At 71.3% G+C, this 56,052-nt stretch carries 54 protein-coding genes and 1 riboswitch (1 of these 55 only partly in view); of the genes, 30 read left to right on the top strand and 24 right to left on the bottom strand.

All coding sequences use genetic code 11. The features are described 5' to 3' along the window. The 4 genes from Pta02_RS28670 to Pta02_RS28655 form a co-directional block, all read left to right on the top strand. A protein-coding gene (locus Pta02_RS28670; RefSeq protein WP_203878071.1) for a helix-turn-helix domain-containing protein crosses the window boundary here: on the top strand, window positions 1-794 show its 3' portion. Its footprint begins 178 nt before the window's first position; the window shows 794 of its 972 coding nt (coding positions 179-972); its start codon lies off the left edge, out of view; its stop codon occupies window positions 792-794. A 492-nt stretch (window positions 795-1,286) separates the two neighbouring features. Continuing rightward, a complete protein-coding gene (locus tag Pta02_RS28665) occupies window positions 1,287-2,870 on the top strand; it encodes a phytoene desaturase family protein (protein ID WP_203878070.1) in 1,584 nt (527 codons plus the stop codon). A gap of 11 nt (window positions 2,871-2,881) precedes the next feature. Continuing rightward, window positions 2,882-4,591 carry a SpoIIE family protein phosphatase gene (locus Pta02_RS28660; RefSeq protein ID WP_239131295.1) on the top strand — a complete coding sequence of 570 codons (1,710 nt, stop codon included), beginning with the start codon at window positions 2,882-2,884 and terminating at the stop codon, window positions 4,589-4,591. A gap of 140 nt (window positions 4,592-4,731) precedes the next feature. Next, window positions 4,732-5,301, top strand: coding sequence for a TIGR03086 family metal-binding protein (locus tag Pta02_RS28655; protein ID WP_203878068.1), 570 nt, complete (start codon window positions 4,732-4,734; stop codon window positions 5,299-5,301). 12 nt (window positions 5,302-5,313) lie between these two features. Here Pta02_RS28655 and Pta02_RS42500 read toward each other — a convergent pair whose 3' ends face one another. Then, on the bottom strand, window positions 5,314-5,391 hold the full coding sequence (locus tag Pta02_RS42500) for a 50S ribosomal protein bL37 (protein WP_507763423.1): 78 nt from the start codon (window positions 5,389-5,391) through the stop codon (window positions 5,314-5,316). 98 nt (window positions 5,392-5,489) lie between these two features. Between Pta02_RS42500 and Pta02_RS28650 the strand changes: the two genes are divergently transcribed. From Pta02_RS28650 to Pta02_RS28630, 5 genes are all read left to right on the top strand, one after another. Next, window positions 5,490-6,086: an HD domain-containing protein gene (locus Pta02_RS28650; RefSeq protein ID WP_203878067.1), complete on the top strand. Its 597-nt coding sequence runs from the start codon at window positions 5,490-5,492 to the stop codon at window positions 6,084-6,086. Between the two features lie 83 nt (window positions 6,087-6,169). Continuing rightward, window positions 6,170-6,970, top strand: a complete 801-nt coding sequence (locus Pta02_RS28645; RefSeq protein WP_203878066.1) for a DeoR/GlpR family DNA-binding transcription regulator — start codon at window positions 6,170-6,172, stop codon at window positions 6,968-6,970. Next, on the top strand, window positions 6,967-8,046 hold the full coding sequence (gene galT, locus Pta02_RS28640) for a galactose-1-phosphate uridylyltransferase (RefSeq protein ID WP_203878065.1): 1,080 nt from the start codon (window positions 6,967-6,969) through the stop codon (window positions 8,044-8,046). The genes Pta02_RS28645 and galT overlap by 4 nt, the downstream gene beginning before the upstream one ends. 73 nt (window positions 8,047-8,119) lie before the next feature. Further along, window positions 8,120-8,255: riboswitch (cyclic di-AMP (ydaO/yuaA leader) on the top strand. Window positions 8,256-8,258: 3 nt separating this feature from the next. Next, window positions 8,259-9,251, top strand: a complete 993-nt coding sequence (locus tag Pta02_RS28635; RefSeq protein ID WP_203878064.1) for a coiled-coil domain-containing protein — start codon at window positions 8,259-8,261, stop codon at window positions 9,249-9,251. A gap of 264 nt (window positions 9,252-9,515) precedes the next feature. Further along, window positions 9,516-10,262: a CHAP domain-containing protein gene (locus Pta02_RS28630; RefSeq protein ID WP_203878063.1), complete on the top strand. Its 747-nt coding sequence runs from the start codon at window positions 9,516-9,518 to the stop codon at window positions 10,260-10,262. Between the two features lie 68 nt (window positions 10,263-10,330). Here Pta02_RS28630 and Pta02_RS28625 read toward each other — a convergent pair whose 3' ends face one another. Then, window positions 10,331-11,068 (bottom strand): hypothetical protein, encoded by a 738-nt coding sequence (locus Pta02_RS28625; protein ID WP_203878062.1) that lies wholly within the window; start codon window positions 11,066-11,068, stop codon window positions 10,331-10,333. Window positions 11,069-11,216: 148 nt separating this feature from the next. On the opposite strand from Pta02_RS28625, the gene Pta02_RS28620 reads away from it, so the two are divergent. Then, the gene (locus tag Pta02_RS28620) at window positions 11,217-11,723 is read left to right on the top strand and encodes a DinB family protein (RefSeq protein ID WP_203878061.1); all 507 of its coding nucleotides are present in this window, start codon (window positions 11,217-11,219) and stop codon (window positions 11,721-11,723) included. A gap of 12 nt (window positions 11,724-11,735) precedes the next feature. On the opposite strand, the gene Pta02_RS28615 is transcribed toward Pta02_RS28620, so the two are convergent. Beyond that, complete coding sequence (locus Pta02_RS28615) at window positions 11,736-12,254, bottom strand: MarR family winged helix-turn-helix transcriptional regulator (RefSeq protein ID WP_203878060.1); 519 nt, start codon at window positions 12,252-12,254, stop codon at window positions 11,736-11,738. A gap of 50 nt (window positions 12,255-12,304) precedes the next feature. After that, a complete protein-coding gene (locus tag Pta02_RS28610) occupies window positions 12,305-13,609 on the bottom strand; it encodes a M50 family metallopeptidase (RefSeq protein ID WP_239131294.1) in 1,305 nt (434 codons plus the stop codon). A 187-nt stretch (window positions 13,610-13,796) separates the two neighbouring features. Here Pta02_RS28610 and Pta02_RS28605 point away from each other — a divergent pair, with 187 nt between their 5' ends. Next, window positions 13,797-14,402, top strand: a complete 606-nt coding sequence (locus Pta02_RS28605) for a response regulator transcription factor (RefSeq protein ID WP_203878058.1) — start codon at window positions 13,797-13,799, stop codon at window positions 14,400-14,402. Between the two features lie 302 nt (window positions 14,403-14,704). On the opposite strand, the gene Pta02_RS28600 is transcribed toward Pta02_RS28605, so the two are convergent. Both Pta02_RS28600 and Pta02_RS28595 read right to left on the bottom strand, forming a co-directional pair. Beyond that, complete coding sequence (locus Pta02_RS28600) at window positions 14,705-14,878, bottom strand: hypothetical protein (RefSeq protein WP_203878057.1); 174 nt, start codon at window positions 14,876-14,878, stop codon at window positions 14,705-14,707. Between the two features lie 207 nt (window positions 14,879-15,085). Further along, on the bottom strand, window positions 15,086-16,201 hold the full coding sequence (locus Pta02_RS28595; RefSeq protein WP_203878056.1) for a PP2C family protein-serine/threonine phosphatase: 1,116 nt from the start codon (window positions 16,199-16,201) through the stop codon (window positions 15,086-15,088). A 118-nt stretch (window positions 16,202-16,319) separates the two neighbouring features. Between Pta02_RS28595 and Pta02_RS28590 the strand changes: the two genes are divergently transcribed. Both Pta02_RS28590 and Pta02_RS28585 read left to right on the top strand, forming a co-directional pair. Next, the gene (locus Pta02_RS28590; RefSeq protein WP_203878055.1) at window positions 16,320-17,549 is read left to right on the top strand and encodes a GNAT family N-acetyltransferase; all 1,230 of its coding nucleotides are present in this window, start codon (window positions 16,320-16,322) and stop codon (window positions 17,547-17,549) included. Window positions 17,550-17,660: 111 nt separating this feature from the next. Further along, window positions 17,661-17,819 (top strand): hypothetical protein, encoded by a 159-nt coding sequence (locus tag Pta02_RS28585; protein ID WP_203878054.1) that lies wholly within the window; start codon window positions 17,661-17,663, stop codon window positions 17,817-17,819. A gap of 88 nt (window positions 17,820-17,907) precedes the next feature. Here Pta02_RS28585 and Pta02_RS28580 read toward each other — a convergent pair whose 3' ends face one another. Next, window positions 17,908-18,375 carry a ribose-5-phosphate isomerase gene (locus Pta02_RS28580; protein WP_203878053.1) on the bottom strand — a complete coding sequence of 156 codons (468 nt, stop codon included), beginning with the start codon at window positions 18,373-18,375 and terminating at the stop codon, window positions 17,908-17,910. Window positions 18,376-18,473: 98 nt separating this feature from the next. On the opposite strand from Pta02_RS28580, the gene def reads away from it, so the two are divergent. Continuing rightward, complete coding sequence (gene def, locus Pta02_RS28575; protein WP_203878052.1) at window positions 18,474-18,962, top strand: peptide deformylase; 489 nt, start codon at window positions 18,474-18,476, stop codon at window positions 18,960-18,962. 16 nt (window positions 18,963-18,978) lie between these two features. Here def and Pta02_RS28570 read toward each other — a convergent pair whose 3' ends face one another. Further along, window positions 18,979-20,388, bottom strand: a complete 1,410-nt coding sequence (locus Pta02_RS28570) for an aldehyde dehydrogenase family protein (RefSeq protein ID WP_203878051.1) — start codon at window positions 20,386-20,388, stop codon at window positions 18,979-18,981. A 235-nt stretch (window positions 20,389-20,623) separates the two neighbouring features. After that, the gene (locus Pta02_RS28565; RefSeq protein WP_203878050.1) at window positions 20,624-21,244 is read right to left on the bottom strand and encodes a mycothiol-dependent nitroreductase Rv2466c family protein; all 621 of its coding nucleotides are present in this window, start codon (window positions 21,242-21,244) and stop codon (window positions 20,624-20,626) included. A 222-nt stretch (window positions 21,245-21,466) separates the two neighbouring features. On the opposite strand from Pta02_RS28565, the gene pepN reads away from it, so the two are divergent. Together pepN and Pta02_RS28555 are read left to right on the top strand one after the other, a co-directional pair. Further along, window positions 21,467-24,031, top strand: a complete 2,565-nt coding sequence (gene pepN, locus Pta02_RS28560; protein WP_203878049.1) for an aminopeptidase N — start codon at window positions 21,467-21,469, stop codon at window positions 24,029-24,031. Window positions 24,032-24,198: 167 nt separating this feature from the next. After that, window positions 24,199-25,155: a hypothetical protein gene (locus Pta02_RS28555; RefSeq protein ID WP_203878048.1), complete on the top strand. Its 957-nt coding sequence runs from the start codon at window positions 24,199-24,201 to the stop codon at window positions 25,153-25,155. A gap of 10 nt (window positions 25,156-25,165) precedes the next feature. Here Pta02_RS28555 and Pta02_RS28550 read toward each other — a convergent pair whose 3' ends face one another. Continuing rightward, window positions 25,166-26,587 carry an amidase gene (locus Pta02_RS28550; protein ID WP_203878047.1) on the bottom strand — a complete coding sequence of 474 codons (1,422 nt, stop codon included), beginning with the start codon at window positions 26,585-26,587 and terminating at the stop codon, window positions 25,166-25,168. A 168-nt stretch (window positions 26,588-26,755) separates the two neighbouring features. Here Pta02_RS28550 and Pta02_RS28545 point away from each other — a divergent pair, with 168 nt between their 5' ends. The 4 genes from Pta02_RS28545 to Pta02_RS28530 all read left to right on the top strand — a co-directional run bounded on the left by Pta02_RS28545 (window position 26,756) and on the right by Pta02_RS28530 (window position 30,432). Continuing rightward, on the top strand, window positions 26,756-27,625 hold the full coding sequence (locus Pta02_RS28545) for a nuclease-related domain-containing protein (RefSeq protein WP_239131293.1): 870 nt from the start codon (window positions 26,756-26,758) through the stop codon (window positions 27,623-27,625). Window positions 27,626-27,797: 172 nt separating this feature from the next. Beyond that, window positions 27,798-29,636 carry a dihydroxy-acid dehydratase gene (gene ilvD, locus Pta02_RS28540; protein WP_203878045.1) on the top strand — a complete coding sequence of 613 codons (1,839 nt, stop codon included), beginning with the start codon at window positions 27,798-27,800 and terminating at the stop codon, window positions 29,634-29,636. Between the two features lie 110 nt (window positions 29,637-29,746). Next, entirely contained in the window at window positions 29,747-29,893 is a 147-nt protein-coding gene (locus tag Pta02_RS28535) for a hypothetical protein (RefSeq protein ID WP_203878044.1), read from the top strand. A gap of 53 nt (window positions 29,894-29,946) precedes the next feature. Next, a complete protein-coding gene (locus Pta02_RS28530; RefSeq protein WP_203878043.1) occupies window positions 29,947-30,432 on the top strand; it encodes a helix-turn-helix transcriptional regulator in 486 nt (161 codons plus the stop codon). 55 nt (window positions 30,433-30,487) lie between these two features. Here Pta02_RS28530 and Pta02_RS28525 read toward each other — a convergent pair whose 3' ends face one another. Then, complete coding sequence (locus tag Pta02_RS28525) at window positions 30,488-30,694, bottom strand: FmdB family zinc ribbon protein (RefSeq protein WP_203878042.1); 207 nt, start codon at window positions 30,692-30,694, stop codon at window positions 30,488-30,490. Between the two features lie 282 nt (window positions 30,695-30,976). Next, the gene (locus tag Pta02_RS28520; RefSeq protein ID WP_203878041.1) at window positions 30,977-31,486 is read right to left on the bottom strand and encodes an HNH endonuclease; all 510 of its coding nucleotides are present in this window, start codon (window positions 31,484-31,486) and stop codon (window positions 30,977-30,979) included. Between the two features lie 318 nt (window positions 31,487-31,804). On the opposite strand from Pta02_RS28520, the gene Pta02_RS28515 reads away from it, so the two are divergent. The 3 genes from Pta02_RS28515 (at window position 31,805) to Pta02_RS28505 (ending at window position 35,318) form a co-directional block, all read left to right on the top strand. After that, window positions 31,805-33,877 (top strand): prolyl oligopeptidase family serine peptidase, encoded by a 2,073-nt coding sequence (locus Pta02_RS28515; RefSeq protein ID WP_203878040.1) that lies wholly within the window; start codon window positions 31,805-31,807, stop codon window positions 33,875-33,877. A gap of 63 nt (window positions 33,878-33,940) precedes the next feature. Then, window positions 33,941-34,852, top strand: coding sequence for a helix-turn-helix domain-containing protein (locus tag Pta02_RS28510; RefSeq protein WP_203878039.1), 912 nt, complete (start codon window positions 33,941-33,943; stop codon window positions 34,850-34,852). A gap of 118 nt (window positions 34,853-34,970) precedes the next feature. Then, a complete protein-coding gene (locus Pta02_RS28505) occupies window positions 34,971-35,318 on the top strand; it encodes a VOC family protein (RefSeq protein WP_203878038.1) in 348 nt (115 codons plus the stop codon). A 51-nt stretch (window positions 35,319-35,369) separates the two neighbouring features. Here the strand turns inward: Pta02_RS28505 and Pta02_RS28500 are convergent, their stop codons facing one another. From Pta02_RS28500 to purU, 3 genes are all read right to left on the bottom strand, one after another. Continuing rightward, window positions 35,370-36,278, bottom strand: coding sequence for a maleylpyruvate isomerase family mycothiol-dependent enzyme (locus tag Pta02_RS28500; RefSeq protein ID WP_203878037.1), 909 nt, complete (start codon window positions 36,276-36,278; stop codon window positions 35,370-35,372). Beyond that, window positions 36,275-36,829 (bottom strand): sigma-70 family RNA polymerase sigma factor, encoded by a 555-nt coding sequence (locus Pta02_RS28495; RefSeq protein ID WP_203878036.1) that lies wholly within the window; start codon window positions 36,827-36,829, stop codon window positions 36,275-36,277. The genes Pta02_RS28500 and Pta02_RS28495 overlap by 4 nt, the downstream gene beginning before the upstream one ends. Window positions 36,830-37,063: 234 nt before the next feature. Then, window positions 37,064-37,915, bottom strand: a complete 852-nt coding sequence (gene purU / locus Pta02_RS28490) for a formyltetrahydrofolate deformylase (RefSeq protein WP_203878035.1) — start codon at window positions 37,913-37,915, stop codon at window positions 37,064-37,066. 239 nt (window positions 37,916-38,154) lie between these two features. Between purU and Pta02_RS28485 the strand changes: the two genes are divergently transcribed. The 3 genes from Pta02_RS28485 (at window position 38,155) to Pta02_RS28475 (ending at window position 40,286) form a co-directional block, all read left to right on the top strand. Beyond that, window positions 38,155-39,093, top strand: coding sequence for an inorganic phosphate transporter (locus Pta02_RS28485; protein ID WP_203878034.1), 939 nt, complete (start codon window positions 38,155-38,157; stop codon window positions 39,091-39,093). A gap of 22 nt (window positions 39,094-39,115) precedes the next feature. Then, window positions 39,116-39,748 (top strand): DUF47 domain-containing protein, encoded by a 633-nt coding sequence (locus tag Pta02_RS28480; protein ID WP_203878033.1) that lies wholly within the window; start codon window positions 39,116-39,118, stop codon window positions 39,746-39,748. Between the two features lie 79 nt (window positions 39,749-39,827). After that, window positions 39,828-40,286 carry an NUDIX hydrolase gene (locus Pta02_RS28475; RefSeq protein ID WP_203878032.1) on the top strand — a complete coding sequence of 153 codons (459 nt, stop codon included), beginning with the start codon at window positions 39,828-39,830 and terminating at the stop codon, window positions 40,284-40,286. Between the two features lie 61 nt (window positions 40,287-40,347). Here the strand turns inward: Pta02_RS28475 and Pta02_RS28470 are convergent, their stop codons facing one another. The 5 genes from Pta02_RS28470 to Pta02_RS42495 form a co-directional block, all read right to left on the bottom strand. Further along, entirely contained in the window at window positions 40,348-41,508 is a 1,161-nt protein-coding gene (locus tag Pta02_RS28470) for an FAD-dependent oxidoreductase (protein ID WP_203878031.1), read from the bottom strand. Next, on the bottom strand, window positions 41,505-42,122 hold the full coding sequence (locus Pta02_RS28465) for a TetR/AcrR family transcriptional regulator (protein ID WP_203878030.1): 618 nt from the start codon (window positions 42,120-42,122) through the stop codon (window positions 41,505-41,507). Before Pta02_RS28465 ends, Pta02_RS28470 begins: the two co-directional genes overlap by 4 nt. Before the next feature lie 360 nt (window positions 42,123-42,482). Further along, a complete protein-coding gene (locus Pta02_RS28460) occupies window positions 42,483-44,348 on the bottom strand; it encodes a tetratricopeptide repeat protein (RefSeq protein WP_239131292.1) in 1,866 nt (621 codons plus the stop codon). A 363-nt stretch (window positions 44,349-44,711) separates the two neighbouring features. Then, complete coding sequence (locus tag Pta02_RS28455) at window positions 44,712-45,209, bottom strand: GNAT family N-acetyltransferase (RefSeq protein ID WP_239131291.1); 498 nt, start codon at window positions 45,207-45,209, stop codon at window positions 44,712-44,714. Next, the gene (locus tag Pta02_RS42495; protein ID WP_203878028.1) at window positions 45,206-46,774 is read right to left on the bottom strand and encodes an NsdA family TPR-like regulatory protein; all 1,569 of its coding nucleotides are present in this window, start codon (window positions 46,772-46,774) and stop codon (window positions 45,206-45,208) included. Before Pta02_RS42495 ends, Pta02_RS28455 begins: the two co-directional genes overlap by 4 nt. 341 nt (window positions 46,775-47,115) lie before the next feature. Here Pta02_RS42495 and Pta02_RS28445 point away from each other — a divergent pair, with 341 nt between their 5' ends. The 4 genes from Pta02_RS28445 (at window position 47,116) to Pta02_RS28430 (ending at window position 50,845) form a co-directional block, all read left to right on the top strand. Next, window positions 47,116-47,403, top strand: coding sequence for a hypothetical protein (locus tag Pta02_RS28445; protein WP_203878027.1), 288 nt, complete (start codon window positions 47,116-47,118; stop codon window positions 47,401-47,403). Window positions 47,404-47,930: 527 nt separating this feature from the next. Continuing rightward, window positions 47,931-48,806, top strand: a complete 876-nt coding sequence (locus tag Pta02_RS28440; protein ID WP_239131289.1) for a mechanosensitive ion channel family protein — start codon at window positions 47,931-47,933, stop codon at window positions 48,804-48,806. 80 nt (window positions 48,807-48,886) lie between these two features. After that, entirely contained in the window at window positions 48,887-49,285 is a 399-nt protein-coding gene (locus Pta02_RS28435; RefSeq protein WP_203878025.1) for a globin, read from the top strand. 30 nt (window positions 49,286-49,315) lie between these two features. Beyond that, window positions 49,316-50,845, top strand: a complete 1,530-nt coding sequence (locus Pta02_RS28430; RefSeq protein ID WP_203878024.1) for a glycoside hydrolase family 13 protein — start codon at window positions 49,316-49,318, stop codon at window positions 50,843-50,845. Between the two features lie 8 nt (window positions 50,846-50,853). On the opposite strand, the gene Pta02_RS28425 is transcribed toward Pta02_RS28430, so the two are convergent. The 4 genes from Pta02_RS28425 to Pta02_RS28410 form a co-directional block, all read right to left on the bottom strand. Beyond that, window positions 50,854-51,300, bottom strand: coding sequence for an acyl-CoA thioesterase (locus Pta02_RS28425; RefSeq protein WP_239131288.1), 447 nt, complete (start codon window positions 51,298-51,300; stop codon window positions 50,854-50,856). Window positions 51,301-51,497: 197 nt separating this feature from the next. Further along, window positions 51,498-53,162, bottom strand: coding sequence for an energy-dependent translational throttle protein EttA (gene ettA / locus Pta02_RS28420; RefSeq protein ID WP_203878023.1), 1,665 nt, complete (start codon window positions 53,160-53,162; stop codon window positions 51,498-51,500). A 164-nt stretch (window positions 53,163-53,326) separates the two neighbouring features. Then, a complete protein-coding gene (locus tag Pta02_RS28415; protein WP_203878022.1) occupies window positions 53,327-54,625 on the bottom strand; it encodes a GGDEF domain-containing protein in 1,299 nt (432 codons plus the stop codon). 552 nt (window positions 54,626-55,177) lie between these two features. Beyond that, a complete protein-coding gene (locus Pta02_RS28410) occupies window positions 55,178-55,837 on the bottom strand; it encodes a single-stranded DNA-binding protein (protein WP_203878021.1) in 660 nt (219 codons plus the stop codon). Between the last annotated feature and the right edge of the window lie 215 nt (window positions 55,838-56,052).

Below are 56,052 nucleotides of genomic sequence, written 5' to 3'. Positions count from 1 at the left end.
GCGATCTGGGGCTGGACCTTCCCATGATCCGGAGGGTCCTGGAGCGGGAGGTCGCGCTCGCCGAAGTGGCCGCGACGCACGCCGCGGCCCTGTCGGTGCAGATCCGGACGCTGCGCCTGCGGCGTGCGGTGCTCCTGGCCGTGGCGAAGCGCGGTTCCACCCCTGAGGAGATGACTCTCATGCACAAGCTGGCCAAGCTCTCGGAAGACGAGCGCCGACGTCTGATCGACGATTTCCTCGGCAGCACCTTCGACGGCCTGGAGCCCGACCCGGGATTCGCCGGGATCATGCGCTCGATGACCCCGGAACTGCCCGACGACCCCGACCCCGAGCAGGTCGAGGCGTGGGTGGAGCTGGCCGAGCTGTCCCGGGACCCGGATTTCCGCGCCCTCATGCGCCGCACGGCCGAGCAGTACGCCGCCGAGCGCGCCATGGGGGAACCCGCGGGTCTTCGGCCCGACAGCGTCGCGATCGTCCGCGACCGGGTGGGCCCGGCCCTGGCCGCCGGCGTCGACCCCGCCTCCCCCCAGGCCGATCCGATCGTCTCGGCGGTGACGGCCCGATGCGCGGACGTCGTCGGCCGGCCCGATGACGCCGGCTTCCGGCGCCGGCTGCTGGCCCGGCTGGAGACCGCCGGAGATCCGCGCAGGGAGCGATACCTCCGGCTGCTCGCCGTGGTCAACGGCTGGCCCGCCCCGGAGAGCCTGACGCCGGCGTCCGACTGGTTCATCCGGGCCCTGCGCGTCCGGCTGCGCGACGGGGATCCGGAGACGGACACCTCGGCGACCGGCTGAGCCCGGCCGCCGTCGCATCCGCGAGCCGTTCGCCACCAGCGGGAACCGGCACCCGATCCCGCCGGTTCCCGCGTCCGCAAGGGGCCCGCGAGAAGGACAGCACAAACGGGCAAAAGGGCAAGCCTTCCAAGGGTGGACTACGCGGGGTAATGCATCGGATACTGAGAGCACCGAGACACCGTGAGCGCTCAATCCCCCCGGAGGCGAACCGTGTCCGCTCAGACCCGCACGCCGACCCGCGGCCGGACGCCGCGCGCCGGACCCCGGCGCCCGCGTCGCCGCCCGGGTCCCCCCTTTCCGATCCGCCCCGACCCGCCGGGCGACCCACCCGCATCTGACAAGCGCGCGTACCCGTTAGTCAACCTCTCTGGCGCTCGGGGAGCCCCGGAAAAATCAGGAAATACAGCGGCTTCTCCAGCGAACAGGACCCCTGAATGTAGATCGTTCTTTACGCTCTACTCAGAGCCGTAGTCAAGGCGAGCGGAGAAGACCGTGACCGAGTTCGACGGCATCGTCATCGGCGGAGGGCACAACGGGCTCACCTGCGCCGCCTATCTCGCCAGGGCCGGGCTGTCCGTCGCGGTGGTCGAACGCAACGACGTGGCGGGCGGCGGCTGCGCCACCCGGGAGCTCACCCTCCCGGGCTTCCGGCACAACACCCACAGCAACTACCACTTCCTGGAGGAGGGGCCGGTCCCCGCCGACCTCGCGCTGCATCGCCACGGCCTGCGCTACGTCTATCCCGAGGTCCAGCACGCCACCCTGTTCAGGGACGGCCGGGCGATCACCGTCTACACCGACCCCAAACGCACCGCCGAGTCCTTCGCCCGCTTCTCCGCCGCGGACGCCGAGCGCTGGCTGGAGCTCCACGAGCGCTACGCCGAGGCGGCCCGGGGGCTGATGAACGGCTTCCTGTACTCCAGGCCGCTGCCTCCCCCCGTCCTGGCCGAGCGGCTCAAGGGCGACCTCGGCCGCGACCTGCTCAGCTACGTCCCGCTGTCCATCTACGAGGCCGTCGACAGGAACTTCGAGAGCGACCAGGTCAGGGTGCTGTTCAAGTCCTTCCTGCATGCGATCTCCATCGAGAACGTCCCCGGCACCGGAGGCTTCTTCCCCCGGCTCCTGTCGCGCGTCGCCAGGCTCGGCCTGCCCGTGGGCGGCGCGGCGAACGTGGCGCTGGCGCTGCGCCGGGTGATCGAGGAGTACGGCGGCACGGTGATCACCGGCCGGCACGTCGAGCGGATCCTGGTCGGCGACGGCCGGGCCACCGGGGTCGGGCTGGCCGGCGGAGGCGTGCTGACCGCCCGCCGTTTCGTGGCCAGCGCGGTGGACGCCCCCCAGACGGTACGGCTGGCGGGCCCCGACGTCTTCGGCGCCGAGATCGCCGCCAAGGTCGCGGCCTACCGGTGGGCCGGGCACAGCCTGGTCTCCCTGCACCTGGCGCTGGACGAGGCGCCGCGCTACCGGGCCGCCGCGTTCGAGCCGGACGTGGACCGGGCCTTCCTGTTCGTGCTCGGCGCCGACGACAGCGAACAGCTGGGCCGTACCTTCGACCGGATCCACCAGGACCGGCTGCCGGACCGCCTGGCGGGCAACGGGGCCTGCCCCACGCTGTTCGACCCCTCCTACGCGCCGGCCGGCAAACACGTGGCGTTCTGGTGGCCGTGGGCCCCCTACGACCTCGACGGCGACGCGGCCACCTGGGACGCGCGGCGCGAGGAGATCGGCGAGCGGCTGCTGGCCGAGTGGGCGGAGTACGCGCCGAACCTGGCGGGCGCCGTACTGGGCAAGAGCGTCTTCTCCCCCCTCGACATCGAGCGGCACTGCGTCAACATGGTGCGCGGCAGCCACCACGTCGGCGCCTACGAGCCCGCCCAGCTGGGCGGCAACCGGCCCGTCCCCGAACTGGGCCGCTACCGCACCCCCGTCACCGGCCTCTACCTGTGCGGCGCCAGCAGCCACCCCGGCGGCTCGGTCTCCGCGGCCCCCGGCTACAACGGCGCGAACGCCATCGCCGAGGACCTCGGGATCACCCCGTGGTGGACGCCGGTGCCCGCTCCCCGGTGGGACGAATGAACCGTCGTTTCGTGACCACGTCACCGGGGGCGGGCGAGCCGCGGGTCGGCAGCCCCGCCTCGCTGCACGAGCGGCTCTCCCTGCTGAACGCGGCGAGCACCCGGATCGGCAGCACCCTGGACCTGTTCGAGACGGGCCGGGAGCTGATGGAGGTGTGCGTGCCGCGCTTCGCCGACGCGGCGGGCATCCTGGTGCAGGACCGGATCGTCACCGAGGGCGAGTTCCCGCACCGCACCACCGACGGCTCGGCCCTGGTGCGGCGCATCGCGGTCGGCGTGGCGGCCCCCTCGCCCGGGCAGTACGCCGAGGCCTTCCCGGTGGACGAGATCGTCGTCTACGAGGCCTGGACGCCCTACGCCACCTGCATGGCGACCGGCACCTCGATCCTGTACCCCCGGCTGGACGCCCGGACCGCCGCCAGGATCGGGCGGTTCTGGAAGCGCGACTCGGTGGCCCGCGTACTGCAGGACAGCTCGTTCCTCGTGGTCCCGCTGAAGGCGCGCGGCCAGGTTCTGGGCTTCGTCGTCTTCACCCGCACCCCGCAGAGCGCCCCCTTCGACGAGCAGGACGTGACGCTCGGCGAGGACCTCGCGGCCAGGACCGCCGTCTGCCTGGACAACGCGCGGCTCTACGGCCGCGAGCGCCGTACCGCGCTGACCCTGCAGAGCAGTCTGCTGCCCGCCGACCTCTACCGGCCGCTCGGTCTGTCGATCGCCTCGCGCTATCTGCCGGCCAGCGATCTGGCGGGCGTCGGCGGCGACTGGTACGACGTGATCCCGCTGCCGGGCTGCCGGGTCGCCCTGGTGGTCGGCGACGTGATGGGGCACGGCATCAGGGCCGCCGCCACGATGGGTCAGCTCCGCACCGCAGCCCGCACGCTCGCCGGCCTGGACCTGAGCCCGGGGGAGGTGCTGTTCCGGCTCAACCGGATGAGCCAGGATCTGGACTCCGCCCAGATCGCCACCTGCGTCTACGCCACCTACGATCCCGTCACCCGGCTGTGCTCCCTCGCCAGGGCGGGGCACGTGCCGCCGATCATCGTGCGGTCCGACGGCGGGACCGAGGTGGTCGAGCTGCCCTCCGGCCTCCCCCTGGGCATCGGCGACGCCCCGGCCGAGACGGTCGAGACCGTCCTGCCGCCCGGCGCCGTCCTCGCGCTGTACACCGACGGGCTGGTGGAGAGCCGCGACCGCGACATCGACGAGGGCATCGGCGAGCTGCGCCGCCTGCTCGCCGAGAGCACCGAGGATCTCGAGGAGGTCTGCGACCGCACGATCGGCGCGCAGCGCCCGGGACACGAGCGCGACGACATCGCGCTCCTGCTGGCCCGGGTCAGAGAGCTGTCCTCCGAGGAGGTCGCCGAGATCACCCTCCCCCCGGAGAGCGGGTCGGCGGCCGACGCCCGCCGCTTCGCCCGCGCCACGCTCTGCGGCTGGAACCTGCGCTCGCTCGCCGACACCACCGAGCTCATGGTCAGCGAGCTGGTCACCAACGCGGTCCGGCACGCCGGGGAGGGCCCGATCGGGGTACGGCTGCTGCGCGGGCCCACGCTGGTGTGCGAGGTCGCCGACGTCTCCCCCGTGGCGCCGGTCATCCGCCAGACCTCCGGCGCCGACGACGGCGGCCGGGGGCTGCGGCTCGTCAACCGGGTCGCCCGGCGCTGGGGCTTCCGCCCGATCGCCGAAGGAAAGATCATCTGGGTTGAGCTGAACCTGCCGTGACCCCTCCCGCCGCGTCCGCGACGCCGGCGGACCCGAGGCGGGCGTCACGTACGGCGCGCGCCGACCGGTCATGTCCAACGAGTGCGCTGACTACTGGCCGCCCAGAGGTTACGGTCGGATTGACGACTCGGGAGGGCACGATGATCATCGACATCCGCGAGGCCTACCGCCGCGCGCTGGACGATTTCGGCGCTCTCGTCCACCGGATCGCACCGGAACAGTGGGAGAACGCGACGCCGTGCGTGGACTGGGACGTCCACGCCCTGGTCAACCACGTGGTGGGCGAGAGCCTCTGGGTCCCCGAACTCCTGGCCGGACGCACCGTCGCCGAGCTCGGCGACACCTACGACGGCGATCTGCTCGGCGACGACCCCCGCAAGGCCTTCGACGCCGCGGCCTCGGCCGCCGTGCACGCGGCGAGCGCCGAAGGTTCCCTGACCTGCGTCACCCACCTGTCCTTCGGCGACGTGCCGGGCGAGGAGTACATCACCGAGCTGTTCGCCGACGCCCTGATCCACACCTGGGACCTGGCCCGCGCGATCGGCGCGGACGACCGGCTCGATCCCGAGCTGGTCGAGACCTGCGCCGACTGGTTCGCCGGGGCCGAGGACGGCTATCGCCAGGCGGGGGTCATCGGGGAGCAGCAGCCGCTGCCTCCCGACCCCGACCCCCAGACCAGGCTCCTGGCCTCCTGGGGCCGCCGCACCTGAGCCTCAGCAGCCTCAGCGGGCCGTGGGGCGCTTGCCGTGGTTGGCCCTCTTCTTCTTGCGGCCCCGGGCCTTGCGTGCTCGTCTCGCCATTCTCGGCCGCCTCTCGTCCGCGGGGATCAGGTCTCCACCGTCCTCCCGGGAGGCATGCCGTACAAGGCCCAAAGCAGGAGAGACCCTAAGCTCCCGCCATGAGCTCACAGTTGCTGGACCGCTGGCGGGAACTGGCCGGTCCGGAGGCCGACCGTCTGGGACTGGACCTGATCGCCCGGTACGGCGAACCGCACCGCAGATACCACACGACCGCCCACCTGGAGGCGGTGCTCGACCACGTCGACGCCCTGGCCGGGCACGCCGGCAACCCCGGCCTCGTACGGCTCGCCGCCTGGTTCCACGACGCGGTCTACGACCCGCGGCGCGGCGACAACGAGGAGCGCAGCGCGCGGCTGGCCGAGCGGGCCCTGCCCGAGCTGGGCCTGGACCCGGAGGCGGTGGCCACGGTGGCCCGGCTGGTCAGGCTCACGATCACCCATGACCCCGAGCCCGGCGACGCCGACGGCGCCGTGCTGTCGGACGCGGACCTGGCGATCCTGGCCTCGCCGCCGGAGGTCTACGCCGCCTACACGGCGGCCGTGCGCGAGGAGTACGCCTTCGTACCCGACGAGGCCTTCCGCACCGGCCGCGCCGCGGTGCTGCGCTCGCTGCTCGACCTGCCCGCGATCTTCCGGGTGGCCGGGCTGGAGGAGGCGGCCCGGCGCAACCTTCACGCGGAGCTTGACTGGTTGTGAGGGATTATTCCGCACAATCCAACACGACTCTTGGAGTCGTTTGTGGTAATTTGGAGGAAGATGTTTGATTAAGGAGTGGGTGGATGCTGGCCCAACAGCGGCAGCAGGCGATCCTCGAGCGGGTGCGCAACCACGGGGGTGTACGGGTCGCCGACCTCGTGCGCGACCTCGGCGTCTCCGACATGACGATCCGCCGGGACCTGGAGGTCCTGGCCGAGCGCGGCCTGCTGGAGAAGGTCCACGGCGGCGCCACGGCGGCCGGTCCCGGTTCGACCGAGGAGCCCGGCTTCGCCGCCAAGTCGGTGCGCCAGCAGGCGGAGAAGGAGGCGATCGCCCGCCAGGCCGCCACGCTCGTCCGGCCCGGCACCGCCATCGCCCTGTCGGCCGGGACCACCACCTGGACGCTGGCCCACCTCATCGCCGACGTGCCCGAGCTGACCGTCATCACCAACTCGATCCGCATCGCCGACGTCTTCCACCGCTCCCCCCGTCCGGACCGCACGGTCGTGCTGACCGGCGGCGTGCGCACCCCCTCCGACGCCCTGGTCGGCCCGGTCGCCGTGGCCGCGATCCGCGGGCTCCACGTCGACACGCTCTTCCTGGGCGTGCACGGGATGAGCGTCAGGGCCGGGTTCACCACCCCCAACCTGCTGGAGGCCGAGACCAACCGCGAGCTGGTCGCCTCGGCGCACCGCCTGGTGGTGCCCGCCGACCACAGCAAGTGGGGGACGGTCGGGATCAGCACCATCGCCGGACTGGAGGAGGCCCACGTCGTCATCAGCGACTCCGGCCTGCCGGAGGAGGCCCGCGACGAGCTCTCCTCCCGGGCGGGAGAGCTCATCATCGCCGAGAGCGCGCCGGAGAGCCGGGTGGCGGAGCAGTGAAGCGGACCCTGACCCACCTGGCCGACGGCCGGGAGCTGATCTATTTCGACCGCAACGACGGCGCGGACCGCGGCGCGGTCGACACGCGGGAGCTGCCCGCCCGGCCGGTCGCCTCCGAGCTGCGCTACGACCCCCTCACCGAGGAGTGGATCGCGATCGCCGGGCACCGGCAGGGCCGTACCTTCCTGCCCCCCGCCGACGAGTGCCCGCTGTGCCCCTCCTCCCCCGGCCACCTCACCGAGGTCCCCTCGGCCTCCTACGACGTGGTCGTCTTCGAGAACCGCTTCCCCTCCTTCTCCGCCCAGATCGGCGACTACGAGCAGGCGGGCGGGCTGAGCGAGGTCCGCGCGGGCATCGGGCGCTGCGAGGTGGTCTGCTTCACCTCCGACCACGACTCCTCCTTCTCCCGGCTCTCCCCCGGGCAGGTCGAGCTGGTCATGGAGGCGTGGATCGACCGTACGGCGGAGCTGTCGGCGATCCCCGGCGTGGAGCAGGTCTTCTGCTTCGAGAACCGGGGGGCGGAGATCGGCATCACGCTGGCCCATCCCCACGGCCAGATCTACGCCTACCCCTATGTGACGCCGCGCACCAAGCTCACCCTCGGGGCCGCCGGGCGCCACCGCGACCGGACCGGGCGCAACCTGTTCGCCGACGTGCTGGCCGCCGAGCGGGAGGCGCGGGTACGGGTGGTCGCCGCCAACGAGCACTGGACCGCGTTCGTCCCGGCCGCGGCCCGCTGGCCGTTCGAGGTGCACCTCTATCCGCACCGGCGGGTCCCCGACCTCGGCGGGCTGGAGCCGGAGGAGCGCCGCGCCTTCGGCCCCCTCTACACCGAGGTGCTGCGCCGCCTGGACGGGCTGTTCGGCGTGCCGATGCCGTACGTCGCGGCCTGGCACCAGGCGCCGGTGAACTCCGGCAGGGACCTGGCCTACACGCACCTGGAGGTGTTCAGCGTCCGGCGGGCGCCGGAGAAGCTGAAGTACCTCGCCGGCTCGGAGTCGGCTATGGGGGCATTCGTGAACGATGTCCTGCCGGAGGAGGCAGCACGTCTTTTGCGCGCTGTTGTCACAAGCTGATCACTGCTTTGTATCGGCTTGAAGTCGCATGACCATAGGTTTACCACTACTATCCTTCAGCACGTCGGCTTTAACAGCTGATATGCCTAATCTTGGGCACCTTGCCCAAGAACCGGGGAACCACCGCAATTGGGGTGAACCACGCATGTGGAAGGACGACCTCCCGTCCGAACCCGTCAGCTAACCCGGTCGGCTGAAGGAGAGGAGAGTTCGTGGCGGCTGCGTCCCCCGCGTCCCCCACGTTCCACCACCGGGTCGCCGTAGCCGTCTGCCTGCTCTCGGCGCTCGGATTCGCCCTCGGGGTCCCCACCGAGGGCAGCGCGGCCCCGAAGCCGACCGAGGCCGAGCTCAGGAAGGAACTGTCCAAGCTCAACAAGCGGGTGGACAAGCTCATCGAGGCCTACGCGGCCAAGCGCGAGTCCCTCCGCAAGGCGCAGAAGGCCGAGGGCGTCGCCAAGACGAACCTGCGCAAGGCCGAGGAGACCTACGCCACCGCCAAGCAGGAGGTGGACTCCATCGTCCAGCTCCGCTACCAGAGCAGCTCCGGCGGCCTGCCGGCGCTGCCGTTCGGCGGCGGCGAGGGCGACATGAGCGCCGCCGCGGTGATGGAGCAGCTGACCGCCCAGCAGAGCGCCTACCTGGAGGGCTTCGCGCAGAGCCGCGACCGCAGGAAGCAGGCCGTCAAGCGGGCCGCCGACCTCACCGAGGAGATCCGCCACGAGGCCGACGAGGTCGAGGGCCAGCGCGAGGACGCCGAGGACCTGATCGAGGAGATCAAGCGCAAGCTCGACAAGCTCGTCCCGCTGGGTTCGGGCCGCCGCTCCGACGGCAGCTGGCTACCGCAGCTGCCCAACGGATCCGACAACATCACCGACCGGACCAGGAACATGCGCGACGCCATCATGCGGCGCTTCAACCTGCCGTACGCGGTGGGCTGCTACCGGCCGGTCAACGACGGCGGCGAGCACCCGCTCGGCCGCGCCTGCGACTTCATGATGAGCACCGGCGGCGCGATGCCCACGGCCGCCAACATGAAGCTCGGCGACGAGATCGCCGCCTGGGCGCTCAAGAACAAGGGCAAGCTGGGCGTGAAGTACGTGATCTGGCGCCAGCGCATCAACCACGGATCGGGCTGGCGCTTCATGTCCGACCGCGGCGGCGTCACCGCCAACCACTACGACCACCCGCACATCTCCATGTACTGAGACGCGGCGGCGGTCGTGCGACGCCCCGGTGTGTGCGCCCGACCGCCGGACCTTGATCCCTTCCGCTTGCCCCCGCTGCTAGACTGGCCGATGAATTCCGACAAAGTGCCATAAAAGGTCACATATGAGTCGATCGGGATAGTCGGCCGGGCGGTGGTCCCGCCCGGCCCGCGACGGGTCCCGGAGGAAGGAACGGCCGAGCCGCCCGGCCTCTCCGTGAGAGGCGCCCGCACGTGACCCGGCAGACATGGATGGGCCTCCACCATGACCGAGTACCGCGATTCCAGCCAGCTCCTGCTCCCCACCCGCCTGCTGCGCGCCGCCGCGGGCGTGGCCCTGGCCGCGGGAGTGGCCCCCGTGGGCATCCCCGCGCTGGGGCCGTACGCCCTCGCCCGGACCTCCGCCGAGGCCAGTCCCGCGCTCGCGGCCCCCGCCGCGGCGCGGGCACCCGGCCCCGGGGCCCCGCGCCGTACGGGCGTGACGGCGGCGGACATGATCCGGGTGGCCGAAGGGCAGATCGGCGTCGAGGAGGACGCCGACGGCGGCGGCACCAAGTTCCACGCCTGGTACATGGACTCGGCGCGGGCCTGGGAGACCCTGGCCCGCGACGGCGGCGTCATGGAGAAGTACACCGACGCCCCCTGGTGCGCGATGTTCATCTCCTGGGCCGGCGCGCAGCTGGGCCTGCGGCGCACGGTCGGCGCGGACGCCTACGCCGTGGCCTGGGCCGGGTGGTTCCAGGACCGCGACCGCTGGGGCGAAACCGCCAGACCTGGCGCCCTCGTCTATTTCGACCTCGACGACGACGGCGGCTCCGGCATCTACCGCATCGACCACATGGGCCTGGTCAAGCGCGACAACGGCGACGGCACCATCACCACGATCGAGGGCAACACCGACCGCGGCCGGGTCGAGCAACGCGTCCGGGACGCCTCCGAGGTCATCGGCTACGGCTACCCGGACTACCCGGGAGACCGCCCCCGCCCGACCACCGGCCCGGCGGCGCGATAGACCGCGAGCCCCCACGACCGGCGGGAAGGGCGGGCCGGGCGCGGACGACACCGGCGGGCCGGGCGCGGTCAACGCCGGCGGGCGCGACGGGTCAGGACCGCGAGGGCGACGGCGGCCAGGAGCACGGCGGCCACCGTGTACGGCGGGCGCCACCAGGACTCCGCCGGTTCGACGACCGCGACCGTGGTCGTGTCACCGGGTGACCCGGCGGCGTCCGCGGCGTCGCCCGGCGGCTGCGCGGCGCCCCCGGCGGGGGCCGGAGTGGCCGACGCGGCGTCGGAGGCCGCGGGGGTGGCGGCCGGCTCCGGTGACGTCGAGGCGCGCGGATACTTGCCCGGGGGGATGCCCGGCGGGCGGATCACGCCCCAGTAGTCCATGCGGCTGTCCTCCTGGCCCTCGACCATCCGCCGGAACTCGATCGGGAGCGGAGCGATCTTCAGGTCGCCCGGCACCGTGAGGGTGCCGACCTCGTGGGGCGCGAACCAGCCCTGGATCGCCTTCACCTGCCAGGTGCCCGCGGGCAGGGAGATCGCCGCCGCGTAGTGGGCCGGCTCCGCAAGCTCCGTGCCCGTGAAGCGGACGGTCTTCTTCTCGCTGGTGAACTCCAGGGCGACCTCGCCCAGGTCGTCACCGTAGTAGGGGTGCGTGCCGTGCTGCAGCAGCCAGAAGCCCACCGTGTAGGTCGTGTCCGGGCGGACCCCGGGGACGGGGTCCATGAGGGTGATCGCCCACCCGCCCGCCTGCGCCGGCGTCCCCAAGGCCAGCACCGGGACGACGATCGCCAGGATCAGCAGAATTCTTCTCATGCCCACAGGTACACCGCCCGCCCCCAGCGGGTTCCCGTACCGCCCGATCCCGGTGGAGGGACCTCACCGCCCGAGCGAAAAAGACTCCTCCCTCAAAGAGGGAGAAATGACATGACAGCGGACAGCTGCTGGGACAGGATGGGCCCCCATGACTGACAACCGCGTAGATCCGCCCTTCGTCGCCGACGAGGCGTCCGTCCTGCACTCCTTCCTCGACTGGCACCGCGAGACCCTGGCCGTCAAGTGCGAGGGCCTGTCGCAGGAGCAACTACGGCTCCGCCCCTCCACGCCCTCCACGCTCTCCCTGCTCGGCCTGGTCCGCCATCTGAGCGAGGTCGAGAGGCACTGGTTCCGCAACATCTTCAACGGCGAGGGCGCCAAGGCGCTCTACTGGACCGACGACAACCCCGACGGGGACTTCGACGACATCGCCGACGCGTCGGCCGAGGAGGCCTTCGCCCGCTGGCGGGCCGAGATCGATCACGCCCGCGGGCTCTCCGCCGGACTCTCCCTGGACACGATCGGCAAGTCCCTGCGCCGGGGCGAGGAGGTCTCGCTCCGCTGGATCCTCGTCCACATGATCGAGGAGTACGCCCGGCACAACGGCCACGCCGACATCATCCGCCAGCAGATCGACGGCGTCACCGGCGAGTAGGCCCGGCCGGGGTCACCCACCCGGCCGCGGCGACAGCGCCTCGGCGATCACACGGTCGAGGCCGGTGAGGTCGGCCGGGCAGGCGATGGCCGCCTCGGCGAAGCGGGTGAGCAGGCGGGCGAAGGCCTCGCGGTCGGCCTGGTCCCACTCCGCCATGAGGCCGTCGAGGTAGGCCCGCCGATAGCGGACCACGGCCTCCAGCACCCGGCCGCCCGCGCCGGTCAGCACCAGCCGGGCCCGCCTGGCGTCGACGGAGGACTCCTCGCGCTCCACCAGGCCAGCCGCGATGGCGTCGTTGACCAGCCTGCTCGCGGTCGAGGGGTCCACGTCGAGCTGCTCGGCGACGGCCCCCACGGTCACCTCGGGGACGTCCAGGCTCAGCTTGTGCACGGCGTGCACGACCATCACGTTGGACATCTGGACCGGCCGCTGCGGTTCGGCGGCCTTGCGCGCGCGCAGGGGACGCGCCCAGATCCGGCGCAACCGGAACAGTGCCACATCGATCGCCGCCCCCGGCGTGCCCTCTTCCACGGGGCAACCATATCGGCGGGTACGGCGTGCGCGCCGTACCCGCCGGAGGGTCAGCCGGCCAGCCGGATCGGGTTGACCAGGTCGGCGTACATGAGCAGACCGGCCATGATGATCATGGTGAAGGCCAGCACGTAGGTCAGCGGGAGGACCTTGGCGATGTCCACGTGCGCCGGTTCGGGCCTGCGGGTGACGCGGGCGAAGCCGCGCTTGACGCCCTCCCAGAGGCCGCCGGCGATGTGCCCGCCGTCCAGCGGGAGCAGCGGGATCAGGTTGAACATGCCGATCGCCAGGTTGAAGCTCGCCAGCAGGCTGACGAAGATGCTGATCTTGTTCTCCAGCGGGGCGTCGGAGGCCGCGATCTCCCCGCCGATGCGGCTGACGCCGATGACGCCGATGGGGCCGTTCTTGTCGCGCTCCTCGCCGGAGAAGGCCGCGTGCCAGACCCCGACCATCTTCTCCGGGAAGCGCAGCAGCGAGGCGGCGGTCCGCGAGGTGAGGTCGCCCATGTGCGCGACGACGGCGCCGAAGCTCTGCCGCTCGATGACCTGCGTCGGGCTGACGCCGAGATAGCCGACCCGCTCCATCTTGCCGGGCTCGTCGAGCGACTCGCGCTCCTGGGCGATGAGCGTGGCGTTCAGGGTCACGTTCTGCCCGGCCCTGACGATCCCGATCTCGACCGGGCCCGCGCCGTTGCCGCGGATGGCCCGGGTGGCCGCCTCCCAGGTGGTGACGGGCCTGCCCGCCACCGCCACGATGACGTCGCCGGGCCGCAGCCCGGCCGCGGCGGCGGGGCTGGCCTGGTCGGCGGAGGTGCAGTTGGGGTTCTCGGCGTACTCGGCCGCGGTCTTCACGCACTCCGGGACCGCGGAGATCTGCGGCTTCTGCACCGTGATCCCGAAGCCCATGAGCACGATCGCGAACAGGATGAAGGCCAGCACGAAGTTCATCGCCGGACCGCCGGCCATGATGATGACCTTCTGCCACCAGGGCTTGCGGTAGAAGACGCGGTTCTCGTCGCCCGGGCGGACCTCCTCCAGCGCGACCTCCCTGGCGCTCTCGATGAGCCCCTGCCAGGGACCGGTGGAGACCGAGCGAACCGTTCCGGGGGCGTCGGTGCGCCGGGGCGGCAGCATGCCGATCATCCGGATGTAGCCGCCGAACGGGATCCACTTGATGCCGTACTCGGTCTCGCCCTTGCGCCGCGACCACATCGTCGGGCCGAACCCGACCATGTACTGCGTGACCCTGACGCCGAACCTCTTGGCCGGAACCAGATGGCCGATCTCGTGCAGGCCGATCGAGACCATCAACCCCACGAGGAAGATGACCACTCCGATCAGGAAAGGCCAGTCCACAGGTCCCCCAGTAGCGGATTCATCAACAATGCCCCATAAGAGACTAGCCGACATACCGACCTCTCCATCGGCCTTCACCTCAAGCCTTCCAGCCGGGTGACTTGCACATGCTTTGCCGAATGGAGACACTTTGTTAACGGTCAGCAATCACACGGTCACCACGTGACACGTCATCCGGGAGGGTGCCTTGATCGGGATCCTGGTCGCCGAGCAGCTTCCCCTGGTCCGCCTCGGCCTGGTGACGTCGCTGGACGGTGAGGCCGACCTGAAGGTGGTGGCCGACCTGGACACCGGTGAGGACGTCGTCTCCGCCGTGCTGCGGCACGAGCCGGACGCGGCGGTCATCGGCCTGGACCTGCCCGGCGCCGACGGCTTCTCCACCGCGCTCCGGCTGCACGAGAGGGTTCCCTCCTGCCGGGTGCTGATCCTGTCGCGGCATCCGACCCCGGGCCAGGTCCGCCGCGCCTTCGCCGTTCACGCACTCGGGCTCATGAGCCTGGAGGTGGGGACCCAGGAGGTCGCCGACGGCGTGCGCCGGGTCGCGGCCGGCCGCCGGGCGGTGGACTCCGACCTCGCGGTGGCCGCCCTGGGCCCGGAGGAGACCCCCCTGACCCCCAGGGAGCTGGACGTGCTCCGGCTGGCCGCGCGGGGCGCGCGGTCCGACGAGATCGCCGAGGAGCTCTTCCTGTCCGTGGGGACGGTCCGCAACCACCTGTCACGCATCATGTGCAAGACCCGGGCGCGCAACCGGCTCGACGCGGTGCGCATCGCCGGCGAGGCCGGCTGGTTGTGACGGTCCGCTGCGACGATCCGCCGCGACGACCGGCTCTGACGACCGGCTGTGCCACGACGACCGGTCGCGCCGCGCCGTACCGGCCGGGCGTCCCATGACGGGACAGCGGGCGTCCCGATCGGTCGTGGCCACGGATATCGATGAACGCACCACCTGGAAGCTTCGCACGTGAAAGAGTGTGAGCAACGGCACACCGGCTGCGGCCGGTGCGACCACTGAAGATTCCGGACTCCGGAACAACCGCGCCGTTCCCCGGGGCCCGGAATCTTCAGTGCTCGCACCATCAGCGATGTGATCGTCGGCTATGCGGCCGGCAGGTCGTGATGGGTGTCCTCGCCGTCGAGATCGGCTACGAAGGCCCATCCACTCCCCCGGTCGGTGACGTCGATGCGCCGCCTCGCCTCTCCGGGGACGCGCTTCGGCAGCCCGTTCGGGCCCGGCACCCCGTGCCCCGCGGCATCATCGTGGGACTCCACGAGACGGCAGGGTCCGGATCGTCTCTCCACGGTATGCAGTTCCTTTTCACCCCGTTGCCGGAGAATCCCCCGGGTCTTCGGCATTCATCTGGATAACTGATATGAGAATCCCAGTCTGGTTATCCGCTCGCCAGTGACCAGCTGCACGATGGCACCCATGTGATTTGTCACGATGCGCATCCACTCGAACACTGTTCGTGTCCGAGGTCAGGGCCGCCAGATGAGGATCAGGGCGCAGTCGTCGTTGTGCCCTGCCGACATGGAGTTCACCAGGTTGCGGGCCCCGGCGGAGAACCCCGAGGGCAGCAGGCGCTCGGCCTCGCCCAGCAGGCGGTCGAGACCGGCGTCGATGTCGCGGCCGGGCTGCTCGATCAGCCCGTCGGTGTAGAGCATGAGCGCCTCGCCCTTGCGGAGCACCCCCTGGTCGGGCTCGCAGTGCAGGTCCGGGACGACGCCCAGGACCACGCCCTTGGCCGGCGAGACCCGCCAGGTGCCGGTGCCTGCCTCGAACTTGACCACCGGCGGGTGACCGGCCGAGGTGATGACGTACTCGCCCGTGGCGAGGTTGAGCCGGACGTGGACGGCGGTGACGAACCCCTCGGCCTCGCGCTGGCGGTGCAGGTAGGCGTTGCACACCGGCAGGAAGTCGCTCACCGAGCCGAGCAGCCCGCCGAAGGCCCCCGAGAGCATCAGCGCCCGGGTGCCGGCGTCGACGCCCTTGCCGGAGACGTCGACCAGGGCCAGCTCCACCGTGTCGCCCTCGCGCGAGGAGACCAGGAAGTCGCCGCCGAAGGAGGAGCCTCCGGCCTGCTTGAGCACCACCTTGGTGCCCCAGTCCTTGGGCAGCTGGGGCAGCTCGCTCTGCTTCTTGAGCCGCTCGCGCAGTTCGAGGAGCATCACGTCGCCGCGCAGTCCCTGCACGCCGAGCTTGCCCCGGGTGCGGGCCATCACCCCGGCCAGCACGGAGGTGAAGCCGAAGGCCGCCAGCAGGCCCGGGCCGATGCGGCCGAAGCCGCCGGTGACGCCCACGTAGACCAGCGCGACCGCGATCGCCGACAGCAGCGTGGCGAGGCTGCGCAGCCGGAGCTGGAGACCGCCGACGAGGATGATCGGGATCATGAGGGCGGGCGAGAACCACTCGGCCGAGACCCGGGCGGCCAGGCCCCCGAGGGCCAGGCTCAGCACGATCAGCGTGATCATCAGGTTGCGGTCGCGGGCCAGCGGTCCGCGACGGAGGAACCGCACCGTGGGCACCAGGAAGGGGACCCGCACCAGGAACGCACGGAGCCCTGGAGGGATCAACGGCACCGGACGGGAACTCATGATGCGCCTGACTGTAGCGCTCCACCCCTGCTTTGGGCAGTCCACTTGACCAACGCCTAGATCATCGGGCACGGATATTGAATGGCCGCCGGGGTACGGCTCACCTACCGTAGGGAAGATGACTTTCACCCTGCGCCCCATGACCGAGGCCGACTGGTCCGACTGGCTCGCGGTCGACGAGGAGGCGTTCGGCAGCACCATCCCCCCGCACCGCGCGGAGCTGTTCAAGGGCAACACCGAGTTCGAGCGCTCCCTGGGCGCCTACGACGGTGACCAGCTGGTGGGCGTCACCGCGGTGTGCAGTTTCACCATGACGGTGCCCGGCGGCCCGATCCCGGTCGGCGGCGTCACCGCGGTGGGCGTGCTCCCCTCGCACCGCCGGCGGGGCGTGCTGTCGGCGTTGATGACGCGTCAGCTCACCGACCTGCACGAGCGGGGCGAGGCGGTCGCCGCGCTCTACGCCTCCGAGGCGGTGATCTACGGGCGGTTCGGCTACGGCAGGGCCGCCGACAGCATGATCTTCGACATCCCCCGGCACGGCGGCGCCCTGGCTCCGCACGCCCCGGCCGACCCCTCGCTGCGGCTGCGGATCGTCAAGCCCGCCGAGGCCAGGGGGATCTTCGAGAAGGTCTTCGACGCCGTGCTCGGCAGCCGTCCCGGGCTCTACGCCCGCACGCCCGCGCGCTGGGACGCGGCGCTGTCGGACCAGGATGCCGACCAGGGCGGCGCCGGGCCGCTGCGCGCCGTCGTGGTCGAGGACGGCGACGGCCCGCGGGGTTACGCGCTGTTCCGGATCAAGGCGAGCTGGAACGACCAGGGCCTGCCGGACGGCGAACTGCGGCTGCGCGAGCTCTTCGGTCTCGACCCGGCCGCCTACGCGCTGCTCTGGCGGCACGTGCTCGACCGCGACCTGGTCTCCCGCATCAAGTCCTGGAACCGTCCCGCCGACGACCCCCTGATCCACCTGCTGGCCGACCCCCGCCGGCTCAACGCGATCTGGGTGGACGACCTGTGGGTCCGGGTGGTGGACGTCGACCGGGCTCTGACCGCGCGCCGCTACTCGGCGCCGGTGGACGTGGTGATCGAGGTCGACGACCCGGTCTGCCCGTGGAACGCCCGCCGCTGGCGGCTGTCGGCCGACACCTCCGGCGCCCGGTGCGTGCCGGTGGACGACCCGGCCGACCTCGTGCTCCCGGTGAGCGCGCTGGGCGCGGCCTATCTCGGCGGGCGGACGCTCACCCCGCTGCTGGAGGCGGGCGTGGTGCGCGAGGCGCGGGCGGGAGCCGTACGGGAGCTGTCGACCGCGCTGTCGTGGGAGCCGGCGCCCTGGGCGGGCCTGATGTTCTGAGAGGGCCCGATGCCCTGAGCGGGCCCGGTCTTGCGGGACCGGGCCGCGGACGGGGGCGGGCGCGCCCGCGCGTCCTTCGAAAGGGGTGTGCCCGCGGGTTATCGTGGCGGCATGGCACTGCAGAGCTTGCAGATCACCTCGCTCACCGCGATGCGGGCCCGGGACGTGTCCCGGCCCTCCCAGGAGCAGCAGGAGGCCGCGGACCGGCGCCCCCTGCGCGATGAGACCCCGCGCAGGGAGCAGCCCCGCCGCGGCCGCGACACCAAGTAGCCCCGGCAGCCCCGGTAGCCCCGGCAGCCCCGGTGGCCCCGCCCGCCGAACCCCGCGGGAGCGGACGGCCGGGGAAGCCGGGACACGGTCAGGGCAGCGGCGGGAGCTCGCCCGTCGTCTCGTACGACGACAGCTGCTCGATGCGGCGGGTGTGCCGGTCGGCGCCGGAGTACGGCGTGGCCAGGAAGGTCTCGACGAACCCGGTCGCCTCCTCCTGCGGGTGCATCCGGGCGCCCACGCTGATCACGTTGGCGTCGTTGTGCTCCCTGGCGAGCCTGGCGGTGTCCTCGCTCCAGGCCAGCGCCGCGCGGACGCCGCGCACCTTGTTGGCCGCGATCTGCTCCCCGTTGCCCGAGCCGCCGATGACGACCCCCAGGCTGCCCGGGTCCTTGGCGACGCCCTCGGCCGCGCGCAGCACGAACGGCGGGTAGTCGTCCTCGGCGTCGTAGACGAAGGGACCGCAGTCGGTCACCTCGTGGCCGCGCTCCTTCAACCAGGAGACGAGGTGGTTCTTGAACTCATAGCCGGCATGGTCGGCACCGATGTAGACACGCACCCGCCCAGTTTCGCAGGTATGGGTGGCCCGCTCGACGCCCACCCCGGCTAGAGTAATGGCCCGTCCGCTATTGGAACCCTTACAAGAGAGAGCCCCACATGCGTGACATCCGAGTGATCGGGGATCCCGTCCTGCGCACGCCCGCCGAGCCGGTCACCGAATTCGACCGCGACCTGCGCCACCTGATCGACGAGATGTTCGCCGCGATGTACGCCGCCGACGGTGTGGGGCTGGCGGGTCCGCAGATCGGCGTGTCGAAGCGGTTGTTCGTCTACGACTGCAGCAACCGCAAGGGGCACGTGATCAACCCCGAGCTGACGGTCGACGACGACACCGTGGTGGTCGACGAGGAGGGCTGCCTGTCGGTCCCCGGCCGCGACACCGGCAAGCCGATCTACGCCAGGACCCCCCGGGCCGCCGGGGTCACCGTCACCGGCGTGGACCGGCTGGGACGCCCGGTCCGGCTCAAGGCCCGCGGCCTGCTGGCCCGCTGCCTCCAGCACGAGACCGACCACGTGAACGGCTCGCTCTACGTCGACCGGCTGGCCAAGGACGCCGCGCGGAAGGTCCTGCTGCAGACGCCCTGACCGGCGCTTTCGGCCCTCACATCTGGAGGGACTTGGTCTCCAGGTACTCCTCCAGGCCGAACTCGCCCAGCTCGCGCCCGATGCCCGACTGCTTGTAGCCGCCGAAGGGCGCCAGCGGGTTGAACCGGCCGCCGTTGATCGCCACCTGACCGGTGCGCAGACGCCGGGCCACGGAGACCGCGTTGTCCTCGCTGTCCGCCCACACCGCGCCCGCCAGGCCGTACGGCGTGCCGTTGGCGATGGAGACGGCCTCGTCCTCGCCCCTGGTGTAGGGGATGACCGCCAGGACGGGGCCGAAGATCTCCTCCTGCTCGATCACCATGCCGGGCTCCACCCCGGCGAAGACCGTGGGCTCCACGTAGAACCCCCGGTCGAGCGGGCGGTCGGTGCCGCCGGCGACCAGCCGCGCGCCCTCCTCCTGACCGCGGTTGATGTAGCGCACGACCCGGTCGCGCTGCACGGCCGAGACCAGCGGGCCGAGCCTGGTGCCCTCGTCGAAGGGGTCGCCCACGGTGTACTTGGCGGCGGCCTGGGCGGCGAGGGCGACGGCCTCGTCGTACTGGTCCCGATGGACGATCATGCGGGTCCAGGCGGAGCAGGTCTGGCCCGAGTTGATGAAGGCGTTGGCCACCGTCGCCTTGACCGCGGTCTGCAGGTCGGCGCCGGGCAGGATCACGCTGGCCGACTTGCCGCCGAGCTCCAGCGCCACCCGCTTGACCGTCTCGGCGGCGAGCGCGGCGACCCGGCGGCCCGCGCGGGTGGAGCCGGTGAAGGAGACCATGTCCACGTCGGGGTGGGCGGCGATGGCCTCGCCGATCACCGGCCCGTGGCCGCTCACCATGTTGAGCACGCCGGGGGGCAGGCCGACCTCGTCGAAGATCCCGGCCAGCGCGAAGGCCACCAGCGGCGCCACCTCGCTGGGCTTGAGCACGACCGTGCAGCCCGCGGCGAGCGCCGGCCCGACCTTGCACACGATCTGGTGGAGCGGGTAGTTCCACGGCGTGATGGCGCCGACCACGCCGACCGGCTCCCGCAGGACCCAGGAGCTGCCGATCCTCTTGGTGTCGAAGTCGTAGGTCTCGGTCAGGCTCGCGTAGGAGGCCAGGACCCCGGCGGGCATCAGCGTCTGCACCTTCGTCGCCAGGCCGTACGGGGCGCCCATGTCGGTGGAGACGATCCTGGCGATCTGGTCGGCTCGCTCGTGCAGCAGGTCGGCGGCGGCGGCCAGGAGCTTGCCCCGCTCGGCGGGGGCCGTGGCGGACCACATGGGCAGGGCGGCCCTGGCGGCGGCCACGGCGGCCTCGACGTCCGCGGGCGATCCCGCCGGCACCCGATCGATCAGTTCCTCGGTGGCGGGGTTGACCACGTCGATGCTCTCGCCCGAGGCCGAGGCCTGCCAAGCTCCGTTCAGGTAAAGGTGACGCATGCCTTCATCCTTACGCGCGGAACGTGAGAAGGCGAGAGCCCCATTGATTACTCAGCGTGTCGTATGCATTACACACAGTAAGTACACCCCTCGCCGGGGCGGGCCCGGGGCCGCCTCCTGACAGGAGCGTACGACGAAGTGTCCAGATCCGGAGGAAATGCTCAGGATCCTTAAAAACTCGTGATGTCTGGACTTGCACCGTGGCGGGGCGGGCGCCCCGCCACGGCCACGCGGCTCAGTCGAAGATCGGCGGCCGGGTGCGGGAGCGCTTGAGCTCGAAGAAGCCGTCGAAGCCCGCGACCGCGTGGACGCCGTCCCACAGGCGGCCGGCCTCCTCGCCCTTGGGCGCGGGCGAGATGACGGGACCGAAGAAGGCGACGTCGCCGACCGCGATCACCGGGGTGCCGACCTCCTGGCCGACCCGGTTGATGCCGTCGTCGTGCGAGGCGCGCAGCGACTCGTCGTAGTCCTCGGAGTCCATGGCGTCGGCGAACGAGCGGTCCAGCCCGGCGGCCTCCAGGGCCTCCTCGACCGTCTCGCGCAGGGTGTCGAGCTGCTTGACCCTGCCCTGGTTGTGGAACCGCACGCCGAGCTCGGTGTACAGGCGGCCGACGGTCTCGGAGTCGTACTTCTCCTGGACCGCGGCGACCACGCGGACCGGCCCGATCGCCTTGGCGATCATCTCGCGGTAGGTGTCGGGGATGTCCTTGTCCTCGTTGAGGATGTTCAGGCTCATGATGTGCCAGCGCGGCTCGACGGGCCGCACCTTCTCCACCTCGAGCAGCCAGCGCGAGGTCATCCAGGCGAAGGGACAGAACGGGTCGAACCAGAGGTCGACCGGCGTGCGCTCAGTCATGTGTCCAACTTCCTCGTCAAGGAGACATTCCGCCTCGCAACAACCTGAGGGCCTCCGCCCGTATTCCGTTGCCGGATTATTGCCACGCCAGTCCCTTTTATCCTCATATGTAGTGATCAACTCGGTGGGTACGCCTCCGGGGCGGCGTTCTCCCGCCTCCCATGGCAGGATTCAGGCAGCCCTTCGCAAGGGAGCGAAGGACGTCGTGACGAGGGAGCGGTAGTGGCAGGCAATCTGACCCGTGACGAAGCCCGCGAGCGCGCACGTCTGCTCAGCGTGCAGTCGTATGCGGTGGAGCTCGACCTCACCGAGGGGGAGGAGCGCTTCGAGAGCATCACCACGGTCCGCTTCACCAGCGACCGCGCGGGTGCGGAGACCTTCATCGACCTGGCCGGCGCCAGGCTGCGCAGTGCCGTCCTGAACGGCGTCGAGCTGGATGTCACCACCTACGACCCGGAGACCGGGCGGCTCCCGCTGCCGGGCCTGGCCGAGGACAACGAGCTGCGCGTCGACGCCGACTGCTCCTACATGCGCACCGGCGAGGGCCTGCACCGGTTCGTCGACCCCGTCGACAAGAACGTCTACCTGCACAGCCAGTTCGAGACGGCCGACGCGCACCGCATGTACGCCTGCTTCGACCAGCCCGACCTGAAGGCGACCTTCGAGCTGACCGTGCTCGCGCCCTCCTACTGGGAGGTCGTCTCCAACGCCGCGCCCGACCGGATGGAGGATCTGGAGGGCCACCGCGGCAAGCACGGCGCGCTCCAGGACGCCAGGCGCTGGCACTTCCCGCCGACCCCGGTGATGTCGACCTACATCACCGCCCTGTGCGCCGGGCCGTACCACAAGGTGACCTCCGAGCACGACGGCATCCCGCTGGGCCTGTACTGCCGGGCCTCGCTCGCCGAGCACCTCGACGCCGACAACCTCTTCGAGATCACGCGGCAGGGCTTCGACTTCTTCCACCGGATCTTCGGCATCCGCTACCCGTTCGGCAAGTACGACCAGCTGTTCGTGCCGGAGTTCAACGCCGGCGCGATGGAGAACGCCGGGTGCGTGACGTTCCTGGAGGACTACGTCTTCCGTTCGCGCGTGACCGACGCCGTCGTCGAGCGCCGCGCCGAGACGATCCTGCACGAGATGGCGCACATGTGGTTCGGCGACCTGGTCACCATGCGCTGGTGGGACGACCTGTGGCTGAACGAGTCCTTCGCCACCTACGCCTCGGTGCTGTGCCAGGCCGAGGCCACCCGCTGGGGCCAGGGCGCCTGGACGACCTTCGCCAACGTGGAGAAGGCCTGGGCCTACCGCCAGGACCAGCTGCCCTCCACCCACCCGATCGCCGCCGACATCGTCGACATGCACGCGGTCGAGGTCAACTTCGACGGCATCACCTACGCCAAGGGCGCCTCGGTCCTCAAGCAGCTGGTGGCCTACGTGGGCCTGGACAACTTCCTGGCCGGCGTCCGCGACTACTTCAACGAGCACGCCTGGGGCAACACCGAGCTGTCGGACCTGCTGTCGGCGCTCGAGCGCACCAGCGGGCGCGACCTGTCGTCGTGGTCGAAGGAGTGGCTGGAGACCTCCTGGGTCAACACCCTGCGCCCGGCCTTCGAGGTCGACGACGAGGGCCGCTTCACCGGCTTCTCCGTGCTGCAGGAGGCCCCGGCCGACTATCCGACGCTGCGCTCGCACCGCGTCGCCATCGGCCTGTACTCCCTGCAGGACGACGCCCTGGTGCGGGTCAAGCGGGTGGAGCTCGACGTGGTCGGCGCCCGCACCGCCGTGGCCGAGCTGGTCGGCGAGGTCCAGCCCGACCTGGTCCTGCTCAACGACGACGACCTGACCTACGCCAAGATCCGGCTGGACGAGCGCTCGCTGCGCACCCTGGTCGAGGGCGGCATCGCCAAGTTCCGCGAGTCCCTGCCCCGGGCGCTGTGCTGGTCGGCCGCCTGGGACATGACCCGGGACGCCGAGATGTCCACCCGCGACTACGTCGCGCTGGTGCTGTCGGGCATCGAGTCCATCAAGGACATCACCGTCGCCCAGACCGTGCTCCGCCAGGCCCGCCTGGCCACCCAGCAGTACGCCGACCCCGCCTGGCGCACCCGGGGTCTGGCCCTGCAGGCCTCGGCGCTGCGCACCCTGGTCGAGACGGCCGCGCCCGGCTCCGACCACCAGCTCGCCTATCTCAACGCCCTCACCGCGGTGGCCTCCTCCGAGGAGGACCTGACGTTCCTGAAGGGCCTGCTGGAGGGCACGACGGTGCTCCAGGGGCTGACCGTCGACGCGGACCTGCGCTGGACGCTCATCCAGGCCCTGGTCTCCGGCGGCGTGTTCGGCGACGAGCAGATCGCCGACGAGCTGCTGCGCGACGCCACCGCCACCGGCGAGCGCTCGGCCGCCATGTCCCGGGCCTCGATCCCGACGGCCGAGGCCAAGGCCGCCGCCTGGCAGACCATGACCGAGGGCAAGCTGAGCGGCGCCCTGCTCCGCTCGACGATCCTCGGCTTCATGGACCCGCGCCACCCGGAGCTGCTGGAGCCCTACGCCGACCGCTACTTCGCCGAGATCGGCCGCATCTGGGAGGCCTGGACCTCCGACAGCGCCCAGAGCTTCGCCAACGGCTGCTACCCGGTGCTGGCGATCTCCCAGGAGACGGTGGCCAAGACCGAGCGGCTGATCGAGGAGAGCCGGCCGCCGCACGCGCTCAAGCGCCTGCTCGTGGAGGGCGCCGACGGCGTGCGCCGCGCCCTGCGCGCCCAGGCCAAGGACGCCTCCTCCTGAGGTGGGGACCGTGCGACCGGCACGGGACCGTGTGACGCCCCCGCCCCCGCCCCCGCCGCCGACGGCGGGGGCGTCGCCGTTCCCGCATAGCATTCCCGGTGACGGGCGCGGGGAGGCGGGCACGCTCTCCCCCGCGAGGACCTCGGAGAACGTGAGATCGTCTGATCGTGAACTCGGTACAGGACCTGCTGGTCATACTCGCCAGGCGACACGCCTTCGCCGACCTGGAGGTCCTCACCGAGGACCCGGAGATCATGGCGGTCTGCGAGTTCGGGCAGCGGCTGCTGTCCCTCGACGCGGAGGACTTCGCGGTCGAGGCGCGTGAGGTGCCGCCCGTCCTGCGGCGGCGCGCCCGGGCCTGCACCATGCCGCAGACGCCCAGGGAGCAGCCGCGCGGCGCGCTGGAGTCCCTGCGCCCGGCCTACGGCCTGCTGCTGGAGGTGATCGCGGTCCGCTGGCACCGGCGCGAACTCAGCCCCATGGTCGCCGCCCTGCACATCGCCAGCGAGTATCTCCCGCTGCTCGCCTTCGAGCCGGTGCTCGGCCACGCGGGCGACCCGGTCCGCTGGCCGGCGGGGCTCGGCGCGCCCGGCAGCCGGTTCGGCGTGATCGGCGACCGCGAGTGCGACCACACCAAGGCCGAGCAGTCGGCCGCCAACCGGAGCCTGCGGGTGGCCGGGGAGCCGGCCGAGGGCTGGCGGGCCTACTTCGACCGGCAGCACAGCCAGGTGGCCGGGGCCCTGGCCACCTGCGTCGCCTCCTGCCGCAACCCCTGCTCCGCGATGGAGTGGGTCGCGCCCGACCTCCGCGACGACCTGTCCCTGCGCTCACGCGTGGCGCTGGCCTTCGCCGACACCCCTCTGGTACGGCTGCGCCACGCCGCCCCGGTGGGGCACGGCTTCGGCGTGCCCTCCCCCGAGGAGGTCCTGGAGGCCTGGGAGCGCAGCCGGCTCGCGCTGGCCAAGACCGAGGTGGGCAAGGCGGCCACGGAGGAGGACGGCTTCCCCCTGCCGGGGCTGCCCAGCCTGTTCTCCGCCGTGGCCGGCGCCCCCGTCCCGGTCTCGGCCCTGCTGGACGACATCGCCGCCCACCTGGTGACCCTGCTGCGGGAGCGGGTGCCCTGACCGGGCCGGTCTACCAGGCCGGCGGCCTGCGCCCGTTCCAGAAGCCTCCCCGGGCCGCCTCGACCTGGGCCGACAGCGAGATCAGCGTGCCCTCCCCGCCGAAGCGCCCGGCCAGCATGACCCCGATCGGCAGGCCCTGCTCCGTCCAGTACAGCGGGAGGTTCACCGCGGGCTGGCCGCTGACGTTGTAGATGGCGGGGAAGGCGGCGAAGCGCTTCATCCGCTCGAAGGTCTCCTCCGGCCCGTCCACGTCCTCGAACCAGCCCACCGGCCGGGGCGGGGCGGTGACGGTCGGGGTGAGCACCGCGTCGTACTCGTCGGTCACCATCAGGCCGAACCGGGTGGCGAGCTGGAGCGACGACTGGGCCTGGAGGAAGTCGGGCGCCGGGGTCGCGAAGCCGCGCTCGCGCAGCCAGGCGGTCAGCGGGCGCAGCCGGTCCTGCTTGGTGAGGTCCACCGGGTGCATGCACGCGAAGGCATACCAGAGCGTGACGAACTGCGGCACCGTGTCGGGCGAGAACGGCGGCGCGATGTCGACCACCTCGTGCCCCAGGGCGGCCAGCTCCGCCGAGGCGTGCTCGTAGGCGGCGAGCACCTCGGGGTCCAGCTCCGCGCCGGGGACGACCGACTCGCAGTAGCGGGCGATCCGCAGCCGGCCCGGGTCCCTGCCCGCGTAGGCGGTGAAGGAGCCGAGCTCCGGCGGCGGCGCGTGGTAGAGGTCGCCGGGGTTGTTGTGCGCCATCACGTCGAGCAGCGCGGCGGCGTCGGCGACGTTCCTGGCCAGCGGGCCGTTGGTCGACAGCCCGGCCAGGTCGGGGATGATCGGGGCGAAGCTGATCCGGCCCCGGGTGGGCTTGATGCCGTACAGCCCGCAGACCGAGGCGGGGATCCTGATGGAGCCCGCGCCGTCGCTGCCCTGGGCCGCCGGCGCCAGGCCCGCCGCGACCGCGGCCGCGGCGCCGCCGCTGGAGCCCCCGGCCGAGCGGGACAGGTCCCACGGGTTGCGGGTCGGCGGCGAGACGGAGGTCTCGGTGTAGCACGGCATGCCGAACTCGGGTGTGGCCGTCTTGCCGAGCATGATCGTCCCGGCGTCCCTGAGCCGCTCGACCACGCTGTCGTCCACCGGGGCGATGAAGTCGTCGTAGGTCGCCGAGCCGAAGTGGATCGGCACGTCCTTGACCAGGTTGAGATCCTTGATCGGGATCGGCACCCCGAGGAGCGGCGAGGCGTCGTCCCCCGCCTGCACCCTGGCCTCGGCCTTGTGCGCCTGCTCCAGCGCGAGTTCGGGGGTCACGGTCACGTAGGCGCCGACCTCGGGGTCCAGGCGCGCGATGCGGTCGAGGTAGTGCTCGGTGATCTCGACGGGCGAGATCTCCCTGTGCCGTACGGCCGCCGCCTGCTCGAGGGCGGTAAGATCATGTATGTCAGCCACGCTCCGCACAGTAGGCGCAGGCGGGCGAGGTTATCTAGAGAGATATGTATAGATACCCGCTCTCGTGCACTGGCATGCGGGTGACAGTGGTCACAAAAGTGTGAGTTGCGGAGTACTAGGCACTCGGTTTAAGGGTCAGCTACGGTGAGTTACGTGGATTCCGGTCAGGTGCCAGAAGACGGTAACACTACGTCACCGATTTGGGCCGGTGAGCGTTCGGCCAAGGACAAGCCGACGACTCGCCCCTCCGCGCCCGCGTCTACGTACGCGCCCGTCGAACGCGTCTCTCTGCTGAGTCTGCTCAGCCAGCCCCGGTACCGCCCCCTCCTGCGCCGCGTCGTCATCGCGGTCGTCGTGGGGATCGTGGCGGGGGTGCTGCTGAAGATGTGGCAGGCCGGCGTCACCGCCGCCGTGGTGGCCGCCATCGCCGACACCGTGGTGCGCGCCCGTTCGCACTCGACGGTCCCCGCCTGGAGGCGGGCCTCGGTCGCGGAGCGTCGCACGGAGGCCCAGCTCAAGAGCCTGGAGCGCAAGGGTTACCGCACCCTGCACGCGCGTGCGATCCCCGACAGCGACGCCCAGATCGACCACCTGGTCATCGGGCCCACCGGGGTCTACGCCGTCGACTCCGAGAAGTGGGACAAACGGCTGCCGGTCCGCGCCCAGTCGCACCGCAAGCTGTTTTTGGGCCCCTTCTCCCAGAAGGCCCGCCTCGACGAGGCCCGCTGGGAGGCGAGCCGGGCCGCCGAGCTGATCGGCGAGCTCCTCGGGCGCGAGGTCATGATCATCCCATCGCTGGCGATCTACGGTCCCTCCATCCCGTGGAAGGTCCTCAACGTGCGCGAGGTCGACGTCTTCGACGGCGGTCACGTCCGCAAGTGGATCACCAAGCGGGAGCGGTCGCTGACCGAGGAGGAGATCGACAAGATCTACGAGATCGCCGAGAAGGTCCTGCCCGCCCGCTATCCCGAGTCCCCGGCGCCCGAGGCGCCCGTGCGGGCCCGGCGCGGCGCCGAGCAGGTCTCCTCCGATCGCTGACCCGTCCCCCGCTTTCCGGAGCTTTTCGAACGAACGCCCGGCGGCCCGCCCGCCGGGCTTTTCGCATGCTTCCGGCGTCCGATGGATGGACGCCGGGTCTCAGCAGGCGGGCGGTGGCCGTACCATTTGAAGACTCAGCTGAAGACTCAGCGCCGATGATGGGAGAAGCGTCATGCCCGCCCTCAGGTCTCGTACGGTCACTCACGGCAGGAACATGGCCGGAGCCCGGGCCCTGCTCCGGGCGACGGGCGTAGCCGGAAGCGACTTCGGCAAACCGATCATCGCGGTGGCCAACAGCTTCACCCAGTTCGTCCCCGGGCACGTGCACCTGCGTGAGGTCGGCGACGTCGTCGCCGGGGCGATCCGCGAGGCGGGCGCGATCCCGCGCGAGTTCAACACCATCGCGGTGGACGACGGCATCGCGATGGGCCACGGCGGCATGCTCTACTCGCTGCCGAGCCGCGAGCTGATCGCCGACGCGGTCGAGTACATGGTGAACGCCCACTGCGCCGACGCGATGATCTGCGTCTCCAACTGCGACAAGATCACCCCGGGCATGCTGCTGGCCGCCTTCCGGCTCAACATCCCCACGGTCTTCGTCTCCGGCGGGCCGATGGAGGCCGGCAAGACGCCCGGCAAGAAGCTCGACCTGATCGACCCGATGATCGCCTCCGCCGACGACAGCGTCTCCGACGAGGAGCTGCTGGCGATGGAGGAGAACGCCTGCCCGACCTGCGGCTCGTGCAGCGGCATGTTCACCGCCAACTCGATGAACTGCCTGGCCGAGGCCATCGGCCTGGCGCTGCCCGGCAACGGCACGATCCTGGCCACCCACAAGGCCCGCAAGAAGCTGTTCCAGGACGCCGGGCGGCAGCTGGTGGAGATCACCCGCCGCTACTACGAGCAGGACGACGAGAGCGTGCTGCCGCGCAACATCGCCACCAAGGCGGCGTTCGAGAACGCCATGGCGCTGGACGTGGCGATGGGCGGCTCGACCAACACGATCCTGCACATCCTGGCCGCGGCCCGCGAGGCGCAGGTCGGCTTCGGCCTCAAGGAGATCAACGAGATCTCGCTGCGGGTGCCGTGCCTGAGCAAGGTCGCCCCCGCCACCGACAAGTACCACGTCGAGGACGTCCACCGTGCCGGCGGCATCCCCGCCATCCTGGGCGAGCTCGACCGGGGCGGTCTGCTCCACCGGGACGTGAACACCGTCAACGGCGGCACGCTGGGCGACTATCTCGACTCCTGGGACGTGCGCTCGCCGAAGGCGCTGCCCGAGGCGCTGGAGTTGTGGCACGCCGCCCCCGGCAACGTCCGCACCGTCAAGCCCTACTCCCAGGACGCCCGCTGGGACTCCCTCGACCTCGACCGCGAGGGCGGCTGCATCCGCGACATGGAGCACGCCTACACCCGCGACGGCGGCCTGGCCGTGCTGTACGGCAACATCGCCGTCGAGGGGTGCATCGTCAAGACGGCCGGCGTCGACGAGTCCATCTGGAAGTTCTCCGGGCCCGCCGTGGTCTTCGAGTCCCAGGAGGACGCCGTCGAGGGCATCCTGAACAACCGGGTCAAGGAGGGCGACGTCGTCGTCATCCGCTACGAGGGGCCCAAGGGCGGGCCGGGCATGCAGGAGATGCTCTATCCGACCTCGTTCCTCAAGGGCAAGGGCCTGGGCAAGGCCTGCGCCCTGATCACCGACGGCCGCTTCTCCGGCGGCACGAGCGGCCTGTCCATCGGCCACGCCTCCCCGGAGGCGGCCGAGGGCGGCACCATCGCCCTGGTGGAGGACGGCGACGTCATCGAGATCGACATCCCGGGCCGCTCGATCGAGCTGAAGGTGGCCGAGCCCGACCTGGCCGCCCGCCGCGAGAAGCTCCTGGCCGACCTGGGCGGCTACCGCCCGCGCGACCGTCACCGCCCGGTGAGCGCGGCCCTGCAGGCCTACGCCGCCCTGACCACCTCCGCCTCGACCGGCGCCTCCCGCGACCTGTCCCAGCTGTCCCGCTGACCCGTCGGCTCCCGCCGTACCGGCCCGTCTCAGGGCGCCGGTACGGCGGGAGCCTCCGCGTGTCCTCCCGTCACGAGAGGGCGGGAGACACCGCATTCCCCTTCTCGAACATGAGGACGAGAAGCACCACGCCCACCGCCCTGCCGCGCCTCCCCCATGACACCGGCGCCGCGAGCGGGTTCACCTGCGTCTCCGGCGCCGCCGTACGGCGCGCAGCGGGCGTCGGCGGGCATGTCGCCCCGGGGCCACAATCCTGAGAACCCGTCATCTTTGTTCGAAAAATGTCGGTGCTTGTCCGTATTCTGTGGGTATGGCTAACGTCATGAAGCCCTCTGCCAGCCCGTTGACAACCGCCGAGATCGCCGCCCTCGCCCTGTCCCTGGCACACCTGGGCTCGGGCCCTCAGGCCGACGCCGCCCGGCACGGCCTGCGTCACGCCTTCGAGCACCTCGACCTGGACGACGACGTCGTCTCCGCCACCCTGTCCACCTTGACCGCCCCGCTGCCCGACGAGGTCGCCGACCGGGCCAGGACGATCGCGGGCTGCATCACCTCACGGCTCGTGATCCGCCTGCACTATCGCGACGTCTCCGGCCGGGTCACCGTCCGCGACGTCGACCCGGTGACCTGCATGGTCCACCGTCAGCACTGGTATCTGGTCGGCATGTGCCGCATGCGCAGGGCGATCCGCGCCTTCCGCTTCGACCGGATCATCGCCGCGGAGCAGACCTTCCTGCCCGCCAGGCCGCACCGGCCCGAGGGGTTCCTCCCCTTCCAGGGCAAGCGGGCGGCGTAACACGAGGGACGGCGGTCGCGCGCGCCCACCCCGAACCGGGCGGGCGCCGCGCCGATCAACCGCAGCAACCGCCCCCGCAGCAGCCGCCGCCCCCGGCGGGCCGGGGCGCGGAGGCGCCCCCGGTCACGGCGACCGTGGACAGCAGACGCACCGTGTCGTCGTGGCCGTCGGGGCAGGGGGCGGGGTCGTCCGACCGGGACATCGGACGCGACAACTCGAAAGTGGAACCGCAGGCGCGGCAACGGAAGTCATAGCGCGGCATGGCACCAGATTACCCACCCGCACCGCGCAGAACGACAGGTGCGGCGGCCGTACCGCAGGCAAGGGCGGATGCCGCCACCGCACCGCGGAGGACCGGGCACCGCGACCGCACCGCGGAGGACGACGGGTGCCGTCCGGACGGGCAGGACCGAAGGAATCCTGCCGGGGCCGGGCGCCGGCCATCACCGGCGCCCGGCCCGCCGGGCTCCGGACCCGACCTCGGCCGGGACTTCCGGTCACGCTCCCGCCGGAGCGTGGCCCCCCGAGCTCAGGCCTGCGGGCTTCAGGCCGCGCTCTCCGCCAGGTAGGGCGCCCACTGGGGGTCGCCGACGACGTGCGCGCCGATCAACCGCCAGTGCACTCCCCTCGGCACGACCGGGGCGACGTTCAGCGTCCACCCCAGCTCCTCCAGCAGCCGGTCCGCCTTGCGGTGGTTGCACGTCGTGCAGGAGGCGACGCAGTTCTCCCACGTGTGGGTGCCGCCGCGGGAACGGGGGATCACGTGGTCGATCGTCTCGGCCTTCTGACCGCAGTAGGCGCACCGGTAGTCGTCCCTGCGCATCAGGGCGGTGCGGGTCAGGGGGATGCGCGAGCGGTAGGGGATGCGGACATAACGGCGAAGCCTGATCACCGACGGCACGTCCAGGGTCCGGCTGGCCGAGCGGAGCACGGCGCCGCGCCCGTCACGGTGGACGACGTCGGCCTTCTCCCTGAGCACCAGCACGACGGCGCGGTGCAGGGAGAGGGTGGTCAGGGGTTCGTAGGTGGCGTTGAGTAGAAGGACTTGGCGCATCAGCGGGCCTTTCCCCGCACGCTGTGCGTCTGGGTCGGGGGCACGATGTCGCGTGCCCCGATTGGCGGCCCCTCTTGGGGCCCGGGCGCTTCCGTCACGATGACCTCCGCCGGACGGCCCAGCGGATGGTCACCACGGCACCGTCCTGGACCAAGTTTGGCTTCTCCGTCGGCATGCCCGCCACCCATAAATGACTGGAGGGACTCCTGATGTGTTTTATGCCCGCATTACCTGTTCTTCACTCCTCCGAGGCCCGCCCCACCTCGCCCTCTCGCGACCGGCGCCCCACGATCGGCCGGAGGCCGTAGGGTTCGAGCCATGACGCGACAGCCGTACCCACCCGCCCGCCGTGACGACGTCGTCGACGAGTTGCACGGCACCTCCGTACCCGACCCCTACCGCTGGCTTGAGGACTCCGACGATCCGGCGACCAAGGAGTGGCTGGAGTCGCAGGAGGCCCTCTTCACCGCCGAGGTGAAGGCGCTTGCCGGCCGTGAGCGGTTCAAGGAGCGGATCTCCGAGCTGCTGAAGTCCGGCTCGGTGGGGGCTCCGGTCTGGCGGGGCGAGCGGCGCTTCTTCATGCGGCGCACCCCCGAGCAGGAGCACGCCGTGCTGTACACCGTCGACCCCGACGGCACCGAGCGGGCGCTGCTGGACCCGATGCAGCTCGACCCGACCGGCCTGACGACCCTCGACTCCTGGCAGCCCGACAAGGAGGGCCGCCTGCTGGCCTACCAGATCTCGGTGGGCGGCGACGAGGAGTCCAACCTCTATGTGATGGACGTGGCCACCGGCACCCGGATCGAGGGGCCGATCGACCGGTGCCGCTACTCCCCCGTCGCCTGGCTGCCCGGCGGCGAGGCGTTCTACTACGTGCGCAGGCTGCCCGCCACGGAGGTCCCCCAGGGCGAGGAGCAGTTCCACCGCCGGGTCTACCTGCACCGCGTCGGCGTCTCCACCGAGGACGACGTCATGATCTTCGGTGACGGCATGGAGAAGACCAACTACTACGGCGTCGCGGTCTCCCGCGACGGACGGTGGCTGCAGATCTCCGCCTCCCGCGGTACGGCGCCGCGCAACGACCTGTGGGTCGCCGACCTGCACGCCTCCGCCCACGAGGCGCCGGAGCTGGTCGTGGTCCAGGAGGGCGTGGACGCGCAGACCGGCCTGCACTTCGGCCGCGACGGGCTGCTGTACGTCTTCACCGACCGCGACGCCCCGCGCTCCAGGATCTGCGTGGCCGACCCCGCCACCCCGCAGGCCGAGCACTGGCGCGACCTGATCCCGCAGGACCCCGAGGCGGTGCTGTCGGACTTCGCGATCCTCGACGACCTCGACCGGCCGGTCATGCTCGTCGGCTGGACCCGCCACGCGATCAGCGAGATCTCCGTCCACGACCTGCGCAGCGGGGAGCGGATCGGCTCGGTGCCGACCCCGGGCCTGGGCACCATCGGCGGCATCAGCGAGCGCCCCGAGGGCGGCCACGAGGCGTGGTTCGGCTACACCGACAACACCACCCCGCCCACCATCCAGCGCTACGACGCCCGCACCGGCGAGACCACGCTCTGGGCGGCCTCCCCCGGCGCCGTCGAGGTGCCCCCCGTCACCGCCGAGCAGGTCGTCTACCGTTCGGCCGACGGCACCGACGTGCGCATGCTGATCATCTCCAAGCCCGGCGCCGAGGGTCCCCGGCCCACGATCCTGTACGGCTACGGCGGCTTCGGCATCTCCATGACACCCGGCTACTCGGCGTCGATCCTGACCTGGGTGGAGGCGGGCGGCGTCTACGCCATCGCCCAGCTGCGCGGCGGCGGCGAGCGCGGCGAGGACTGGCACCGGGCCGGGATGCTCGCCCACAAGCAGAACGTCTTCGACGACCTGCACGCCGCGGCCGAGCACCTGATCGCCACCGGCGTCACCACCTCGGACCGGCTGGCCATCTCCGGCGGCTCCAACGGCGGCCTGCTGGTCGGCGCCGCCCTCACCCAGCGGCCCGACCTCTACGCCGCGGTGGTCTGCTCGGCCCCGCTGCTCGACATGGTCCGCTACGAGCTGTTCGGCCTCGGCGCGACCTGGAACGTCGAGTACGGCGCCGCCGAGAAGCCCGAGGAGTTCGCCTGGCTGTGGTCGTACTCCCCGTACCACCACGTCCGCGAGAGCGTGTCGTACCCGGCGACGATGTTCACCGTCTTCCAGTCCGACACGCGGGTCCACCCGCTGCACGCCTGGAAGATGTGCGCCGCCCTGCAGCACGCCCAGGCCGCCGACCGGCCGATCCTGCTGCGCAACGAGGCCGAGACCGGTCACGGCGCCCGCGCGGTCAGCAAGACCATCGAGCTCGCCGCCGACCAGCTCGCCTTCCTCGCCCGTCACACCGGCCTGACCGGCTGACCCCCGGACGGCTCGCCGCTCCCCGGCGGGAAAATGTCGGCCGCGGTGATTATCGTTCGGGTCGTGGACGATGCCGCCGCGGCCGACGGGCTGACCTTCGTCGAGGGCAGGCCGAGTGCCTTCCTGCGTTCCTGCGTGACGGAGCTGACGGCCTACACCGAGCGCCGGCAGAAGCCGTGGACGCGGCGGCAGCCGCCGTTCTCCGGAGTGGTGGTGATCTTCGGGTTCGGTGAGCCGATCGGGCTGAGCGGGCCGGGCGCGCGCGAGCGGCTGGCCTCCTTCTGCGGGGGGCTGCACGACACCTACGTCGACACCACCACGGCCGGGGTCGCCGAGGGGGTGCAGGTCAACCTCACCCCGCTCGGTGCGCGGCGGCTGTTCGGGATGCCGATGAGCGAGCTGGCCAACCGGGTGGTCTCCCTGGAGGAGGTGCTCGGCCGGTGGGCTCGGGAGAGCGTCGAGCGGCTGGCCGCGACCCCCTCCCGGCACGACCGGCTCGCGCTGCTGGACGCCCTCCTCACCCGGCGGATCCAGGCCGCTCCCGATCCGGACCCGCGGGTCGGCCGGGCCTGGCGGCGGCTGCGCGCCTCCCGGGGCGCGCTCCCGATCGCGGAGCTCGCCGGAGAGCTGGGGTGGAGCCACCGTCATCTGGTCTCCCGTTTCCACGACCAGATCGGGATGGCGCCCAAGGCCGTCGCCCGGGTGCTGCGCTTCGAGCACGCCGCCGGACGCCTGCGGGCCGGGCTTCCCCCCGCCGACACCGCCGCCGTCTGCGGTTACTACGACCAGGCCCACATGAGCCGCGACTTCCGGGCGCTGGCCGGGGTCACGCCCCGCGAGCTGGCCGGGGTCACGCCCCGCGAGCTAGCCGGGGTCACGCCCCGGGAGCCGGCCGGGGTCACGCCCCGCGAGCTAGCCGGGGTCACGCCCCGCGAGCCGGCCGCGCCGCGGCGCCCGATCGCCGTCGCCGGCTGAGACCGGGGCCGTCGGCCGAGGTCAGATTTCTCCAAGCCTCCGCCCCCTCCGCCGGGAGATCGTGGTCCCACCGGACAGCGCCGTCAGGCGGCGGTCCATCAGACAGGGAGAGGCGAACATGCGAACGGTGTATCCACTGGCCCGCTATCGGAACCCCGGCGCGGCGATCGAGTGGCTCGGGAAGGCGTTCGGGTTCGAGGAGCACGAGATCTCCAGGGATGAGGCGGGCACGGTCAAGCACGCCGAGCTCGTCGTCGGCACCGGCATGATCATGCTGGGGGCGGGCGACCCGGCCGGTCCGGGCGTCTACATCGCCGTGGACGACCCGGACGCCCACCACGACAGGGCGGTGGCCGCCGGGGCCCGCGTCACCATGGAGCTGACCGACCAGTCCTACGGCTCGCGCGAGTACGCCTGCGAGGATCCCGAGGGCAACCTCTGGTACTTCGGGACCTACCGGCCCTGACGGCGCCGCACCCGCCCGGATCCCGCCCGTGGCGGGATCCGCCCCGGCCGTTCAGGGGCCGGACAGGGCGGGGGCGGCGTGCAGCAGCTCGCGTGCCAGCCCGGCGTCCCCCTCCACCTCGGCCGCGAACCCGTCGGGATCCCCCCTGCCCCCCACCAGGAAGCAGAACTCGACCACGTCGCAGGTGATCGCCGTCTCGGCCGGGCCGTCGCCGCGCACGGCCCGGCCGCCGAGGTGCAGCGGCACGTGCCACAGCCCGCCGCCGGGGCCGGTCAGCGCGAGCCGTACGGCCCGGCCCTCCGGCACCCGGTGCCCGCTCACCCGCATGGCCAGGGGCATCAGCCGCGCGCACAGGTCGGCGGTGACCTCGATGTGGTCGGGGACGGGGTGGGGCAGCGGGACTCCCAGCATCCCCGCGGCGTCCGCGGTGTGGATCCAGGTCTCCAGGACCCTGGCCAGCAGGTGGTCGACCACCGGCAGGGTGAACCCGCCGGTCTCCGAGGGGGTGTCGGGGGCGACGGAGGCGAGGTGCCGGCAGAGCGCGTCGGCCTGGGCCCGCCAGTCGCGGCGGGTCTGGTCGGGCGCCCGGCGGCGTTCGTACTCCTGCAGTTCCGCCGTCCGGGCCAGCCCCTCGTTCACGGTGACCGGCGGGCCGAGCACGGGCGCGCCCACCGACAGCGAGACCAGCCCGTCCTTGGCCGCCAGGTGGGCCAGCAGCTCCTGGAGGGTCCAGCCCTCGACGACCCGCCGCTCCCAGTCCTGTCCGGTCACCTCGCCCAGCACGGCGTCCATGGCGGCGATCCGGCCGGCGAAGGGGGCCGTCCAGCCGGTCGTCGTGGCGGCGGGCCGGCGGCGGGCGCGGGCCGCGGTGAGCACCAGCGGGCGCAGGGAGGTCTCCGGCGGCTCGGGCCCCTCCATCAGTGCGTCGAGATACAGACGCCGTGTCGGGTCGTCGTTCATGCCCCCTCCTCGGCCAGCGCGTCGGCGAGCCTGCGCAGTCCCATTCTGATCCTGGACTTGGCGGTGCCCTCCGGCAGCCCGAGGTCGTCGGCGACCTGACGGTAGGTGCGTCCCCGGTAGTAGGCCAGCTCGATGACCTCCCGCAGGTCGTCGGGCAGCCTGCCGACGGCCAGTCGCACTCCGTCGGCCTCGTACCGGGACAGCACGGCGTCCTCCAGCCGCTCGGGCTCGGGTTCCAGCAGGCGCGGGCCGATGACCGAGGCCTTGCGTCGCTCCTGGGTGCGGACGTGGTCCACCGCCCTGCGGTGGGCGATGGTGGCCAGCCAGCCGCGGAGCGACCCCCGTCCGGGGTCGAAGGCCAGCGGGCGCTCCCAGAAGGTGATGAACACCTCCTGGGTGATGTCCTCCGAGACCACGCGGTCCCGGGTGATCCGTACGGCGAGGCCGAAGACCAGTGGCGCGAATCGGTCGTAGATCTCGCCGAGCGCCGTCTCCTCCCCGCCCACGACCCGCTGGTGGAGCAGGCGGTCGTCCTCGACAGGTGCCTCCATGGCACCACACTCCCGACAGTCGGCTGGAAATCTGAGCCTCTCACCATCCGGCCCGGATGTGGAGAGGACGGCCGTCATCGGGAAAGCCCGCGCCCGCCGCGTCGGGCAGCACCGCGCAGATGAACAGATGGTGCTTTCGCATCGGGTTCCTCCGGTGCCGGATATATGAGACTTGTCAGGCGGCTGCCTGTCATTCGCCTCCGGACCCGGCCCGGATGTCCGCGATGCGGCCGACTATCGGGGGAAGATGATCGTCTTGTGCCCGTCGAGCACGACGCGCTGCTCGGCGTGCCACTTCACGGCCCTGGCCAGGGCCACGCACTCCAGGTCACGGCCGATGGCGACCAGGTCCTCCGGGGAGTGGCTGTGGTTGACCCGGGCGACCTCCTGCTCGATGATCGGGCCCTCGTCCAGGTCGGACGTCACGTAGTGGGCGGTGGCCCCGATCAGCTTGACGCCCCGGGCGTGGGCCTGGTGGTACGGCTTGGCGCCCTTGAACGACGGCAGGAAGGAGTGGTGGATGTTGATCGCCCGGCCGGACAGCTTCTCGCACAGCTCCTCCGACAGGATCTGCATGTAGCGGGCCAGCACCACCATGTCGGCCTGGTAGTGCTCGACCAGCGTCATGATCTCCATCTCCTGGCGGGTCTTGCCCTGCGGGGCGATCGGCAGATGGTGGTAGTCGACGCCGTACGACTGCGTCAGCGGGCGCAGGTCGGGGTGGTTGGAGGCCACCGCGACGATCTCGATGTCCAGCAGGCCGGAGCGGACCCGGTAGAGCAGGTCGTTCAGGCAGTGGTCGAACTTGCTGACCAGGATGAGCGCGCGCGGCTTGACCGCCACGTCGCGCAGCCGGATCTCCATGCCGAACTCGGGGGCCAGGGCGGCCAGGGCGGCGCGCACCTCGTCCTCGGGGATCGGCGCGGAGAACTGCACGCGCATGAAGAAGCGCCCGGCGTCCCGGTCGCCGAACTGCTGGCTTTCGATGATGTTGCAGCCCTGGCCGGCGAGCAGCCCGGAGACGGCGGCGACCACGCCGGGACGGTCCGGGCAGGACAGGGTCAGAACATACTCGGCAGAACTCATGTCTTCACCCTTGGGGAGATCGGGTCGTACGGCGCCGCGAGGCCGGTCTGGGCAGGGTACAGCGTCCTTCGCCCGAGGCGGGATTCACCTGCGGCGGGGGTCCATCATCCGCCCGATCGCGGGTAGGTACAACGACATCGACGTCCTACGGAGGTAATCGGCGCGACGACCGCCCGTTCACGGCCTCCGCGGCCAGATCGGTCCCGCCGTCCCCCCGGCATCGGCTGAGTTGGAGGATTGTGAGCTCGCTGGCCCTGACCGCGCTCGCCGGCCTGTTCGCGGTCGTCTGCGGGATGAACGACGGCGGGGCGCTGCTCGCGACCGGGCTGAAGATCCCCAGCGTCCGGCCGGTCACCGGCGTGCTCATGATGATGGCCGCGATCACCCTGGTCCCACCGGTGGCCCACCAGGTCGCCCTCACCTTCACCACCCGGCTGGCGACCATGGACGGCCCCCAGGGCCAGCTCGTGATGGCCATCGCGGTGCTCTCCGCGCTGGCCGTCGTGATGTTCCTGAGCGGCCGGGGGCGGCCCACCAGCCTGACCCTCGCCATCGTCGGCGCCCTGACCGGCGCCGACCTGGGCTGGGGCCTGCCGGTCGCCTACGAGTACGTGCTGTTCGTGCTCGCGGTCGCGCTGGCCGCGCCGTTCGTGGGGGCGCTGCTGGCCGTGCCGGCGGGCATCCTGCTGGTACGCGTGGCGCACGGCCGCCGGCTGCGGCACTGGCACCGGGCCGGCTTCACCCTGCAGTGCCTGGCCTACGCGGCCAACGACGGCCAGAAGATGCTGGCCGTCTTCATGCTCGCCCTCGGCATCTCGGGGGCGCCGCTGTCCACCTGCTTCGCGATGGCCGGCCTCTTCGGAGCCGGTGCCGTGTACGGCCTGCCGCGCGCCGGCCGCCTGCTCAGCCGGGAGATCATCGTCTCCCGCCCCCTGCACGGGGTGACGGCCGAGCTGGCCACCGGCACCGCGGTGATCGGCTGCGCCGCGCTCGGCGCGCCGGTGAGCATGACCCAGACCATCGCCGGAGCCCTGATCGGATCGGGGATGACCGAGAGCGCCGGCCGGGTGCGCTGGCACGCCGCCACGAAGATCGTCATGGCCTGGGCGCTGACGCTGCCGGTGAGCGCGCTGCTCGCCGCGGCGGTCGCGCTCGTCGTCCAAGGGTTGATCGCTTGAAGACCGCCAGAGGGGTGATCTCTTGAAACGGCTCCGCCGGGTCCGGGACCTGATGACCGGCCAGATGGACAGCGCGCTCGCCGAGGCACTGATCGGGCAGCTGGAGGCCACCAAGGAGGGCGCCTGGCTGGCCATCGCGATGATCGGCGGGGACACCCGCCGGGCCGACGCGCACGAGGAGATGCGGGAGATCGAACACCGGGGCGACACCCAGCGCGCCCGCCTGGTGGAGGAGCTGTCCGGATCCCTGATCACTCCCATCGACCGGGAGGACATCTTCCGGCTGTCCCGCTCGATCGACGACATCCTCGACTCACTGCGCGACTTCGTCCGCGAGTCGCACCTGTACAGGGTCAGCGAGCAGCACCGCTTCGCCCCCATGCTCGACCAGGTGATCATCGGCATCGAAGCGCTGGAGACCGCCGTCCACGACCTGGCCTCCGGCCCCTCGGTGGTCGCCCACGACGCGTTGCAGATCAAGAAGGCGGGCAGCACCCTGCAGCGCATGTACCAGTACGAGATCGCCCGGATCTTCTCCGGGGAGGTCACCTCCGAGTCGATGAAGGAGCGCGAGCTGGTCCGCCGCCTGGAGATCGTCGGCACCGCGATCAGCGAGGCCGCCGACGCCATCGCCGACGGCGCGATGAAACGCTGAGGCCCGGCGGCCGGGGCCCTTCCCCGCCTCTGCGCCCCCTCACGACACGCCCGGCGGGCGGTGATAGCGTGCCCGGCATATGAGCGACTCCGAGGTGAGCGACCGGCCCGCGGCGCGGGTGGTGTGCGTGGACGGCCGGGGACGGGTCCTGCTGATGCGCTGGTACGACCCGGTCGGCGGCCAGGAGTTCTGGGAGCCCCCGGGCGGGGGGATCGACCCGGGAGAGACGCCCGCCGAGGCCGCCCGGCGGGAGCTGGCCGAGGAGACCGGGCTGCCGGGTGAGGCGGTGCTGGACAGGTGGGTGCCGGTGCGCCGGGAGTTCACCTGGCTCGGCGTGCGCTACGCCAAGACCGAACGCTTCTATCTCGCCAGGTTCACCGGCACCCCCGAGGTGGGGCCCGGCGCGCTGACCTCGGAGGAGAACGGCACCTACCGCGGGTTCGCCTGGTTCTCCCCGGAAGAGATGGCCGGGCTCCCCGACCCGCTCGAACCCCCGGACCTGGTCGCGGTCGTCTCCCGGCTCACGCTGCTGGGATGACCCGGCCCGGCCGCCCCCGGAGACCGCACCGCCGCGATGACCGGATCCGGCCGTTCCCCTTTCACGCCGCCGGGACGATGCTCCCGCTCAGGCGCCTGAACGCTCGGCCCATGACCGCGCCGGAGCCGGGCAGGTCGGCCAGGCGGAACAGCCGGTTGCGCACGGAGATCCGCCAGGCCCGGTGCGGGACCATCCAGCCGGCGGCGGCACGGCCGCTCTCCTGCTTGCCCGCGATGAACGGGCGCATCCGCCGCTCGTAGCGCTCCAGCGCCTCACCGACGTCCGCGCCGAGCAGTTCGACGGCCAGTGTGTAGGCACCGCCCATCGCCGTCGAGGCGCCCTGACCGGCCATGAGCGAGACCGCGTGGGCGGCGTCGCCGATCAGGATGGTCCGGCCCCGGCTCCAGCGGGGCATCCGGATCTGGGCGACGCAGTCGTAGTAGGGGTCCTGCGGGCAGTGCGCCAGCACCCGATCCACCAGCTCCCCCATGCCCCCGTAGCGGGCCATGATCTCGGCGTGCGGATCGGCGGGCGGCGCCGTACCGCCGCGGGCGTGCACGAGGAAGGCGGCCAGGCGGCCGTCCCGCACCGGGTAGAGCCCGGCCTGACGGTCGGGCACGTTGACCAGCATCGCCCGCCCGCCGATCCGCCCGGCCAGCTCGTCGTCCCGGATCAGGTAGGAGGCGGTGTGATAGCCCAGGGGGTGCAGATAGCGCTCCTCGGGCCCGAACACCAGCCGGCGGACCACCGAGTGGATGCCGTCGGCCCCCACCAGCAGGCCGGCCCGGCTCACCGTCCCGTCGGTCAGCTCGGCCTCCACCCCCTCGGGGACGTCGCGCACCGCGCCGACGCTGGTGCCGTACCGGATCTCCACACCGGGGTCCAGCGACGAGCGCAGCACCGACTCCAGGCCGCCGCGCATGACGCTGAGCACCCGGCCGCCGACCGCCGCCGAGGCGGAGCCGTACCGCAGGCCGGCGGCCCGCCCGCCGTTCCCGTCGAGGTAGACGAGCTCCCCGATGTCGGCGGCGATCCCGCGCAGCTCGCCGAGGACGCCCATCCGCTCGGCCACGTCGTACCCCGACCCGAAGAAGTCGATCATGTAGCCGTCGCTGCGCGGCCCGGCCGCCTTCTCGACGATCGTCACCTCGGCGCCGCCGCGCCGCAGCCACCAGGCCAGCGTGAGCCCGGCGATGCCGGCGCCGCAGATCAGGACTCTCATGAGGTTTCCCCTTCCGTGCCGAACAGTCCGTTGCGGTAGATGTCCAGCACCTCCTCGGCCCAGCGGGCCGCGCCCTCGGCTCCGAGGGGATCGACGCCGAGGACGTCGGCGAGCTGGTCCCGCAGGAGCAGCAGCATCAGGTCGCCGGCCATCACGAAGGCCGTGCGGACCACGGGGTCTCGGCCGGGCGCCATCAGGCCCCGGGCGACCAGCGCATCGGCCGCCGCCGCGCCGGCCGCGAACCAGCGCCGGAAGATCGCGGTCCCCGCGGCGTCACCGGCCAGCAGCAGGCGGCGCAGATAGCCGGGGATCGGCGATCCGGGCGGGAGGTTCTCCAGAAGCGTCTCGGCGAAGGACCTCCCGTCCGACATGTCGAGCCCGCCGGCCTCCGCACGGGCGAACAGGCCGTCGAACACCCCGGCCACGTGCTCGTCCACCGCGGAGCGCAGCCCCTCCTTGGAGCCGAAATGGTGGATGACGAGCCCGGGCGAGACCTCGGCGGCCGAGGCGATCTGACGGACCGTGACCGAGTCGGGCCCCCGGGCCGCGAACAGTTCCAGCGCCCGGTCCCGGATGACGGCCCGGGCGGTGCGATCGTCGTGTGCTGAACGCATGTTCAATATACTAAACGCTTGTTCAGCAGCTGGTCAATCACGGCCGCGAGAGCAGGGCACGGGGGCATACGACCTCGCTCCAGGGCAAGACACGCCCACCCGGGAGGGGACTATTGACTCCTTGGGAGGAAAATCTTCATACCGTCCCGCCTTCGGGAGAAAACAGCCGATTGGCGGGGGAGAAATTCCCACCTCTCACTCCGGGTTGGAGGATCCTCCTCCCACATATGAGCATTTCCCTTCCGGGGTGGAGGTCTTTCCACCCGATGCCGGAAAGAAGGGGGAAGGGGGTATTTCTCCCATACGCGACGGCGGGCATTCCACCGGTGGACGGCACCCGGCGATCGCATGCGATATCCCTCAGAACTCCAGGGCGGCCCGGATGTCCGGGTCTCCGGGGGCGAGGTCCAGGGCCCGCCGCAGATCCCGCCTCGCACCGGCCTCGTCGCCCAGGTCCCGCAGGGCCATGGCCCGGTTGAAGTACAGCTCGGCGCTCTCGCCGAGCTCTATCGCCCGCCCCAGGTCGGCCGCGGCCCCCTCGGGGTCGCCGAGCCGATAGCGGAGGATCCCCCGGTTGGCCCAGGCCGCGCCGAGGCCGGCCGCCCCGGTCAGGGCGGCGTCGAAGGCCGCCGCGGCCTCCTCGAACCGCCCCGCCTCGACATCGAGCTGTCCCCGGACGGTCAGCAGATGGGGGTTGCCGGGGTCGAGCCGCAGGCCCGCCGCCACGTCGTCGCGCGCCCGGGCCTCGCGGCCCAGCATCGCCAGCACGCCCGCCCGGTTGACGTAGGCGTCCAGATAGCCGGGGTCCAGCTCCAGCACGCGGTCCAGGTCCGCCCGGCCGCTCTCCAGGTCGCCCATGACGAGATGGAGCTCGGCCCGGTTGTAGTACGCCTCGGGCAGCGGCGGGCTCACGCTGATCGCGGTCTCGTAGTCGGCCAGGGCGTCCTCGGTCCGGCCGAGCGACAGCAGGAGGTTGCCCCGGTCCAGGTAGTAGTCGGCGAACAGGGGGTCGATGGCGATCGCGGTGCCGTACTCCTCCAGGGCCTCCTTCGTACGGCCCAGCACCGCCAGGAGCTGGCCCCGGTTGGCGTGCAGCACCATGCGGTGCACCGGATGCCTGTCCCGCAGCGCCGCGTCGGCCAGCGCGATGGCCGACTCGACCAGCGCGAGCGCCCGCGCCGGCCTCTTCTGGCGCATCTCGATCAACGCCTGGCCGTTGCGGTCGAAGCCCAGCTTGAAGGCGCGCTCCTGAGGATCGGGCAACAGCGAGGAGATGGCGACGGCCTGGTTGATCCACCCGGTGGCCCGGCCCAGGTCACGGACGGCCGGGTCGGGGTGACGGGCGTCGAGCATGGCCGTGCCGTAGGCGCAGGCCGCGTGCACGGCCGGGTCCTGGCTGACCCTGCGGACATATTCGTAGAGGTCGCGGGCCTCCTCCTGCCGTCCCAGGGCGCCCAGGGCCGTGGCCGTGCGCTGGGCGAAGCGCCACCACTGCTCCGACCCCCGCTCGGCCAGGCGCAGCCCGCGCGCGCCGAGCTCGATCACCGCGGCGAGGAACCCCTCGTGGACGCAGTGGTCGACCGCGGTCCACAGCGCCGCGACCCCCCGGCCCGCGGGATCGGACCCGAGCTCACGGTGGAAGGGGACGGCCCCCAGCCGCAGGGAGAACTCCCCCGTGGCCTCCAGTTCCTCGGCCCGCAGGTCGTGCAGCCGCGCGCGCCCGGCGGGGGAGGTGGCCTCGTAGGCGGCACGCGAGCGCTCGTCGGTGCACTCCGAGGCCACATGGGCCGCCGCGTCCCTCCGGACGGGCCCGTCCCGGCGGGGAACCGCACCGGTGACCCCGTTCCTCGCGGAAGCCGCACCGCCGGAGAGCCACTCGGGCAGCGGGGCGCCGGGAGCGGGCACCCGGCCGCGGAACCAGGCCGGCGGCGCTCCGGCGCCCAGGATCACCACGGTCAGGATCGCCGGATCCAGCCGCCTGACCAGGATCTCGACCAGCTCGCAATCGGTCGGGTCGGCCCGGTGGAAGTCGCGCACCACCAGCGTGAACGGCGCGGCGGTGGGCGGGCGGCACGCGGGAAGGCACTCCGCGAGGAACTCCGCCACCCCGTTGGCGAGCCTGAGCGTGCGCCGGGGGGCGGGCACCAGGATGCGCTCGTCCTCCTCCAGCCGCGCCTCCATGCCCTCCCGTCGCGCGATCACCCGATCTCGCAGATCGGGAGCCACGCTCCGGATCTCTATGTCGTGAGAAGCGACATGTCCGGGAGTGCTCTCCAGAGCCTCGGGGACGACCCTGCCGAGCAGGGCGCCACCCACGGTGTAAGGACCGCGAAGACGCCGGTGCCCGCCCACGACGAGACGGGACGGGACGGGACGATCATCGAGAATCTCTCCACCGGTCAGCCAGAGGTGCTCTCTCACCCCTTGTGGATGACGCTCGAAGCACCACTCAGCCTGGTGGTTCCGGGCTTACGGACAATGATCTTCTTCATCGTGTCCCCTGAGAATGAGCTACGGGTACGAAGAACAAGTATTGTGCTATTTCACCGAATCGCAATGCCCGATAATGGAACAGTTTTGAATTCGCTACTATTTGGGCAAAGGGGACATGGCCCCAAGTAGATCTTTTTCCCCGTATACCACGACACATCCACCGCGTTCTTCGCGGCGGACCTCGTGCCAGCCGTACTTGCGGTAAAGCTCGATCGCGGCCGGCTGGTTCAGCGTGGTGTCCCCCCGCAGGCGTGAGTAGCCCAGCGCGATCGCGCGGATCTCGAGCGCCGAGACCATCCGCGCGCCGTACCCGCGTCGCTGGAACTCCGGATGCACCCGCATCCTGCACATCTCCGCGGTCGTGTCGTCGATCCGCCTGAGGCCGCCCATCGCCACCACGCGGCCGCCGGGGATCTCCCCCACGAGGAACTCCCCCCGATCGGCGAGGTAGACCTCGTGGATGCGGGGGAAGTCGTCGTCGTACCAGACACCGTCACCCGGCTGGAGCCCGACCTGGGCGAGGCAGATCTGATGCAGCGCCCAGACGGCTTCGAGGTCAGACCAGCGGTATCGCCTGATCCCCAGATGGCTCATACATCGACACCCCTCGGCATGGCCGCCTCGGTCACCGGGGCGGCGTGCAGCGTATCCAGATAGGCCCTGAGCCCCGGATGGTCGGGGTCCTTGTTCTCGACCGCCTTGGCCACCTCGTAGGCGCGCTGCATGAGGATGTCGGGCCTGCACCCCTCACCCAGCCCCTCGACCGTGACCCGGGCGATCCGCAGGGCCTCCTGGAGGTCACCCTCGATCACCTTGCACTTGGCCCGGTCGAGCTTGATGAGCGTGGGGTCGAGCCAGTCGGACGGGCCGTACTTGGTCAGCGCCTGCTCCAGGATGAGGTCGGCCTCCATCGCCTGCCCCAGCCTGACCAGGGCGTCGCCCTGGTGGAAGTAGAGCTGGCGCTCGGTGTAGCCGAACGCCGCGTCGTCCTGGTCGACGGCGGGCATCTGGGAGAAGGCCGCCCGCGCCCGGGACAGCGCCCGTTTGGCCTGGTCGACGACGTCCTTCTTGCCCGCGCCCGACAGCATCGCCAGCGCCCTGGCCTCGACGACCGGCGCCATCGCCTGGGCGGCGCAGGGCGTCTGACCCGCCATGTCGCGGCTCTTCTTGGCCAGGTTGAGCGCCTCGCGCGGGTCGCCGTAGTAGAGCGGGACCAGGGCCTCCCTGGCCGTGACCCAGGCGCGCAGGGCGCGGTCGCCCGTCTCGTCGGCCGCCGTCCTGCCGGTCCTGAAGAAGGACCTGGCCATGCGGTGGTCACCGAGGTTGATCATGATCATGCCGCTGAGACCGGCCAGCTGGGCGGCCATCCTGCACAGCCGTTCCTGCAGGTCGACGGGCTGACGCCGCTCCATCGCCTTGCGCACGGCGCTGAACTCCAGCAGAACGTCGCACAGCAGCCGGAGCGGCGGGGTGTTCATGTATTGGCGGCCGAATCCGACCGTGGCCTCCTCCCACTGGTCGAGCATGGCGGGGGAGACGGTCGCCGACACCAAGGTGTCGTCCATCCTCCTTCTTATGCTCTCCACAGAGCCGAGCACCTGTCCGTCCAACGCGACGGTGCTGCCGGCCAAGAGCCCCAAAAGCGTTCTCCGTAGCACGTTCTCGTCCTCCTCGCCCCCGGCCGCAGAGGAGTTGCTGTCGATCTGCTGAATCCACAGCTCACGCGGCCCGGGGGAAGTGTCGGGTCTTCCCTCCTGGAGATCGCCTCGGACGACACCGGGCATCTTGTGGCCATGACCGCAGATGCACGGACCCTCGTATCCAAGGGCGACCGGTTCAACCCGGTAGACGGTGCACAGATAGTGGAGGTATTCGGGGCCGGGTCGCTTCAGCCCGCTCTCGTACGCGGACAGAAGGGTCTCCCCGATGCCCGGCGCCGGCTTCGCGTCGCGCTCGAACAGCGCCCTGACCTGTTCGATCACGTCCGCGAGAGCGATGCCGTGCGCGAGACGATGTCCCTTGATCCGCGTGGTCCCGAACTGCGCTCCACACTTCTCGTGGATCTCCTCGGCGATCTGAGCCGAAGAGCGTCCCGCGGCCAGGCCTCGCGCCCGGATCTGCCGCGCCAACCCTGTCTCTCTGTGCTGCCTGCCGGACATACCGGCCCCTCTCTCGTGGCCAGCTGGGCGGGCTGGCACACTATGTCCCGACCGGTCCTCTCCCGCTGACTCAGTGTGATTCAGGTGTCGCACTGCGCCTACCCAGAATGATGGACCACCTTTGACTCATCCGGAACCAGCCAATACAGCCCTTGGCTAAGGATCGTCTCCCCCCGGACTGTTTCTTTCAACCTACTTGGGAGAACGCCCACCCTGACCTCGTCATCCGTGACATTGACCCCCGGGCCGGGGTGAGTCATCTTGGGCCCACCAGCATTGAATCGACCCGGTCACCAGAACCGAATTCGGTGCGATAGGGGACCTAAAAGGAGGCGAACGAGGTGCAGGGAGACGACTTCGGGCACCTGGAGCGGTTGGTGTCAGAACTGGACGCTCGCGGGTTGCACGCCCGGGTGGTGCGGACCCATTCGGGCCGCGTCTTCGTCCGTGTGATCAACCCGAACGCGACCAGTCTGGCGGAGAACGTCACCTGCCGAGCACAGGCCTCCGCTCCCAGCCACCCGGACTGGTACTACTGGTGGTCCTGGGGCGAGAAGATGCACACGGCGGAGGACCCCGCCGGTGCCGCGACCAAGGTCGCACGCGTACTCGCCGCGGTGGGCGAATGATGACGGCGACGATCCCGGACGGAGCGCAGCCGTCCCGGCTCGTCGCCACCACCGCGGCTCGACGGAGCCGGCGGGGTGACCGGTGCGGAGCGTCCCCGGACGCTGGGCACCCCGCCGGCTTCGAAACCGAAGCCACCACCCGGGCTCGTCCGGGCGGTGATCGGGGGGATCCCCCCACGGAAACGGCACGGGACACGCTTCCGGGTGCGTGCCCCGTCCGAGCCGTACGTCACCGGAGCGTCAGGACTCGCCCCCCGCGGCCCCGAGTCCCGATGTCCCCGTCTTCCCCGGCGTGATGTGACGGCGGCCGGTTCGGTCGGCAATATGGGTACGGTCGATGACTTGACCCCATATTTGCCGACCGATCCGATCCGGGAGGGATCCTCTCCGTGTTCCTGCTGTCCCCCAGCCCTACTCCCAAGCCCAGCCCAAGTCCGCTCCCGAATTTCGACCTGGGTCAGATGGAAGCGAGCTTGACCAGCGAGTGCGGCACGAACAGCGGTGATGGCACCATAATCTGCACCATCATGGAAGCAGTCCTGCCCGCCAAGTGGGCCCCTCTGGCCGCGGGCGTCCTGGCCGTCGTACTCATCGTGGTCGTCGCCCTGATCCTGCGGAAGGTGGCCCACCGCCTGATCACCCAGGTGGTACGGCGGGCCTCCTCGGGCACCGGCGGCGGGCTGGCCGGGCGCCTGCGAGGACGGCAGACGGTGCAGCCCGAAGGACTGGACGCCGTCGCAGCCGAGCGGCGCAGGCAGCGTGCGGAGACCATCGGTTCGGTGCTGCGCCCCCTGGCCTCGATCCTCATCCTCGGCACCGCCGGCCTGACCGTCCTGGACCGCCTTTCCATCCCGATCGCCCCGCTGCTGACCAGCATCGGAATCGTGGGCGTGGCCATCGGCTTCGGCGCCCAGGAGCTCGTCAAGGACTTCATCGCCGGCATGTTCATGCTCCTGGAGGACCAGTACGGCGTGGGCGACGTGATCGACGCCGGTGCCGCCGTCGGCACCGTCGAGGCCGTAACCCTGCGCATCACCCGCCTGCGCGACGCCGACGGCCGGGTCTGGTACGTGCGCAACGGCACCATCACCCGCGTTGGCAACGAGTCGCAGGGCTGGTCCCGCGCCACCGTGGACGTCCCGGTCGCCTACACCGCCGACGTCCCCGCGGTCCGCGAGCTCCTGCAGCGGGTCGCCGAGGAGATCTGGGAGGACTCGGCCTTCCGCGACATCGTCATCGTCGAGGAGCCGCAGGTCTGGGGGATCGAGCAGATCTCCGACACGGCCGTGGTCTTCCGGATCAGCGCCAAGACCATCCCGTCCCACCAGGCCGAGGTCGCCCGCGAACTCCGCCTCCGCGTCAAGGCCGCCCTCGACCGCGAGGCGATCACGATCGCCGGCTGACGCCTCCGCCTCCCCCGCCGGAGGCGGTCCTTCCCCCCGGCGGCGGACGGCTCATCCCGGACACCCCTTAGGCTGGAAATGTGTCAGGTAGCACCGAGGAATCCCAGTCCTTCTACGAGGCCGTCGGCGGGGAGGAGATCTTCCGCCGTCTCGTCCACCGCTTCTACGAGGGCGTCGTCGAAGACCCGCTGCTGTGGCCGCTCTACCCCCAGGAGGACCTCGCCGGAGCCGAGGAACGGCTGCGCATGTTCCTGATCCAGTACTGGGGCGGGCCCGGCACCTACAGCCAGCAGCGCGGCCACCCCCGGCTGCGGATGCGGCACAACCCGTTCGTCATCGGCGGCGCCGAGCGCGACGCCTGGCTCAAGCACATGCGCGACGCCGTGGACTCGCTGGAGCTCCCCGCCGAGCTGGACAAGCGCCTGTGGGACTATCTCGTCTACGCCGCGCACAGCATGGTGAACGCCCCCGACGCATAAACCTCACCCGGCGGGGGCAACTCATCACACATGGAAGCCCCCTGGTGGCGTGAGGCCGTCGTCTACGAGATCTACGTCCGCAGCTTCGCCGACGCCTCGGGAGACGGCGTCGGCGACCTGGCCGGCGTCCGGCAGCGCCTGCCGTACCTCGCCGAGCTCGGAGTCGACGCGATCTGGCTGGCGCCCTTCTACCGCTCGCCCATGGCGGACGGCGGCTACGACGTGGCCGACTACCGGGACGTCGACCCGCTCTTCGGCACCCTGACCGACTTCGACGCGATGGTGGCCGACGCGCACGCGCTCGGGCTGCGGGTGATCGTGGACATCGTGCCCAACCACAGCTCCTCCGCGCACCCGTGGTTCCAGGCCGCCCTGCGCGGCGAGGGGCGCGAGCGCTATCTGTTCCGGGAGGGCGGGACCCGGCCGCCGAACAACTGGCAGTCGGTCTTCGGCGGCCCGGCCTGGACCCGGCTGCCCGACGGGCAGTGGTACCTGCACCTGTTCGACCCGTCCCAGCCCGACTTCAACTGGCGCAACCCCGAGGTGCACGCCGAGTTCCTCGACGTGCTCAGGTTCTGGCTGGACCGGGGGGTGGACGGGTTCAGGATCGACGTGGCGATGGGCCTGTACAAGGCCGAGGGGCTGCCCGACACCCCGCCGGGCAAGCAGGCGTTCAAGGCCGAGTCGCCCATATGGGGACGCCCGGAGGTCCACGAGGTCTACCGGCAGTGGCGCAAGGTGCTCGACTCCTACCCCGGCGAGCGCATGGCCGTCGGCGAGGTGTGGACCGACTCCGCCGAGGACCTGGCCCTCTATCTGCGCCCCGACGAGCTGCACCAGAGCTTCAACTTCGCCTGGCTGGAGGCGCCCTGGTCGGCCACCGCCTTCAAGACCGTCATCGACGACACCCTGGTCACCGGGACCGCCCCCACGTGGGTGCTGTCCAACCACGACGTGGTGCGTCCCGTGACCCGCTACGGCGAGGGGCTGGCCAACTCCACCACCGGCCTGGCCCGCGCCAAGGCGGCGCTGCTGACCATGCTCGCCCTGCCGGGGTCGGCCTATCTCTATCAAGGTGAGGAACTCGGTCTCCCCGAGGTGAAGGAACTTCCCCCGGAGGCCCGCCAGGATCCCATCTTCGCCCGCTCGGGCGGGAAGATCCCCGGACGGGACGGCTGCCGGGTCCCCCTGCCCTGGTCGGGGATCACCGAGCCGTTCGGGTTCTCCCCCGACGGCGTCGACCCCTGGCTCCCGCAGCCGTTCGAATGGGCCGCGCTGACCGCCGAGCGCCAGTCCGCCGACCCCGGCTCGACGCTCGCCTTCTCCCGGCGGGCCCTACGGATCCGCCGGGAGCTGCGCGCCTCGCTTCCCGGCCGCATCACCTGGCTGGACTCCCCCGAGGACGCCCTCTTCTTCACCAGGGGCTCGCTGACCTGCGCCGTCAACTGCGGCACCGATCCGGTACGGCTCCCGCCGTACGAAGAGGTCCTGATCTCCAGCGCCCCCGTGGACGACGGCGTCCTGCCTCCGGACACCGCCGTCTGGCTCCGCACGCCGTAGCGGGGCGTCTATCCGGCCTCGACGGCGAACCTGCGCAGATAGGCGAGCTCGTCCTCGTTCAGCCGGCGGGGAGCGGACTTCTCCACGTCGTAGGCGACGAGGATCGAGCGGGCGCGGACGAAGACCTCGTGATCGTCGCGGATCTCGTAGTCGAGCGTGAAGCGCACCGGGCGGATCCCGCTCACCCAGGTCTCCACCCTGACCGGGTCCGGCCGGAAGGTGAGGGGCCTGCGGTAGTCGATCTCATGCCGGGCGATGACGAGCCCCCGGAAGGGGTCCCGTCCCTCCCGGTGCGGGTCGATGTGGAACATCGCCAGGCGGGCGTCTTCGAGATAGTCGAAGTAGCGCACGTTGTTGACGTGGCCCAGTGAGTCGATGTCCGCGAACCTGACGGCCCTGGGGAAGACATGCCGATGACCGCGGCTCACGCCGTCCAGGCTGGTTTGTCCGAGCACACCGGAAACCGTAGCGGCCCCCGGATCCCCGCCCGAAGGCGGGGTTCCGGGGGCCGCGGAGGCCGGTGGCGGTCACGGGCGGACCCGTTGCGGGCCACCCCGGCTGACGCCGGTCCCAGAGGAGCCTGTAGCGGGCCACCCCCGCCGACGCCGGTCACGGGCGGACCCGCGTGGCGGGCCGCCCGTCACGACCGGTGTCAGTCGCGGGTGAGCTTGCGGTAGGTCACGCGGTGCGGGCGGGCCGCCTCGGCGCCCATGCGCTCGATCTTGTTCTTCTCGTAGTCGGCGAAGTTGCCCTCGAACCAGAACCAGTTCGAGCCCTCCTCCCACGCCAGGATGTGGGTCGCGATGCGGTCGAGGAACCACCGGTCGTGCGAGGTGATGACCGCGCAGCCGGGGAAGTCGAGCAGCGCGTTCTCCAGGCTGGAGAGCGTCTCGGTGTCGAGGTCGTTGGTGGGCTCGTCGAGCAGGAGCACGTTGCCGCCCTGCTTGAGGGTCAGCGCCAGGTTGAGGCGGTTGCGCTCGCCACCGGACAGGACCCCGGCCTTCTTCTGCTGGTCCGGGCCCTTGAAGCCGAAGGCGGCGATGTAGGCCCGCGAGGGCATCTCGACGTTGCCGACCTTGATGTGGTCGAGCCCGTCGGAGACGACCTCCCAGACGTTCTTGCCCGGGTCGATGCCGCCGCGGCTCTGGTCGGCGTAGGAGATCTTGACGGTATCGCCGATGACGATCCCGCCGCTGTCCGGGGTCTCGCCTCCGGTGATCATGCGGAAGAGCGTGGTCTTGCCGACGCCGTTCGGGCCGATGACGCCGACGATGCCGTTGCGCGGCAGGTCGAAGCTGAGCCCGTCCATCAGGAGGCGGTCCTCGAAGCCCTTGGTGAGCTTCTCGGCCCGGATGACCGTGGTGCCCAGGCGCGGGCCCGGCGGGATCTGGATCTCCTCGAAGTCCAGCTTGCGGTACTTGTCGGCCTCGGCGGCCATCTCCTCGTAGCGCTGGAGACGGGCCCTGCTCTTGGTCTGGCGGGCCCTGGCGTTGGAGCGCACCCACTGCAGCTCCTCCTCCAGGCGCTTCCTGCGCTTGGCGTCCTTCTGGCCCTCGACCTTCAGACGCGAGGCCTTGGCCTCCAGGTAGGTGGAGTAGTTGCCCTCGTAGGGGTAGCAGCGGCCGCGGTCGAGCTCGAGGATCCAGGTGGCGACGTTGTCCAGGAAGTAGCGGTCGTGGGTGACGGCCAGGACGGTCCCGGGGTATTTCTCCAGGTGGGACTCCAGCCACTGCACGCTCTCGGCGTCGAGGTGGTTGGTGGGCTCGTCGAGCAGGAGCAGGTCGGGCTGCTCCAGCAGCAGCTTGCAGAGCGCGACGCGGCGGCGCTCACCACCGGAGAGCTGAGTGACCTCGGCGTCCGGCGGCGGGCAGCGCAGGGCGTCCATCGCCTGCTCCAGCTGGCTGTCGAGATCCCACCCGTTGCGGTGGTCGAGGGCGTCCTGGAGCTTGCCCATCTCCTCCAGCAGCTCGTCGCTGTAGTCGGTGGCCATCAGCTCGGCGATCTCGTTGAACCGGTCGAGCATGGCCTTGGTCTCGGCCACGCCCTCCTCGACGTTGCCGAGCACGGTCTTGGACTCGTTTAGCGGGGGCTCCTGCTGGAGCATGCCGACGGTGAAGCCGGGCATGAGCCGGGCGTCGCCGTTGGACGGCTGCTCCAGGCCCGCCATCATCTTCAGCAGCGTCGACTTCCCGGTGCCGTTGGGGCCCAGGACACCGATCTTGGCGCCCGGCAGGAACGACAGCGTCACATCGTCGAGAACAACCTTGTCGCCGTGCGCCTTGCGCACGCGCTGCATCGTGTAGATGTACTCCGGCATGCCCTCTAGCTTAGGGCCTGTCACCAAACCCTCGCTCGCTCACGACCACCCCGCCCGGCCTGCCCGTCTTCGCCCGGCTCCCGCCGTACGGCTTCGCCCCCGCTGTCCGGTATTCCCCTCACCGCCCACATCCCTGAAGACGCCCTCGGGGCCGGGCCGCGGGGTCAGCCGGGTGCCACCTCGGAGTCGGGCGGGCAGAGCGGAGGGGTGGGGAGCACGGGGAGGCAGAAGCGGTTCCGGCCGAGCTCCTTGGCCCGGTAGAGGGCCAGGTCGGCGGCGGCGAGCAGTTCGATGAGGTCGTCTCCGTGCACCTTCATGATCGCGATTCCGGTCGAGACCGTCACGGTGACCTCGGTGCCGTCGGTCGGGATCCTCATCCGGGCGATGCGGACCCGCAACCGCTCGGCGACCCGCTGGGCCTCATCCGCGTCGGCCCGGGGAAGCAGGACCACGAACTCCTCCCCGCCGAACCGGCCCACCACGTCGTAGTCACGCAGCTGGTTGCGCAACGTGCCCGCCACGCCGATGAGGACCTGGTCTCCGAGGAGGTGCCCGTAGGCGTCGTTGACGCGCTTGAAGTGGTCGATGTCGATGATCAGCAGGGCGAGGCACTCGCCGTTGCGCCTGGCCCTGCTGATCTCGGTGTCCGCCTCCCGCTGCCAGGCCGCGGCGTTGAGCAGACCGGTCTTGGAGTCGGTGCGGGCCGCGGCCTGGAGCTGGGCGTGCAGGAGGCTCCGCTGGAGCAGGACCACCGGCGGCAGCGCCAGGACCAGCAGCACCAGGTTGATGCCGCACGTGATCGCCACGATGACGCCGAGGCAGAGCTCGACCACGTCGAGCAGCAGGGTCTCGCGGTCCCACAGCACCTCGCGCCAGTGGCTCTCGGGATCCGCGGCGTGCGCGGCGACGGCGATCAGCCCGGTGTTGACCAGGGCGAACAGCACCGCGCACCCGATCGCGAGGAGGATCGGCCACCCCGTCCCCCCGCTCAGCGTGGGTCGCGGCCCTCCGGCCGCGTGGAACAGCACGGAGGCGGCGCACCCGGCCAGCCCGATGGCCGCGCAGGTGAAGACCCTCCGGTGGACGAACGTCTCACGGACGCGTTTCTGCAGCAGGAGCTGGAGGGGGATGGGGGCCAGCAACGCGTAGACCGGCGGCAGGAGCAGCGCGATCGGCAGCCACCACGCCGACAGCATGTCCCGCGAGACGCCGGCCGGTATGCCGAGCCGCCGGGTCGCCTCGATGCAGACCGCGCCGCACAGCAGCAGCGCCGTGAAGGTCAGCAGGTCGTTCCAGCGGAACTCGGTCGCCCCGGCGAACAGGATGATCGCGACCAGTGCCAGCGTTATGACACCGCACAGGTAGACGGCGAGCGGGCGGCGCTGCCCGAGCAGAGGCCACCGGCCGGCCAAGACCGCCACGCCGTCGCGTGACTTGACCGAGGTGTGACTGGGCACCGCCATCCCGCCCCCTCTTTACCAACGACCCCTTTGACTAACGATGTGTAACACAATAGTTGCGGAGTGTGCGGCATGCGATGGGAACCGCTACCTTTGCTCACTGAGCTGTCCTCCAGGCGGCTCATCGCCGAGACCGCTCTCTCCGCGAGCGGTCGTGCGGGAAAGGAGCAGCCATGCTGCGGGGCGTGACCTGGATCTGACAGGTGCCTCGGCGTCTGACATGGGCAAGACCCATCGGCGGATCTCCTCGGTGTCACCGAACCTCACCAGTGGGGCACCGACCGTCCAGCCGATGCCCCCTCCTTCCCAGGACCTCACGGCTTGACCCCGGGACACCCGGGACCTCCGAGCCGACAGGCGTCAGACCACCGGCATCAGCCGGACATGCTGTCCGGTGCCAGACCACCATCCGCGCGTCAACGGCCACGGCGCCCAGCCTCGGCCGCCGCTTCCCCATCGGCCGGACGCGCCACCCGGTTCAGGGCGTCGCCATCCCCTCCAGCCGGACACGCCACCCGGTCTCCGCCGCCCTCTTCCCGCCGGCCGCACCCGTCCTCAGGCCGCCGCTTCCGCGCCACCCGGCCACGGTGCGTCGTCCTTCGCCGTCCATGCGAGCACCTCGCCGCCCTCGCCATCGCCCTCGGCCTCGTCGTCCCCGTCGGCGGCGTCGGCCCGGTCGTCTCTCCGCGTGACGTCCGCCACGACCTCGCCTTCCCGGATCCCCATGACGTCCTGCCGCTCCGCGTCGCCCGGGGAGCGGAGGGCCGCGGGATCGGGCCCGCCCAGCGCCCAGTCGTGGGTCTCCCGGTCGAGCTCGTCACGCTCCTCGCTGCCCAGCACCGGGGCGGCTCCGCTGCGCTGCGGCCTGCTGAAGCTTCCCAGCCCCCAGCGCAAGTCGTGCCCGAGCGAGCTGGCCTCCACCTCCGCCATGAACCGGCGCTCCCCCTCGTGGACGAACTCCCGGATGCGCAGCCGTCCCTGGACGACCACCGGCTGGCCGGTCTGGATCGACTGGGCGACGTTGTCGGCGAGCCCCCGGAAGCAGCGGATCCCGAAGTAGGTCGTCTCCCCGTTGCGCCATTCCTGGACGCGCCGGTCGAAGTAGCGGCTCGTCGAGGCCACCCTCAGCGAGGTGACCCGCGACCCGTCGGGAAAGGTGTGCTGACGCGGCGGGGCTGCGACGTTACCGGTCAGCGTGACGTAGATGTCGTTCATCGTGCCTCCCATGGGAGCGGGCGGGCTGCCCGCGCTGTGAGGACACAGTGGCCCGTGCCGCCTGCGGCACGGGCCACCGAACCACGATCTGTGGATGACCTCCCGCGAACGCCCGGGGCTGTGGACGGCCACGCCCGGACGGGTCCGACCGGGGAAATCGGCCCCGCACGTCCATATCGGGGCGAGAAATCAGCGCCGCACGCGCATACTCGGGC

It is taken from the genome of Paraplanobispora takensis, from assembly GCF_016863195.1.
Classification (GTDB): domain Bacteria; phylum Actinomycetota; class Actinomycetes; order Streptosporangiales; family Streptosporangiaceae; genus Planobispora; species Planobispora takensis.
Note: the sequence above shows the minus strand (reverse complement) of the source record. Positions and strands in the feature narration are given on the sequence as shown.

Excerpts from the sequence above, each read along its gene's own strand:
- Pta02_RS28655 (WP_203878068.1), top strand. The coding sequence starts at position 4,732 with ATGATCATCGACATCCGCGAGGCCTACCGCCGCGCGCTGGACGATTTC.
- Pta02_RS42500 (WP_507763423.1), bottom strand. The coding sequence starts at position 5,391 with ATGGCGAGACGAGCACGCAAGGCCCGGGGCCGCAAGAAGAAGAGGGCC.
- Pta02_RS28650 (WP_203878067.1), top strand. The coding sequence starts at position 5,490 with ATGAGCTCACAGTTGCTGGACCGCTGGCGGGAACTGGCCGGTCCGGAG.
- Pta02_RS28645 (WP_203878066.1), top strand. The coding sequence starts at position 6,170 with ATGCTGGCCCAACAGCGGCAGCAGGCGATCCTCGAGCGGGTGCGCAAC.
- Pta02_RS28630 (WP_203878063.1), top strand. The coding sequence starts at position 9,516 with ATGACCGAGTACCGCGATTCCAGCCAGCTCCTGCTCCCCACCCGCCTG.
- Pta02_RS28625 (WP_203878062.1), bottom strand. The coding sequence starts at position 11,068 with ATGAGAAGAATTCTGCTGATCCTGGCGATCGTCGTCCCGGTGCTGGCC.
- Pta02_RS28620 (WP_203878061.1), top strand. The coding sequence starts at position 11,217 with ATGACTGACAACCGCGTAGATCCGCCCTTCGTCGCCGACGAGGCGTCC.
- Pta02_RS28595 (WP_203878056.1), bottom strand. The coding sequence starts at position 16,201 with ATGAGTTCCCGTCCGGTGCCGTTGATCCCTCCAGGGCTCCGTGCGTTC.
- Pta02_RS28590 (WP_203878055.1), top strand. The coding sequence starts at position 16,320 with ATGACTTTCACCCTGCGCCCCATGACCGAGGCCGACTGGTCCGACTGG.
- Pta02_RS28585 (WP_203878054.1), top strand. The coding sequence starts at position 17,661 with ATGGCACTGCAGAGCTTGCAGATCACCTCGCTCACCGCGATGCGGGCC.
- def (WP_203878052.1), top strand. The coding sequence starts at position 18,474 with ATGCGTGACATCCGAGTGATCGGGGATCCCGTCCTGCGCACGCCCGCC.
- Pta02_RS28570 (WP_203878051.1), bottom strand. The coding sequence starts at position 20,388 with ATGCGTCACCTTTACCTGAACGGAGCTTGGCAGGCCTCGGCCTCGGGC.
- Pta02_RS28565 (WP_203878050.1), bottom strand. The coding sequence starts at position 21,244 with ATGACTGAGCGCACGCCGGTCGACCTCTGGTTCGACCCGTTCTGTCCC.
- ilvD (WP_203878045.1), top strand. The coding sequence starts at position 27,798 with ATGCCCGCCCTCAGGTCTCGTACGGTCACTCACGGCAGGAACATGGCC.
- Pta02_RS28535 (WP_203878044.1), top strand. The coding sequence starts at position 29,747 with ATGAGGACGAGAAGCACCACGCCCACCGCCCTGCCGCGCCTCCCCCAT.
- Pta02_RS28530 (WP_203878043.1), top strand. The coding sequence starts at position 29,947 with ATGGCTAACGTCATGAAGCCCTCTGCCAGCCCGTTGACAACCGCCGAG.
- Pta02_RS28525 (WP_203878042.1), bottom strand. The coding sequence starts at position 30,694 with ATGCCGCGCTATGACTTCCGTTGCCGCGCCTGCGGTTCCACTTTCGAG.
- Pta02_RS28520 (WP_203878041.1), bottom strand. The coding sequence starts at position 31,486 with ATGCGCCAAGTCCTTCTACTCAACGCCACCTACGAACCCCTGACCACC.
- Pta02_RS28515 (WP_203878040.1), top strand. The coding sequence starts at position 31,805 with ATGACGCGACAGCCGTACCCACCCGCCCGCCGTGACGACGTCGTCGAC.
- Pta02_RS28505 (WP_203878038.1), top strand. The coding sequence starts at position 34,971 with ATGCGAACGGTGTATCCACTGGCCCGCTATCGGAACCCCGGCGCGGCG.
- Pta02_RS28500 (WP_203878037.1), bottom strand. The coding sequence starts at position 36,278 with ATGAACGACGACCCGACACGGCGTCTGTATCTCGACGCACTGATGGAG.
- Pta02_RS28495 (WP_203878036.1), bottom strand. The coding sequence starts at position 36,829 with ATGGAGGCACCTGTCGAGGACGACCGCCTGCTCCACCAGCGGGTCGTG.
- purU (WP_203878035.1), bottom strand. The coding sequence starts at position 37,915 with ATGAGTTCTGCCGAGTATGTTCTGACCCTGTCCTGCCCGGACCGTCCC.
- Pta02_RS28475 (WP_203878032.1), top strand. The coding sequence starts at position 39,828 with ATGAGCGACTCCGAGGTGAGCGACCGGCCCGCGGCGCGGGTGGTGTGC.
- Pta02_RS28470 (WP_203878031.1), bottom strand. The coding sequence starts at position 41,508 with ATGAGAGTCCTGATCTGCGGCGCCGGCATCGCCGGGCTCACGCTGGCC.
- Pta02_RS28465 (WP_203878030.1), bottom strand. The coding sequence starts at position 42,122 with ATGCGTTCAGCACACGACGATCGCACCGCCCGGGCCGTCATCCGGGAC.
- Pta02_RS28455 (WP_239131291.1), bottom strand. The coding sequence starts at position 45,209 with ATGAGCCATCTGGGGATCAGGCGATACCGCTGGTCTGACCTCGAAGCC.
- Pta02_RS42495 (WP_203878028.1), bottom strand. The coding sequence starts at position 46,774 with ATGTCCGGCAGGCAGCACAGAGAGACAGGGTTGGCGCGGCAGATCCGG.
- Pta02_RS28440 (WP_239131289.1), top strand. The coding sequence starts at position 47,931 with ATGGAAGCAGTCCTGCCCGCCAAGTGGGCCCCTCTGGCCGCGGGCGTC.
- Pta02_RS28430 (WP_203878024.1), top strand. The coding sequence starts at position 49,316 with ATGGAAGCCCCCTGGTGGCGTGAGGCCGTCGTCTACGAGATCTACGTC.
- ettA (WP_203878023.1), bottom strand. The coding sequence starts at position 53,162 with ATGCCGGAGTACATCTACACGATGCAGCGCGTGCGCAAGGCGCACGGC.
- Pta02_RS28415 (WP_203878022.1), bottom strand. The coding sequence starts at position 54,625 with ATGGCGGTGCCCAGTCACACCTCGGTCAAGTCACGCGACGGCGTGGCG.
- Pta02_RS28410 (WP_203878021.1), bottom strand. The coding sequence starts at position 55,837 with ATGAACGACATCTACGTCACGCTGACCGGTAACGTCGCAGCCCCGCCG.